Here is a 57671-nt window from a genome sequence, read left to right as displayed (position 1 = left end):
TCTTGTTGGCTAATTTGTTATGTACCTCTTGTTTGTATTCTTTCAGAAATTCAGGCTCTTCTGTTAAGGTGCTTGCACTTTGTTTCATGGCAGATTCTTCTTTTTTCTTTAGATATTTCTTTAATGCTTTTTGGGTTTCTGCCTCATTGGCATTCTTTTTGATCTTTCCTTGTTTTTTCAAGGCTTTGATGAGACGGTCTTCATTCACGACACTTGCGTCAAATGGAATACCTGAATAATGACCGCCATCTGAGGATGTTGATTTCTCTGTGGTGTGGGCAGATAGAGGGGTGCTGAAAGCTGCCAATGTGCCTAAACTGAGGACAGCCGTTAGTGCAATGCTCGTCCATTTCCCTTTTTTCATATTAGTTCCTCCCTAATTTGGTAATAAATAATATCTCATTCTAGCATATTCCAATATACTTAAGTCGAAAAACATTTTATTTTCAGAAACTTTGTGGAAAATGCACAATACGGGAATGAAATGGGTGGAACAAGGTGTCGAAAATAAAAGAACCCTAGACGATAACCGCCTAGGGTGTTTGTTGTTTTACTATGAAAGCTGCTGGCCTTGAAATGCAACAACATCAAGTGGAGCGGCTAAGAATTCTTTTGCCTTCGCTACGAAAGCTTGGAAATGTGCACTTGCATTATGGCTCTGAACCGCAGCGTCATCTTTCCACACTTCTACCATTAAAAAGGTATTTTCCTTTTCTGTATCATTGAACAGCTTGTAGGATACATTGCCTTCTTCCGCTTGTGAAGCTTTCATTAATGCGTTGATTTCTTCTAGAAATACGTTTTCTTTTTCTGGATGAATGGTCATCCCTGCATGAATAATAATCATATGATCGTCTCCTTTTGAAAAGATATTATTTCCACTCTGTAATGCGTTCAATCGGTAAGCGGTAAGATGCATAACCTTCGTCAGCAGCTTTCCCAATTGATAACAGCATCACTGGTACATAACGTTCTTTATCCCAGCCAAATGTTTCAGCGATGACTTCTTTATCAAATCCGCCGATTGGATTTGTATCATAGCCGTGTGCACGTGCTGCAAGCATAAGCTGCATAGACACAATTCCACCGTCAATTAAGATTGTTTCGCGATTGACTTGCTCTGGAAGAACCTCAAAGTGTGCAGTTAGTGCAGCAATTTGTCTTTCTTTCACTTCTTGCGGCATGTAGCCATGCTCTACTGCTTTTGAATAAATTTCATCTAAGTATTCATTGCTTTTCATATCTGCAAATACTGCAATGACAGCTGCTGATGTTGACACTTGAGTTTGGTTGAATTTTGCAAGTGGTGCAAGCTTTTCTTTTCCTTCTGGGCTGTCAATGACCATAAAGCGCCAAGGCTGTGCATTCACTGATGATGGTGCCGTTGTTGCTTCTTCTAAAATCTCTGCCATTTCTTCTTTGCTGATTTTCACAGCTGGGTCATAGTTACGAATGGAGCGGCGCCCTTTCATAATTTCCATAAAATCGTTTGTTTTTAATGTTGCAGCCATGTTGAAACACTCCTTTAGGTTGTTTGAATCTTTTCGATGTTTTGTTGTATTCGCATGAGCACATCAGTGAGAAGCTTTCGTTCTTCGTCACTTACGTTTTCAAGCATTTCTGAGATAAATCGTTCTTTTTCTTTTTTAGAAGCTTCGATTCTCGTTCTGCCTTCTTCTGTCAGACGAACAAGTGTGACTCGATTATCTTCTGGCTTTCTTCTGCGCGTAACCATTCCTTTTGTTTCTAACTGTTTTAAGTGACGCGTCACAGCCGCACTGTCAATATTCACTTTTTTCTGCAAATCTGACTGGCTGATTTCGTCGGCTTGGAATAACAGTGATAGCAACTCTAGTCTTGATTGGCTGATGCCCGTGCATGCTTCGAACTTCACACCCATCATACGGTTCACGCACTGCAAACGGTATAATACCTCTGCTTTTTCAGAGCAAAATGCAGTCAATGCCATCCCCTCTTTTCTATTCAGATCAATTAGTTGATATATCAATCATTGACTCATCAACTAATATACACCCATTATTTGATGATTGCAAGTGGTTTGTTTCATAAAGTGAAATTTTTTATCTCAATAGAAAAAGAAATGAACAAAAAAAGGACAAAAGCGACGAAGCACTTTTGTCCTTTTTCCTTTATTCTGTGATCACAGTGTGAATGAGAGTTGGTGCATCAGCATGATCTGCGATGCGGATGTTGTTATAAATTTTTTCCATGACATTCGCAACATCTTCACGATTTGCATGAAGTGTCACGAGTGAATCTCCTTTTTCAACACGATCGCCGACTTTTTTGTTCAGCATGATACCGACAGATAGGTCGATCTCGTCCTCTTTTGTTGCACGTCCTGCTCCAAGAATCATCGCTGCAACACCGATTTCGTCTGCGACGATTTCAGCAACCACACCTGATTCCTTTGCAGGAACTTCGATTTGGTAAGGGGCTTGCGGCAGTTTTTCCGGCTGATCCACAATCGAGCCGTCTCCACCTTGATTTTCTAAGAATTCCTTGAATTTCTCAAGTGCTTTGCCGTTTTTCATGACTTCAATTAGCTTTTCTCTTGCTTCATCAAGTGTCTCTGCTTTTTTCGCAAGAACAACCATTTGACTTCCTAATGTGAGCACAAGCTCGTTTAAGTCTTCAGGACCTTCGCCTCGGAGTGTATCAATCGCTTCTTTCACTTCAAGGGAATTTCCAATCGCTAATCCTAGCGGCTGAGACATATCAGAGATGACAGCCATCGTTTGTCTGCCTACGTTGTTTCCGATGCGAACCATTGCTTTTGCAAGTTTCTCAGAGTCTTCAGGGGTTTTCATGAAAGCACCTGCGCCTGTTTTCACATCTAGTACGATTGCATCTGCACCAGCAGCAATCTTCTTACTCATAATAGAGCTTGCAATGAGCGGGATCGAGTTAACGGTACCTGTCACATCACGAAGGGCATAAAGCTTTTTATCCGCTGGTGTCAGGTTGCCTGATTGCCCAATGACCGCTACTTTATGACGGTTCACGAGCTCGATGAATTCGTCTTTTGTAATTTCTACGTGGAAGCCTTTTACCGCTTCAAGCTTGTCCACTGTACCGCCTGTATGTCCAAGGCCGCGGCCAGACATTTTCGCAACAGGTACATCAAGTGCAGCCACAAGAGGAGCGAGTACAAGCGTTGTTGTATCACCTACACCGCCTGTTGAGTGCTTGTCTACTTTAATGCCCTCAATGGCAGACAGGTCAATCGTGTCTCCTGAGTTCGCCATAGCGAGCGTTAAGTCTGCACGTTCTTGATCCGTCATATCTTGGAAGAAAATTGCCATAGCCAAGGCACTTGCTTGGTAGTCAGGAATTGTTCCGTCCGTATATTCTTTGACAAAGAAAGAAATTTCCTCTGAAGATAATTCTTTTCCGTCACGTTTTTTCGCAATGATATCTACCATTCTCATTGTTTTCACCATTCCTTTTTTTAAATTAGTAAATCAAACCGACAACGCCTGCTGTTAAGAAGCTGACAAGTGTTGCACCGAATAACAGCTTTAATCCAAAGCGTGCGACAACGTTCCCTTGTTTTTCGTTTAAGCCTTTGACTGCTCCAGCAATGATACCGATAGATGAGAAGTTCGCAAATGACACAAGGAATACAGAAATGATTGCTTCTGTACGAGCTGTGAAATGCAAGCCATCTCCAGTTAGAGCCAGCATCGCCACAAATTCGTTGGATACCATTTTCGTTGCCATAATACTTCCTGCCTGTACCGCCTCACTCCAAGGAACACCGACAAGGAAAGCAAATGGGGCAAAGACATATCCAAGTACATCTTGGAAGGAAACACCGATGACAGCTGTAAAGATTCCATTAATCATCGCAATTAATGCAACGAATCCAATCAACATCGCAGCGACAACAATCGCTACTTTGAAACCATCCATAATATATTCGCCAAGCATTTCAAAGAAGGATTGCTTTTCTTCTTCAACGACTTCGAGCATGTCTTCGTCCTTAGCCACTTCATATGGATTGATAATAGACGCGATAATAAATCCACCAAATAGGTTCAGCACAAGTGCTGTGACCACGTACTCTGGTTTAATCATTTGCATGTACGCACCGACAATAGACATCGATACTGTCGACATCGCAGATGCACATAATGTATAAAGACGCTGCTGAGGTAACAATCCAAGCTGCTTTTTAATAGAAATAAACACTTCTGATTGTCCTAAAATCGCAGACGCTACTGCGTTGTAAGATTCTAGTTTCCCCATACCGTTTACTTTGCTAAGCAAATAACCGATTCCGCGTACGATAAGCGGAAGGATACGCCAATGCTGCAAGATACCGATCAATGCCGAAATAAAGACGATCGGCAGTAAGACGTTGATGAAGAAAGTTGACGCATTATCATTCATTAACCCGCCAAATACGAAGTTGATTCCTTCACCGGCATAGCCTAGAAGCATTTGGAATCCTTTTGCAAAGCCTCCGACTAGGAAGTTCCCAACACCTGTATTGAGCAGAATATAACCTAAAATAAATTGCAGTACAATCATGACAATTACTGGACGGAATTTTACTCGTTTTTTCCCGTTACTAGCCAGCCATGCAATGGCGAGAATCACCAGCAAACCGATGATACCAATCACGTATTTCATGTTTTTCCTCCTCGAATGAATTCGTTTACATTAATGCGCTTGTATGGAACAAACCATATTTCGCAAACAAAGAGCGGAAGAAATTCCCAGAAGTGAGATCCTTCCGCTTATGACTTTTTCATCATTTATGAGTCACGAATGTTATCCTACCATAGGATCGTATGAATTAATAGTCTTTCGAAGGAGCTGATTGGTCCCCTTTGATAATAGAAACGCCTGCACTCGCACCAATGCGGGTAGCGCCTGCAGCTGTCATCGCTTCAACGTCCTCTTTTGTTCTCACGCCGCCTGATGCTTTCACACCAATGTCAGGTCCAACTGTTTTACGCATTAATGCGATATCCTCAGCTGTTGCACCGCCTGTACTAAATCCAGTCGATGTTTTCACAAAATCAGCGCCAGCTTTTACTGAAAGCTCACAAGCTTTGACTTTTTCTTCATCTGTTAATAAACAAGTTTCAATGATGACTTTCACTAAGGCTTTGCCTTTTGCTGCGTCTACAACTGCACGAATATCTTGTTCAACTGCATCATATTCGCCGTCTTTCAATGCCGCGATATTGATGACCATGTCCACTTCAGTTGCACCGTTTTCAATTGCATCATTTGTTTCGAATGCTTTCACTGCTGTTGTGTTTGCACCTAACGGGAAACCGATGACTGTACATACATCAACGCCTGTTCCTGCTAGTTCCTTCGCTGCAAGAGATACCCAAGTTGGATTCACACAAACGGATGCAAATTGATGAGTTTTTGCTTCTTCAAGTAACTGCATAATGGCAGCTCTAGATGTATCTGGTTTTAGTGCTGTATGATCAATGAGCTTTGCTATCGTCATGCTTACACTTCCTTTTAATTATGATACTTTCATCATATATGACCGATGAACATTTGTAAACATAGTTATGAAATTTTGTTCATCTATTTTGTGACATTTAAAAGAGCCTTTGCTGTATGCTGATCAATAATCAATACGTTCGCATATTTTCCTCTTAGTGCCCCGTGGATAGAAGCAACCTTGCGATGTCCGCCAGCCACAAGAATGGAGCGTTCTTTTGTCCTTAAATCATCAAGCTCCACACCAATAGTGCGGTTGTTAATCGCTTCACTGCAAATGCGCCCTTCCTGATCATAAAAGCGCGAACAGATGTCTCCGACGCTGGATGCTTTGAGCAGCGCTTTTTCTTCTTCACGGAAATAACCAAGTCTAAACAAAAGTGCTTCATCTCTTACCGTTCCAACAGTAAACACAGCAATATTCGCCTGTTTCCCCATTTCAATGATGCGCTGAATATGTCTGTCCTGCTCAACCATCTCCTTGACGGCAGCACTATCAAATACAACAGGAAGCGGTAAATAGCGCGGTGCTGTTTGAAAGGCCTCAGCAAACAGCTGGATGGTTTCCGCAGAATATGTATTCACATGGGAGTGGCTGATCCCACCCTTCAGCTGGACAACCTCCACACCTTTGACCTGTTTAGGTTGCATCTTTTGGGCAATTTGATACATGGTGGTTCCCCAGCTCACACCAACGATATCACCGTCTTTCACTGTGTCTTGCAAGTACTCGGCACCAAATTGGCTCAAGTATTCGGTAATCGTTGGATAATCATCTTTGGGCGAAAACACCACATGAGCTTCGAGCAGGTCATATTTTTCCTTGAGCAATGAAGATAGCTCATTTAAGTCTTCAAATGGGTCCATTACCGTTATCTGGACGTACCCCTTCTCCTTCGCATATTGAAGCAGCCGAGACACAGTTGGTCTCGACAGGTCGAGTTGTTTGGCAATTTCCTGCTGGCTGTAATCCGATAAATAATAAAGCCTTGCCGCTTCAATACTCAGTTGTTGTTTCTCCCGATCCATTCGTACGCCTCCTTTTTTCTTCTATCATAACAAAATGTTCATCTTATCATGCACAAATGTTCATTTGAAGAAAATCGTATAGGCGGCTTGGAAGGTTTCATTCTTCTCTAAAGTTTGAATACCGAACTTTTCCTTGTACTGCCCATTCGCCCCTTCAACATCGGCAATACCGTACCAAGGCTCAATACATACAAATGGAGCCATTGTGCCTTTTTCTTTATTATAAGGTGACCAAATACCAACAAACGGAAAACCAGTGAGATCAACCTCAACCCCGTGACCTGCCTGAGAAATCAATGACACTCGATTGATATGGCTATAGATCATCGCATCATGCTGAAAAAGCTCTGGTCGAAGCTGAATCGGTTCAAGTTGAATGCCTTTTTCTTTCTCCCTGACAAGTGAATTTTTTAGTTCATATTGGACAGGAAGATACTCAGTGGAAGGGGTCAATGTCAGGTAGTAATCTGCTGTGCGCTCACCTTCAACAAGCGGGACATGAAATGCGGGGTGCCCTCCAATGGAGAAATACATCGTGTCATCTCCGTCATGATCAATTTCCCAGGAAATCGTCAGACCATTTTCCGACAGCTCGTATCGAATACGGGCTGTAAATTCATAAGGATACTGCTCGATGTGGCGGCCTTTTGATTCATATTGAAAGGTCACCGTATGTTTCGTTTCTTCATATAAATCAAAATCAACATCCCGCAAGAATCCATGCTGCGCAAGCTCATAGGTTTGATCACCTATCTTGTATTGGTCATTCTTTAATCGTCCGACAATTGGAAATAAGACTGGCGACACCCTGCCCCAATAAGCAGGATCGCCAGACCACATATAGTGACGTCCACTTTCCTTGTGAAGCACCTCTCTGACCTCAGCACCTCTCTCATTGACCTGAATCAATAACTGATCATTTTCAATCGTTCTCATTCCACACATCCCCTTTCCTTCTTCTTTTATTATGACAGGGATTTTGGTTTTGAGTATAAAAATAAGGCAGCCTTCCAGGCCATCAATTCTTTCTTTATATAAAAATTTTAAAAAAAGACAGAAATTCGCCAACAAAATGTGATGCTGATCCGTCTAATCTTATATAAAATAAAAGAATCGTTGTTCTTTTGGAATGACAACAAAAAAGAAGCGTTTTGACATAAATGGGGGATTCATTTTCATGAACAGCAAGGAAAATCGTTTACGTTATATATTAGGATTAGATGGGCTGAGGGCTGTTGCTGTATTGGCAGTCATTGCTTATCACTTACATATCGGACCTGCAAGCGGCGGGTTTCTTGGCGTTGATTTGTTTTTTGTGATTTCTGGATACTTGATTACGACGATCTTGTTACATAAGCAGGATCTGGGCTATCAAGAGCTTTTACCATTTTGGATGGGCCGGATCAGAAGGCTTCTTCCAGCTGCTTACGTGATGATTTTTTTAACCGTCAGCTGGTGTGCGATTGCGGGTTCGAATGCACTATTGTCCATTCGTGGCGATGCCTTATCGTCCTTTTTTTATGTCAGTAACTGGTGGTACATCTTCCATCAGCTGTCTTATTTTGATAGCTTCAACGCTGTATCTCCACTGAAAAATTTGTGGTCTTTGGCGATAGAAGAGCAATTTTATATCATTTGGCCGATTCTATTGATTGCAGGGCTAAAATGGGTGAAAAATAGATCCCATCTGCCAATGATCACCTTTGGCCTTGCACTTGTCTCCGCCTTATGGATGGCGATTCTTTATTCACCAGATACGGATCCAAGCAGAGTTTATTACGGAACAGATACTCGTGCATTTGCGCTCCTGATTGGGTGCAGCCTGGCATTTGTATGGCCCATGCAAAGACTGTCCAGCAAAAAGTTACTTCCTGTTGGCAGACGTATTTTACATATCGCTGGTTTTGGTTCGTTTGCGGTTTTTCTTTTGTGTGTTTATGCAGTGGACGAATTTGGCGGCTTTCTCTATCAAGGAGGCATGCTTTTATTCTGTCTAAATGCAGCGATTTTAATTGCGTGCATCTGCCACCCTGCAAGTCTTTTAGGGAAATGGCTCTCCTATCAGCCGCTCGTCTGGCTCGGAAAGCGTTCTTATGGTATTTACCTGTGGCATTATCCCATCATCGTGCTGACTACCCCTGTCATTGAAATTGGACAGCCTTCTATGGGGCGTGTCGCATTGCAGCTCATGGCCATTTTACTCATTGCAGAGGCCTCTTACCGCTTCATCGAACAGCCGATTCGCCGGCTTGGCTTCAGACAATATTTTGCCTCTTGGTCTATTTGGAAAAAGGGATTCAAACAATGGTCTACGTCTCATAAAGTGTTCCTTGGAATCGCAGCAGCTCTTTTGATCTTATTTACCATTGGCATGTCCAGTTCGTCCCATACGTCCCCACATGCCAAGGAAGTGACACAAATTAAGACGGCACCGAAAAAAGCAGGAGACTCTGCGGAACCAAAAGCTAAGAAAAAGAAAGAAAAACACGAGAAGAAAGCAGCAGATCAGAAACAGTTTCACCAAATTCTTGCTATTGGTGATTCCGTCATGCTGGACATTGCGCCGAATCTTGAAAAAGCATATGCACAAATCACCATCGATGCAAAGGTTGGCAGACAAATGAACGAAGCCGTCAGCATCGCTCCTCAATATGCTTCATTTAATCAATCTGATGCCGCTGTTATTATTGAGCTTGGCACGAATGGCTATTTTACTGAGGGCACATTGACAGCATTCATTCAACAATTTTCAAAGGCGCACATTTTCCTTGTGAACACGAGAGTCCCAAGGTCTTGGGAAAATGATGTGAATGCAGTCATTCAGCGAGTGGCCGATCAACATTCCAATGTGACCCTTGTCGATTGGCATTCAGCCGCCACCGGACAGCCATCTTATTTTCAGCCTGATGGTGTTCACCTTTCAACAAAAGGCTCTGACACATTGACACAGCTCATTACAGCGAGCATCAAGAAAAAAGGAGATGTGTCATCTTCATCATAAAAAGACTAGCATCCTGCTAGTCTTCTTTTATTCCGTCAAAAGGCTGGCTCTAACCGCTAACACCCGCTTTTCCTTCGTTGTTTGATCCACCAAAGCAAAATCACCGTTCTCATACGCTAGAGAAAATACTTCTTCGATATGAAAAACACCTGTCTGAAACCGCCTGCTCAATAAATGCAATGCCGCAGCAGAGGCGACTTGAGCTGTTGCTTGAGACTCATCGCGTCCTTTTATTCCAAGCGCTGCTTGATGAATCTTGTTCCCGTCCATTCCTGTAGCCTCCACTTTCACTGCATATTGATCTGTTCCCATTTGAGCAGATTGAATCATGGAAATGGCTCGTTTCTTGATTTTCGGCACAGTGAGAAGGGACGTCATTCCGAGACTCCTTGTGAAGGCAAATGCACGCGTCGCCGCGCGGGAATCAAAACAAAGCCTTGTCGTCACAGAAGGCACGCGGAGCGTCGAAGGCAATGTCTGCTGATCAGAGAAGGGGAACTGATAGGCATGCCGCTTTCCAAGACTTCCACCAAAGTCTATCCGTTTACCTCCAGTAAAGCTTTTGACTCTTTTACGCTGATGATGCTTAGTAAGCACATAGTCAGTATGGACATGATCAAGCGTCCATTCAATAGCGGCTTTTCCATGCTGATCACCCAACCCAAGCATAATCCCTATATCTATTTGATTCACTGATGAGAGCATAGATGCTGCTTTCGCTGCCAATAAATTCGTAAGGCCAGGCGCAAGCCCGACACTGAGCAAAGCCGTTGCACCGATGTGCCGCTGATCCAGCTTTGCCACCTGCTCCATGTACGCCCCTTTCGCGGAGATATCAATATAATCAATGCCTGACCGCAGAACTGCTTCAGCAAATGACGGATCTTCTTGATCAAGACACATGATCACCAGCTTTGTTTTATCCATCCAGTCCGAATATAGCGGCTCACTGACATCTAGTTGATAAGGACGAACTTTCCCTTTTGACTGGCGTGAAAATTTCTCTGCCTTCTCATAGCTTCTGCCTGCCGCAACAATTTGTCCCGGATACACTTCACTTAACTGCAGACATATTTGCTGTCCAACATGTCCATAGCCGCCAATCACCATCACCTGTGATCTCATTTCTCATCCGCCTCTCTACGACCTCGCTTGCAAACAAGCCCTTTGATCATTCCTGCCTGAAAATAAGGTCTGATGTCTTCAAATCCCGCTTTGATTAAATGCTCTCTTATCTCTTCCTCAGGAACAGGGTGTGTCGCGTGTCCCAGCCTGTTTTTAAAGGATGTAAACACTTCTTTTTCTAGACCCTGCCGCTGCATGAAAAGAGAAAGCATGTAAAGCTCCTGTTGAAATGTATGGGACTTCATCTCTCCCTGTATAAATGCCAACACAAGCGGTGCATCTGGTTGAAGCCTGCGGGCAATCTCCTCTAAAAAGGGCTGGCGCTTTTCTATAAAATGAATCACAAGCAAACTCATCGCTGCATTGTAAACAGGTTCAGCAGAAACCTTATCTAATACGGTCTCATGCCATGTAACACGCGCCTCCATCTGAAGCTGTCCAACTCGCTGTTTCGCCATATCCAGCATAGAAGGTGACGGATCGATTCCTGTGATAAGCCAGTCTTCTTTTCTTTGAAGCATGTTGATGATCTCTTCGCCCCCGCCCGCTCCAACAGTCAAAATGCGAGAAGCCGCTCCCTTTACTTCAGTTTCTAATACGTCTATTGTCAACTCATGCAATAGCTGATAGCCGGGTACTTTATGAGCAATCGTGGCTGCGTATGATTCAGCTACGGGATCGTGCCAATGCTGGTTTCCTTTCATGTCCTTCTCCTCCAGTTCCTTTCCGCTTTACATCGTTTCCTGTACACTAACGGTATGACATCTTTATTGTAAAAAGAGACATCAAAAAACACGATCCCTAAAAGTGGGGATTTTTGAGGAGGAGATCATGTGACCAATCCAGCCACTCATTTTCAGCAGCTGAGACAACACATTCGGGACGAGCTTGCTGCCGTCCTTGATTTTGATGCCGCCTGTATCACGACCATTGATCCAGCCACTCTCCTCTCGACAGGTTCCTTCACAGATGAACCGATTGAAGAAATTCATGATCAGCTGTTTCAAAATGAGTTCTTAAAAAAGGACGTGCATCAACATGAGTCTCTAGCCAAAGGCCCTATTCATGCTGCGAGCTTAGTCCAAAGCGGGGAATATCTCAACAGTGATCGCTACAGAGACATTTTGTTGCCTAAAGGATGGTCTGATGAATTGCGGGCAGCCCTTGTGATTCAAGGAGAATGCTGGGGTATTGCCAGCCTATATCGTCTAAAGGACAAGGAACCTTTTCAAGAACAAGATATCCGAGCGGTCTTCGAACAAACGCCCAGACTCGCAGCCAAGCTAAGAGATGAACTTTTCAAGAAAAGAGATACTGAAGAGGATGACGCAGCGGAGCAGCAAGGTTTCCTCATTCTCTCACACGATTACAATCTTCTTTATGGAAATGAGACAGGGCTTCATTGGCTTCATACATTTCAAGCCTTTGAACAAATCCATGACAAGGCGACCATGCCGCGCCCGTTCAGAGCATTAGGGGCTAAACTTTTATACGGAGGTATCGACCAAACAGCGGCAAGCATGACGAGAATGCCTACGGGGCTGTTTCTCTCTCTTCAAGCATTTCGATTAGCGCAGGCAGCCGGGCAGGAAGAGGCTGTCATGATTCACATCAAGAGAGCCCAAACAAATGATATTCTTCCTTATGCGGCAAAAACGTACCGGCTGACAGAAAGAGAGATGAACGTCCTCGACTGCTTATTAAAGGGACAGTCTACAAAGGAAATCGCCAGTACTTTATTTATTTCAACCCATACCGTCCATGATCATGTGAAGGCGATGTTGCAAAAGACAAATTTGAGCAGCAGACGGATGCTTGTTTACTTTTTCTCTCACATATAAAAAAGCGGCTACCTCACTGGTAGACCGCTTTTTTGTTTATTTTCCTAAAACTAACTCATGCAGGACATGTGCTACTCCGGCTTCATTATTGGATTTTGTCACAACATCCGCTACTGCTTTGACATCATCAATGGCATTTCCCATGGCAACGCCGCAGCCCGCAAATTCCAGCATCGATACGTCGTTCCCATTGTCACCAATGGCCATGACCTCTTCACGAGCAATTCCCAGCTCTTTCGCTAGAAGCTTCACGGCGTTTCCTTTGCTGACTTCAGGATGCAGTATTTCAAGGAAGAAATCTGTGCTTTTCACCATCATGTACTTGTCTTTTACTTCAGATGGAATGGCTTGTATCGTCTTTTCCAACCGTTCTGGCTGATCAATATACATCATCTTCGGAAGTCTCATTGAAGGATCTGCCTCTTCAACAGGTAAATATTTAAGCGGCAGCTTTGTTAAATAAGATTCAAGTACTGTGTATTCACTAATATCACGATTCGGTGTGTACAAATGAGCGGAATCGAAATAATGCATCGGTGTATCGAGCTCACGGCTCAGCTCATATAAAGAAGTCAAATCATCATAGGATAATGTCAGTTCTGACACCACTTCATTTGTATGGCTGTTTTGGACAAGCGCCCCATTGTAGGCAATCACATAGTCTCCTTCTTGATTGAGCTGAAGATCATCTAGATAGCGATTCACTCCACCAATAGGTCGTCCTGTACATAATACAATCTTAACTCCCTCTGCCTTCGCCTGTTGAATGGCCTCAAACACCTCAGCTGTCACCATATGTTGATCATTTAATAACGTACCATCCATATCAATTGCAACTAATTTATACATTCACTGGTCCCCTTTTCTCAGCAAAAAACGTGCTGTCACTATTTTGAGCCATCATCTATATGATGACAGGCTATATCATTACTATTTACCTATTTTAGCCTATCGTTTTTTCATCACGCTGTCTACTTGTTCTCACCTGTAACAAAATTGTCATCTGCCTACTCTATTATATCGTATTCTATTCATCCTGCTTTAAACAGAGTTTGTGCCCTTTTCCAATGGGAAAATGAAAACAAATGTTCACGACTGAACATTTTGAAACTAGCAAATCTAATTGTATGATGGATAGCAAAGAAAGGAGGTGCAGGGAATGATTACGTTTACTAGAGGTAAATTGTCAAAACTGTCTGGTGTGCATATTGAAACCATTCGTTTTTACGAAAATGAGGGTGTGCTCCCCGAACCAAAGAGAGCACATAACGGCTATCGTTTATATGATAAAAAATATGTACTCATGCTTTCCTTTATCACAGAAGCAAGAAAGCTAGATTTCTCACTCAAAGAAATTCGCGAAATTATCAAATCACTATTTGAAAAACAATCAAAAACAGAAGCTGAACAGCTGCTCGAACAAAAAGTTGAGGATATTCAACACTCCATTCAAGAGTTAAAAAAGAGGAAGGCTGCCATTCAATTGTTAACAAAACAAACATTAGCGGACATCAGCTAATTGTAAGGGCTGCCAAAAATGTGCCGGTGTTTGCCACTGGCACCCCTCTCCGCCCAGGCCTCAAGTGCACGTGTAATTCAAACATCAGTTATACTAGAGACAGCTTTACTTGATATCAAACGAGTGGAAGGGGTTTTGAGTAGAATGAACATTGCAACCATTGGAACAGGTGTGATTGTGGAAAGCTTCTTGCAAGCGATTGAACAGCTTGAAGGCGCTTCTTGTCATGCCGTCTATTCAAGAAAGGAAGCAACGGCAAAGAAGCTCGCAGACCAATTTGGTGTGAAAACAACTTATACGGACTTAACGGCTATGCTAGAAGATCCGAACATTGAAGCCGTTTATATTGCATCACCGAATCGTTTACATAGCGAGCATGCCGCAGCTGCATTGGAACACGGAAAACATGTGATTTGCGAAAAGCCTTTCACCTCTAATGTCAAAGAGCTGGAAGCCTTAATCGCACTCGCAAAGGAAAAGCAGCTTCTCTTATTTGAAGCCATTACGACCGTTCATATGCCAAACTATCATTTGATTAAAAAGCACCTTCATCAATTAGGTAAAATCAAACTGGTTCAATGCAACTATAGTCAATATTCAAGCAAATATAATCAGCTGCTAGCCGGCGAAACGCCAAATGTCTTTAACCCTGAATTCTCCGGAGGAGCGTTGATGGATATTAATATCTATAATGTCCATTTCATCATGAACCTCTTCGGATCACCAGAACAGGTCCGCTACCAGGCAAACCGTCACCCAAATGGCATCGATACATCTGGTGTTTTGACTTTCACCTACAATGATTTCATTGCGACAAGTGTCGGCAGTAAGGATACAAGCAGCATGAATTTTGCATTGATTCAAGGAGAAAAAGGCTTCATTCATGTGAAAAATGGGGCGAATGGCTGCGAGGAAGTGTTACTTCATGTGAATGATCAGGTGACCTCACTCAATGCACAAACAAATTCAAACCGCCTGTTTTATGAAACAGAAGCTTTTCAGCACATCATTGAAACAAAAAATTATGAACAGTGCTATGCATGGCTTGATGAAAGTCTCTCTGTAATGAAAGTCCTTGAAGCTGCAAGAAAAGATGCAGGCATTGTTTTCCCAGCAGATCAATTTTAATGAAAAAACCGCCGTCTATGAGAGGGCGGTTTTTGGTGATTAAATACTCTTTGAATAGGCCACAAGGCGCTGAGACATGTGGTTCACTTCATCGACTGAAGCATTTACTTGCTCTGTTAAAGCAGCCTGTGTTTGTGTAAGAGCTGTCATGTTCGAGATATTTTCAAGAATTTCATCAATTTGTGTTTTCATTTCTGTTAAACTAGATTCGATATTCTCCGTTGCATTGGCACTATGAAGCGCCAGCTTACGCACTTCATCTGCAACGACTGAGAATCCTCTTCCTTGCTCACCAGCTCTCGCTGCCTCGATCGCAGCATTTAAACCAAGCAGGTTCGTTTGGTTCGCTACTTCTTTGATCAAGTCAGAAATATTTTTCGTCTCATCTGCACTATTTTTTGCTAGATTGGCAGCAGATGTTGACTGCTCTTGTGCGACAGCAAGCTCTTGCGCTTGGTTTGTCACAGAGCTGATGCCTGATACCATCTCGCTGATCGAACTTGAAAGCTGTTCTACTTGTGAAGCCATTTCATTCGCTGTTTTCTCTTTGTTTTTCTCTAACGTGATGTCACGAATGGTTCCAGCCACACGAAGAGGAACACCTTTTTCATCACGAATGGTTTCACCACCTGCATGATACCAGCGATACTCGCCATTTTTGCTCTGCAATCTGTAATCAATGTCAAATGGTGTGCGTCCAGAGTGATCATTTAAATGATCTGCAAAAGCTTGGAGAGCCTTTTCTTGATCCTCAGGATGCAGGCGATCGCTCCAGCTGCTTAACACGTTCGGGAAATCCTTTTCATCCGTAAAACCAAGCGTTTTTCTGAACTGCGGGGACCACCAGAACTCGTTATTCGGATTGACTGGATCGCCGGCCTCTACGACCATGTCCCAAGGAGCTTCCACAAGCGCACGGTTGATCAAGTCATATCTCGTCACGAATGCTTGCAGCTCTTCTTCTTTCAATTTCTGATCATGAATATCAAAAAGAGCTCCCGCTACACGAAGAGGGACACCATTTCGATCACGAATGGTCGTGCCAGTTGCTTTGAACCAGCGATAATCTCCGTTTTTCAACTTCAAGCGATATTCGATATCATATGGTGTACGTCCCGAATGATCCAATAAATGCGAAGAGAATGCATTTAAGGTATATTCTTGTTCATCCGGATGGATTCGAGATGCCCAGCTGTCTAAAACATTTGGAAAATCGTGCTCATTTTGAAAGCCGATCATTTTGCGGAAATCCTCCGTCCATGTGAACTCATTTTTTGGATTGACCGGATCTCCAGCGACAACGATCATATCCCATAAACCAACTTGAATGGCTTTTGTCACTAAATTCATCCGCATTTGAATATCTTCATTTACTTCCTGCATCTTTTGCAAAGCTTCATTTATTTGGGCTACTGCTTCAATCGTTTGACTTGAAGAGAATGCAGCAGTATCTATTCTTGCTGAAAGGTCTCCCTTCTCAATTCGTTCTACTAATTGACTGCTTTCATTTAAAAGGGTTCCCGACGATGAATCATTCGCTTTTCTCATAAACATCTTTCATAACTCCTTTCACTTCTTCATACATTTTTGAAATATTTTACAGTTATAAACAATTCTTTATTAGGACTTTAGTATTACAAAAGATATATCGACAAAAACTGAAAATTGTTTATGTCATAATTAAGGCAAATGTTCATTTTTTCACGAAGTTTCAGATTTTGGTGATGGATGATGGAAAGGATTTATGGAAAAAAACGGCTCATTTGAAAGAAACAACCGCCTTTTTTGTCTGAAAAATCTCTTTTTTTATATTGACACTGACGTCCCGAAAAAAGAAAATGGAACATAAGCATTTTTAAAAAAGGAGAACGTCATGAGCGCGAATCAGGAACAACAAGAATTAAAAAAGCTTTTATCACCGCGTCACATTCGCATGATTGCATTGGGCGGGGTCATTGGTACAGGAATTTTTAAAGGAAGTGCCGATACAATCGGTTTAGCAGGTCCAGGGGTCATCTTTTCCTATGTATTTGCCGGATTATTATTGCTCATCGTGATGGCAGCCTTAGCTGAAATGGCGATTGTCTATCCGGGAAATAACCTTCGCGACCTGATACAGATTGCGCTTGGTCAACGTTTTTCATTTGTCGTCGGCTGGGTTTACTGTTTCATGTGGCTCACTGTGTGTGTCATTGAGATTATCGCGGCAGGCAGTTTGCTTCAATACTGGATGCCGAACGTGCCGCTATGGTCACTATGTTTACTCTGCTCACTCTTAGTCATCGGAATTAACTTAAATAATGTAAAATACTTTGGTGAAATTGAGTTTTGGTTCGCTGGAATGAAGATTTTCGTTATTATTGTGTTTATTATTCTTGGTGCAGCCCTATTATTTGGGATCATTCCGAACGAACAAAGCACACCTGCACTCACCAACTATCAAAACTTCGTCCCGAACGGATGGGGTGCGATCTTTGCATCTTTATTAGTCGTTATCTTCTCTTACGGGGGCTCTGAATTGATCGGGCTGACCATTACAGAAACAAAGGATGCCGAGAAGGTCTTGCCTGGTGTTGTTAAAAGTATGATGTGGCGTATTATCTTATTTTACACTTTGCCGATTTTGATCATCTGCGGACTCATTCCTTGGAATCAAATTGATCCAAATAACAGCCCATTTGTTCAAGTCTTTTCAGCAGCCGGTATGCAAGGCGCCTCTCACTTCATTAATTTTGTATTAATTACAGCCGTTTTATCTGCGGCCAATTCTGGCATTTATGGAACGACGAGAATGATGCATTCTCTCTCTAAATCAGATGGCGGTCCGAAAAAGCTGGCACAGGTCAATAAAAGAGGCGTACCCATTTTGAGTTTATGGGTGACCGTTCTGTTTCTTCTAATCGGAACATTCTTTGCTTACTTATATCCAGAGCAAATTTTCAGCTATATGCTGGCTATTCCTGGTTTTGCTGTTTCACTCATTTGGATTAGCATTTGCATGGCACATCTGAAACTTCGCCCGAAATATCCACAGGAGCCGTATTTTAAGGTGTGGCTGTTTCCGTATTTGACTTTATTTGCAGGTCTTGTACTAAGTGTGAGTTTTGTGATGTTTCTATTCAGACCAGAAAACTTGCCTAGCTCGATTATCAGCATCGGTTTCTTAGTCGCAGCCATCATTGCTTCATTCTTAATGAAAAAGAAGGCTTAAACGCCAAAACCCGCCTAATGGCGGGTTTTTTTCATGAGCTGCTGGCTTCTGTTACTTCAAAATCAACCGACGCTTTTCGGATACCGTTGATGATAATCGATAAAGTATGGGTTCCCTCATAATGTTTTCTCGTCGTCATATTTTGAAAAGACTGTGACCTGACGAATTCTCTATGTAATGCTGAGCCTGTTTCAAACTCTGTAATTTTAAATACCTTCTGATTGCGGGTCCCCCGAGCTTTGACGTAGTCTATGGCATACTCTACACGCAGCTTTAGCGGCTTATCGGCCTGAAGTGTAAAATGAAAAGTCATTTTCTCACCGATCCGAATAGGGTCTTGTACTATCTTCAAATCCGTTACCTGAACGGATGGATCGTCTCCATAGCCAAACAAAGCCATGATATCTGGGTCTCCTTTTTTGAGTAAAGTACGGGATGCATGTTTGACAATCCAGTTCGTATGTTTGTTAGTTCCATACCAGTTTTGAACTGTCTGCTTCATCAGATCAGGCTGAATTGCTGAGATATCATTTAGATGGTTCGCCACACTTTTTTGCACATACCGCGCCGAGTCAGACTTCAAATTTTCCAAAATCAGCAGTGTGACCGAAGGATTTTTTTTAAGCGAAGGAACAGATAAGCCCCATGGCAGGCGCGGTCTGCAGCCTTCACTAGCAAGCCTCCGTATATGCTCATTTTGATCCTGAGACCATACGAGCATTTGCGCCAGCATTTTGTCTTGATCTTGAATCAGAAATGGCCGAACGGCAAATTCAGAAGTGGAAAAAGGCGTGAAGAATTCGAGCGCCTTGATCGAGAGATCCCAATGTGCAAGGCCATATGTCTCGACATAGTCTGGAAATACGAGCGCACTAAGCCCTGAAAAATGCGGGGCTGCCTGACGCAGTACCTCAATTGCCTGCTTATAATCCTCAGGCAGACAGGCATGCATCGATTCAGTGACTCTTCTCATCCGTCCTTTTAACTCAAGCTGCTGCCAATCCTCTTGAAGCACGAGCCGCTGGAATTGCTCAGCATCAAATCCAGTCGAAGCCTGTACAAGTTTCTCCGCTAATTCTTGAATAAATAATTCATGGTACACATGTTTTAATGGTTCGATCGTGTCCGCCTCCCACATCTCAATATCATTATTTTACCCCAATCTGAAGAAAGTGGTATCACAACAAGCAAAAACAGCCCAATTCCAAAGAACCAGGCTGTTGTTCGCTATATAAACATATTAATGATCATAATAAATGCAATAGCACTAACGGAAATGATCGTCTCCATAGCCGTCCATGTCAAAAACGTCTCTTTAATGGTCATACCAAAATACTCCTTGATCAGCCAAAAACCAGAGTCATTGACGTGAGATAAAATTAACGAACCCGCTCCTGTGGCTAACACAAGCAGCTCTCTGCTCACATCCGGCATAGTTGCAGCAATTGGGGCTACAATACCTGCTGCCGTCATCATAGAGACCGTCGCAGATCCTGTTGCTACACGAATCACCGCAGCAATTAGCCAGCTTAGCAAAATCGGTGAAATCGGCGAGTGTTGGGCTACATCTGCAATATAATCACCAACGCCCGAATCAATGAGCACATTATTGAAAGCCCCGCCTGCTCCAATGACAAGCAAAATGGAAGCGATTGGTCCTAAGCACTCGTTGCTAAATGAAAGCACTCGGTCACGGCTCATTCCTTGCATAAAGCCAAGACTGAAGAAAGAATACACCGTTGCAATCAGCAGTGCTGTAATTGGATCCCCGATGTACTTGAATACCTGGAACCACATATTGTCCTCTGGTAAGATAATGTCCGCCAATGTGGCAAGAAGCATCAGAATCACCGGCACCAATATGGTAATCATCGTATTCGCAAAGCCGGGGAGCCTTCGATCTTCATTTCGTTCAGTGAATTGCTTCCTCAGCATCTCCGGAACTGGTTTATGTATCCGTTTTCCAATCCACTTACCATACAGCGGTCCAGCAATAATCGCTGTCGGCAATCCGACAATTATAGAAAAGAAAATGGTTTTCCCCACGTTGGCATGATAGATGCCAACGGCTGCCATTGCCGCTGGATGAGGCGGCACTAGTCCATGCACGACAGACAAGCCAGCAATTAACGAGAGCCCAATTGTCACGAGCGAGATGCCTGTTTCAATGGCAATTGTAAAAAGTAAAGGAATGAGAAGAACGAAACCGACCTGGAAAAAGACAGGTATCCCCACGATAAAGGCAACAAACATCATTGCCCAATGCACATTTTTCGTCCCAAACCGGCCGATTAAAGTTTGAGCTATCCGCTCTGCTCCCCCTGATTCAGCCATCATTTTCCCAAGCATTGTACCAAGCGCTAGAACAATGGCCAGCAATGATAACGTATTGCCTAATCCCGTTTTAATCGATTGAATGATTTCCTGCAAATCCATTCCAGTAGCAAAGCCCACTAGCATAGAAGTAATAATTAAACTCACAAATGGATTCAGCTTAGCGATTGTAATGAGAATGAGTAAAAGGACAATCGCCGCAATCACGATGAATAAAAGCATGTTCTCCCACCTTTTCCCTGATGTTTAACGATTTTGTTTTAATTGCAGCGCACTAATGACATCAAATTCATCCTTCAGTTTATCGTAGAGACGCTCATATAAATAAAACAGCTCTATGTAAGTTTCATTGTTCTTCATATTAGGTTCATGACGGGCAGAGATTCGAATCCACTCTTGAACCTCTTCTATCTCTTCCATATGACCTAAACTATGAAGTGCGAGGACAGCCGCCCCAAGTGCTGACGCTTCATAACTTTCTGGAACAAGTACTTCTCTGCCCATCGTATCCGCTAAAATTTGCCGCCACAGCGGTGATCGTGCAAATCCGCCCGAAGCTCTGACATCCTTTGCAGAACCGGTTAAATCTCTTAAGGCAACACCGATCGAGAAAACACTCATAATGACGCCTTCTAACACAGCTCTAATAAAATGCTCCCGCTTATGCTGGAGACCGATCCCAAAGAAGGTGCCTCTCGCATTTGGATTCCAATAAGGTGCACGCTCACCCGATAAAAATGGCAGAAACAGCAGTCCCTCTGAGCCTGCTGGAATCTTTTCCGCAATATCCATCATTAAATCGTAAGGGTCCACACCAAGGCGCTTTGCTACCTCCACCTCTGAAGATCCAAATTCATCCTTCAGCCATCTCAGCATGATCCCGCCATTATTGGTCGGTCCTCCCACAACCCAATGTTTATCTGTCAGCGCATAGCAGAACGTTCTTGATTGCTCATCTGTGATTGGTTTGTCTACAACCGTACGGACCGCACCGCTTGTCCCAATCGTAACAGCCACCTCTCCTTTTCCAATCGCGCCAACACCTAAATTCGCTAGAACGCCATCATTCGCACCAATCACAAATGGTGTATCTTCTTTAATGCCCATGCGCAGTGCAATCTCAGGCTGAAGTCCTCTCAGCTGATACGTCGTTGGGACAAGTTCAGACAGTTGACTGGCTTCAATTCCAGCAATACGAAGCGCCTGTTCATCCCATTGAAGCGTTTCCAAATAGAACAGACCTGTTGCTGAAGCGATTGAATAATCGACGACATACTGACCGAAGAAATGATATAGAATATATTCTTTGATAGAAATAAATTTCGCTGCCTTCTTGAAGAGATCAGGTGCCATTTCCTTGATCCAACGTATTTTTGAAAGCGGTGACATTGGATGGATCGGTGTACCTGTCCTTTTATAAATGTGGAAGCCATCCATATCTGATAAGATTCGTTTCGCTTGTTCTGCACTTCTGTTATCTGCCCAAATGATACTGTTCGTTAACGCCTTGCCATCCTCATCCATCACAATTAAGGAATGCATCGCAGTACTAATCCCGATGCCGATGAGATTTGCTACATCAAATGCTGCTGTCGTCAATGCACCTCTTACACTCGCAATGACGGCTTCTAATATCTTTTCAGGGTCCTGCTCAACCCATGCTGGCTGGGGCTGAATGAGATCATAAGGTACTGAATGCTTCGTTATTACTTTCCCCTGTGGTCCAAACAGAACCGCCTTTGTACTTGTTGTTCCAATATCCAAACCAATTACCGCCTGGTTTCCCTTCATCTGTATCACGCCCAATCATTGATTTGAAATCAGATATGAAGTTTTTGATATACCTGTTAAATCCCATTATAAAAATAATTTTTTCGACATTCAACGACCGAAAAGAAAATTATTTTCATCCAAAAGCTCACAATCGTTACCATAGCAGCATTTTTCATCATCAGAAAAATTTATTTTTGGAATCATTACACCCTTTTTTGTGATATGGTTTCTCGCATTTGCTTTAAATTTGTTATTGTTTCCTGCTGCCTTAAGTGAGCAAGTGCAAAATATAGAACGTCAATGACAGTCAGCTGAGCAAGTCTTGCAGACATCGCTTCTGTTCGAAAAGCCGTTTCTTGCGTCGCTGTATACAACGTGACATCTGCAAGCTGACTCAATGGAGAGCGCTGATAGCTTGTAATGCCGATGGTTTTGGCTCCTTTTCCCTTTGCTGTTTTCATCGCATCGAGTAAATCTTTATTACGTCCAAAATGAGATATACCGATCACTGTACTGTGCTGGTCAAGGAGACCAGCAGACATCGCTTGAAAGTGAGAATCTGTGTGAACAATACAGTTGATACCTGTCCTCATAAATTTATGAAAAGCGTCTGTTGCAATGAGTCCAGACCCACCACTCCCATAAAACTCTAAGCGTTTCGCTTCATGTATGATTTGTATGGCCTTTTCTACATCCTCTGGATTCAACAATTGAAAGCTATCCTTTAAAGCGGATATATTCGCCTGAAAAACCTTTTGCATAAAAATCGCTGTATCATCATCAAGACTCATTTCTTCATCTACATAATTAGGCTTTGTTTGGTCTATTTCCTGGGCAATAGCAATCTTCAAATCTTGAAAGCCCTCAAATCCAAGCCTTTTACAAAGACGAAAAATCGTTGCCTCTGAGCTCGCTGTCTTTTTCGCAAGCTCGACAATAGACAAATGGATGATGTCGCGGGGCTCACTCGTAATATGTTCTGCAATTCCTTTCAGCTTTGGCGGCAATCCCCTGCTTGCTGCTCGTATTTTTTCAATACTACTTAAACTGACAGAAGCCAATTGACTTCACTCCTCCCTTATTTATGTGAGCGCATACATTTCCTTATGTTCCCATCTTATAAAAAAGAAGCCTGTTTGCACAGACTTCTCTTTTTATGAATTCATCGTTTTAATCAATAAATCAAAAAAGATTTACTCAAAATTTTATAATATACACTTTTAGCTCAACAATCTACCACATTATTTTCAACTTCATTTTCTATATTTCTTTCCAAAAATCTTAAGCATTTTACCCTTATTTCTTCTAAACTATCACTTAATTCATGTGGTATTAAACTTTCTACATCTTCAAGTTCTGTTCCCAAATGAAGTATATTTATCAGTTCTTCATTTATCCCTTTCTTTTTTAAAACATCGATTGTTCGTGGACTGAACATGAGCTTTTCCGCTTCTTCTATAGTGATTAAACCTTCTTTTAGCGATATGATTATACCAATGATATTTATAACAATAATCCTATCTAAATCTTCATGTGAAGAATATCTTAGTTCTATTTTATTCATAAATCATTTCACACTCCAACCTTTTTTAACTTTCACATCATACACCAAACCAGATTTACTTTGAAAATAATGTACAGAAACCTTTTTTCCGTCTTTATAGCCATCTTTATATACTTTTTTCCAAGTCCCTCCTTCAATCTGTTTTAACTCAGATAACAACTTCTTATTATTTACTGTAACTTTTTTAGTCCCATTTTGAACAGCTTTAAAACCAGCAGGATATTTAGGGGCATATTTTATTGATTTATACAAATGTTTACTTGCTTTCACCCCGTTTACAAAAATAGTCCGGATGACAAGACCCCATACAGCATCGGCTTCTTTATAACCAATTTGGACACTTTTGTCTCTTGAAGAAGCCTCTCGATTAATATTGAATGTTACAGACGGTGAAAATAACGATACAATTAAAGTAAAAATAATGAGAAAAGGAATACGTCTTTTCAATTTAAATTATCTCCTAATATTAACTATATAAAATACAATATAACATACTAGGAATATTATAACTATTTCATTCTGTAGAAAATTAAAATGAATCTTTATACTGTTTAAAAGATATCTCTATCTTTTAACATCTTATTTATTACAATATAAATTCCTAAAGTAATGAATAAAAAAGAATATACCCCTCGGAGATAAAAATTAAAGTTTAAGTCCACAAAATATTCACTAAAATCTAATCATCTAGCGCAAGGACAATATCATTTAACCTACCGAAATATTAAAAGGCCCTTTTCAACTCATTTTTTCATAAAATCGAATTGGTATGATTCTTCTGAATCTTTTCCCCTCTTCACTCGTATATACTAAAAGAGTGATTGATTTGAAAGGAGATCTGTTTGTGGGATATATTTTGTTATTTTCGGTTGTGATCGGTCTGATTTTGACCCTTTTGCTCACACCGCTCAGATTGTTCGTTAGAAAGAAAGGAACAGAACAGCAGGTTCCGCTTATGTGGATTGCAGGCCTTGCTTTGCTGTTCATGGTCGGTATTTTTGTTTTCTATTACATCTCCAATTTAGATCGCAACCCTTCATCCCTATGGTTGATTGGACTTGTTGTGACAGCAGCAGGTGCCTTTTTGTCAGTTGGATTGGAGCGTAAGATCAAAGGCGTGCTGTTTCTTATTCTATTACTGCTCGGTGTTTATATGGCGACAGCTTTTCTATTCAATGCGAATGAGAAATTTGATGTCTCTAAAATGGAACAAAAAGTGGAAATCAAAGCGTTTGATGAGACGGAAACACCTGCAAGTGTACCGCCTCAATTCGCTCGGAACAAAATGAAGAAATCGTTTGGACAGGTTCCGAACACAAGCTACTATGAGCTTGGCAGCCTGCAAATCCAGAAGGTCAACGGTGAGTATGTGTACATCGCCCCAGTGGAATTCTCGGACTTCTTTAAATGGATTCGTTCGGGCAGTACGCCGGGTTACTTTACACTAAGTGCGACCGACTCATCTGCTAATCCAAAGTTTGTAAAAACAGAGATGGTTTATACGCCTTCCTCTTATTTCAACAAAGAAATTGAGCGGCATATCCGGCTTCAGTACCCTGATTTGATTTTCTACGGCGACACCCAGCTGGAAATCAATGATGATGGTAAGCCTTATTACATTCGCACGTATGGCGATTTTATCTCTGCCCGAAACGGCTTTAAAGCTTCCGGCGTAGTCGTTGTTGATGCCAAAACAGGCGCAACGAAGAAATATGCTCTAGATCAAGTACCTGCTTTTATTGATGGTGCTGTTTCACCAGAATCGGTCAGTCTGCAAAACAGTTATTTCGGAAACTATATTCACGGGTTCTGGAACAGTATGTTTGGAAAATCAGATGTGAAGCTGCCTTCAGATGAAGGAACAGAAGCCAATGTAAGTCCAGTGTTTGATTCAAAAGGAGATATGTATTACTTCACAGATTTCACAAGTCCGAAAGAGGGCGTTGATTCGATGCTTGGGTATGCCCTGACAAATGCCCGGACAGGAAAAGCGACTTACTATACCGGTAATCTTGAAGAGTCCTACATGGATTCTCAAGGTGCTCTGCAAATTATTGAAAAACGATTCATCGAGAAGAAATGGAAAGGGCGCATGCCCATTCTCTATAATTTCTATGGAGAAGCCAGCTGGCTCACACCGGTTCTCGATTCAAATGGATTCCTGCAAAACTACTTTATCGTTTCTGCAGCCAATCCTGAAATCGCTGCGTACGCTTCAACACCAAACGAAGCATTGAGAGCCTATAAGACAGCTCTTCAAAAAGGCGGCGGCACCGTCAACAGTTCATCTAAGCAGGAAAAGAAAGAAGCTACAGGAAAAGTCAAACGAGTCTATAAAGAAAAGACCGGTGATTATACAACCGTCACCTTCCTGCTAGACGATGGGAAAAGCTACACCATGTCATCTGAAAAAGAACCTCTTGTCATTTATTTAAAAGAAGGCGATCAGGTCACCATGAAATACACAGATACAGGTGAAATCTTCCTTCCAGTTGATGAAATCAAAATCAAAGGATTATAAAAAAAGACGTTTCTCCTACTGAGGAGAAGCGTCTTTTCTCTCTTTCCTTAACAATTCAACGAGTAATTCTTTATTTTTATTTCCCCCTGTCATTGGTGACTCGACATAGGAGAATTTTCGTTTGAAATCCATTCCTCTCACAGAAATGACAGCCAATTCACCGCCAATGCTGCCTCGCTGGAGGACATATTTAGATAAAACGGAAAGCCCCATTCCGTGGATCACAGCTTCTTTAATCGCTTGATTGCTGCTAAATGTCACAAAGGTCCGTGCTTTCAGCCCATTTGATTTCAGGACGTGCTGTAAGTATTCTCCGGTACCTGATCCCTCTTCTCTTGTGATCCATGTTTCGTTTTGCAATTGATCAATCGTGACATCCTTTTTCTTAGCAAAGGGGTGATCTAATGGCGCCACGATATAGAGCTCGTCTTCTAGAAAAGTTTCGACAGTTAGTTCTTTGTCATTGGTCTGTCCTTCGATTAAACCGATGTCGACATGGAATAAGCGGACATGTCTGGCGATCGCCTCTGTGTTATCAATGACCACCTCAATATCAACATGCGGATAGAGCTGATGAAACTCTGCCAATATTTGCGGCAGCACGTACTCTCCAATGGTGAAACTCGCCCCGATTGTCAGCTTCCCTCTTGCCAGATGATGATGCTCATAAATATCCTGCTTCGCCTGTTCATATAAACGAATGATTTGTTTTGATCGATGGTACAGCATATCCCCAGTTGGTGTAACCGTTAATTGCTTTGGCGAACGATTCAGCAGAACGGTCTGGAATTCCTGCTCCAAGTTCTTAATATGAAGACTGACACTCGGCTGAGAAATCCGCAGCTTTTGGGCTGCTTTTGTAAAGTTTTTCTCTTCCACAACTGTCACAAATGTCTTCAGTGCATCGTAATACATCGGTCCCTCTCCTATCAGAAATCTTAATCCAAAACCTTTCATATATATATCTTACTAATTCCTTCCCAGTGCGTAAAGAAGCGCTTAACTGAAAACAATTTAATAAAAATATTTACTAATTTTTTTAAAGACTCTATACTAGGAGGAGATATTTTCTATAGGAGGTGCTGATTTGGCAGCTAAAATAAAGGACATTGCTGAAAAAGCTGGATTATCCATTGCGACTGTATCTCGCGTACTGAACCAAGATCCCAACCTATCTGTCACGGATCAAACACGCGAAAAAGTATACGCCGCCGCAGAAGCTTTGTCCTATCAAAAGAAAACATTCAAACATTCATTAAAAAAAATCGCCTTTCTCTATTGGATGACCGAAAAGGAAGAGCTTGAAGATATTTATTTTAAATCCATTCGACTGGGCATTGAGGAACTGACCAATACTCGGAGTTTAAATGTCACCGCTTACAATCCATCTGATGGGCTTCATTCCATTGATCCTTCTACAGAAGGGATCATCGCCATCGGCCGATTTAAAACGTCAGAGCTTGATCAATTATATGCAATCACCCAGCATATCGTTTTTATTGATACGTCACCGGATGAAGACCGTTTTGATTCTGTAAAACCAAATCTGAAACGAATTGTTGAAAAGATCATCGATTCTTTTATTGAAAAAAAACACACATCCATTGGATTCGTAGGCGGCACAGACCTTGACCTGAATACGAATGTGCATATTCCAGATATTCGCGAAACGACTTTCCGTGAATATATGATGGCTCACAATGTCCTTGATGAGCGATTGGTCTATGTCGGTCATCATTTCTCAGTAGATGAAGGGTATTCGCTGATGATGAAGGCGATTGATGAGCTTGGTGATGATCTGCCCACCGCTTTTTGTGTCGCTAGTGATCCTCTTGCCATCGGCTGCTTACAAGCATTAAACGAGCGCGGATTTTCTCTGCCGAACCGCGTGAGCGTCTTTAGTATCAACGATATTCATGTGTCTCAATATGTGTCACCACCGCTCACCACGTATCATATCCACACGTCTTTACTTTGTGAAACAGCTGTCGATTTACTGTTAGAAAGACTTGTGGACGGCAGAGCATTACCTAAAACTGTGCTGATTGCCTCAGAACCTGTCTTTCGGAAAAGTACGATATAAACAACTAGAAGCCTCGTCCAATGTGGAGGGCTTCTTTTCTCTCTATATGAGTAAAAAATTTTACTTAATAAATTTAATAAAATATGTTTACTTTTTTTACTTAAGTTGATATTCTCACATTAAGAAAGCGTTTTCTTATCATCTGTGAAAAAAGAACGAGAGGGGATTACCAATGAAAAAGGGAAAATGGGCGACATTATCAGCAGTCGTTGGTACTGCTGTGCTTCTGCTTTCAGCTTGCGGACCGGGAGATGACAATTCAAGCGGTACACATCCGGCATCTACAGGTACAAAGACCTTGCTAGTGTGGGAGGATGTCAAAAAGTCTGATGGGATTCAAGACGCTGTAAAAGAATTCGAAAAACAACATGATGTGAAAATCAAAGTGGTCGAAAAAGCTTATGCCGACCAAATTGAAGCTCTACGTCTAGATGGCGCAGCTGGGACAGGTCCAGACGTCATCACGATGCCTCACGATCAAATTGGATCAGCTGTCACTGAGGGGCTATTACAGGAAATCAAACCAGATCAAAAAGTGATTAACTCCTTCACAGACGAATCGATTCAATCACAAACGGTAGACGGCAAGCTGTATGGTCTTCCTAAATCCGTTGAAACGACGGTGCTTTTCTATAATAAAGACCTTGTCAAAAAGGCACCAACGACACTTGATGGCTGGTATGATCTATCGAAAAAGCTGACAAAAGACGGAAAGTACGGCTTTGTTGCGAAATGGGATGAAATTTACTATGCGCAAAGTGTTTTAGGCGGATCTGGGGGCTATATTTTCAAGCAGAAAAGCGATGGCTCTTATGATGTTAATGACATTGGTCTGAACAACGATGGCGCCATCCAAGGCGGAGAATACATTCAAAAATTCTTTAGCGAAGGACTTTTCCCGAAAGGCATCATTGGGGAACAAGGAATCAATGTCCTCAACTCCTTATTCACAGAGAAAAAAGCAGCAGCTGTCATTTCTGGTCCATGGTCATTTGGTCCATTTAAAAAGGCGGGTATTGACTATGGCGTGGCTGAACTGCCAACACTCCCTAACGGAAAACATATGAGCTCCTTCTTAGGTGTAAAGAGCTACAACGTCTCCTCTTATTCTAAAAATAAAGAACTTGCTGAGAAATTTGTTGAATTTATCACGAACGAAAAAAATGCGAAGAAACGCTTTGAATTGACAGAGGAAATTCCACCAGTGAAAAAACTGATGAAAGATCCAATCATTACGGAAAACGCTAATGCGGATGCTGTTTCAAAACAAACGAAATATGCCACGCTGACACCGAACAATCCTGAAATGGCAGAAGTGTGGAAGCCGATTGATAGTGCATTAGGTCTCATTGCAACTGGTCGTACAGATGTGAAAAAGGCATTTGATGATGCGGTCAATCAAATCGACTCTCAAATTAAAGCAAATCACTCCAAATAACCATCAAATGCGGGTAGTCTATCAAACTGCCCGTAGTTGATCTAATATCATATGAAGTAGGTGTTAGACGTGACGGGTAACCTTGAACTAGACCGCACACACACAGTGGAATCAAAGACACACCGGAGACGGGCGCTAATGTTCTCCTTTATACCCGGGATGGGGCAGATATACAACAAACAGTACGGCAAAGGGGCACTCTTTTTCCTGTTTGGCGTCTCTTTTTTGATTGTATTTTATGATTTATTCAATATTGGCTTTTGGGGTCTGTTCACACTTGGGACGATGCTGCCTCGTGACAACTCTGTTTTTCTTTTAGCCAAGGGGATTATTGCGCTGTTAACAGCTGGTTTTGGTATCGGCTTTTATGTACTCATGATGCGTGATGCTTTTATAAACGGAAAGAAACGTGATCAAGGGGTTCCGCTTCATTCCATCCGTGCTCAACATCATCAGCTCATCGATCAAGGCTTCCCTTACTTAATGAGCACTCCTGCTTTCTTTTTACTTCTATTTTCTGTTGTCTTTCCTATTATGTTCAGCTTTGCGCTTGCCTTTACGAACTATGATTTATACCACTCGCCTCCTGCCAATCTGATCGACTGGGTAGGAATCAAGAACTTTCAAAATATCTTTTCCATTGATATTTGGAGAGACACCTTCATTGATGTACTTGGCTGGACCGTCGTATGGACTTTGGCCGCGTCAACCCTTCAATGTGCCATCGGCATCTTTTTAGCGGTTCTGCTCAATCAGAAGGATTTAAAGGGAAAACGGTTTTTTAGAACCATTTTGATTCTTCCTTGGGCTGTTCCAGGCTTTGTGACCATTTTGGTGTTTGCTGGACTGTTCAATGATACCTTTGGTGCCATTAACAATACACTTTTTGCATCGATAGGGATTGATCCAAAACCATGGCTGACAGATCCATTTTGGAGCAAAATTGCCCTTATTGCGATGCAGACTTGGCTTGGATTTCCTTTTGTTTTCATTATGACAACAGGCGTTTTGCAGGCGATTCCCGAGGATTTATATGAGGCTGCGACCATCGATGGAGCCAATTTTTTTCAGAAATTCCGGTCCATCACGTTACCGCTTGTTCTCTATTCCATTGCACCCATCCTTATCACACAATATACGTTTAACTTTAACAACTTTAATATTATCTACTTATTTAATGGCGGGGGACCGCCTGTTGCGGGGTCAACCGCTGGAGGAACGGACATCTTGGTTTCTTGGATTTATAAACTTACGATGCAGTCCTCTCAATATGCACTCGCTGCGGCTGTCACGATTTTACTTTCAATCTTTGTCATCGCCATTGCACTCTGGCAGTTTAAGAGAACGAATTCATTCAAAGAGGAGGACATGATGTGATATGGGATCAAAACAAAACAAGCTCATTCGCCTGAGCATTACTTATTTTATCCTTTTCATTGCCTCCATTTGTATTCTATATCCACTGCTTTGGACAATCGGTGCTTCCTTTAATCCTGGAAACAGCCTCATGAGTACAAGTATGTTTCCGAAGAATCCAACGTTCAGCCACTTTACCGAGCTCTTTTTCGGTCAGGGAGCACTTTATGCAAAATGGTATTGGAATTCAATGAAGATCAGTATTGCGACTATGCTCTTAACGTTAATTCTTGTCAGTTTTACAGGCTATGCCTTTTCCAGATTCCGTTTCAAAGGACGGAAAAATGGGCTGATGCTCTTTTTGCTGTTGCAAATGATTCCGCAATTTTCAGCGCTGATTGCGATTTTTGTTTTGGCTCAAATGCTTGGACTGATTAACAGCCACCTTGCACTAATTTTGATTTATGCAGGCGGGCAAATTCCGATGAATACGTATTTAATGAAAGGCTATCTTGATGCGATTCCGAAGGATCTCGATGAATCAGCCAGAATGGACGGCGCAGGGCATTTCCGGATTTTCATCCAAATTATTATGCCGCTTGCTAAGCCGATTTTGGCGGTTGTTGCCATCAACTCTTTTACAGGACCACTGGGTGATTTCATCATCTCCAGTGTCATTGTCCGCTCACCCGAAATGTATACGCTCCCGATCGGTCTGTACAATCTTGTGTCAGACAAAATGGGGGCCAGCTACACGACCTTTGCAGCCGGGGCTTTACTCATTGCGATTCCAGTCGCTTTATTGTTTCTTGTTTTACAAAAACAATTTGTATCCGGCCTCACACAAGGCGGGACAAAAGGATAAGGGGAGATTTGATGAAAAAATGGATGCTCGTCACGGTTGTCGTTTTCTTTTTTATGGGGTTAGGTATTTTGCCTGAAGCAAAAGCCGATACGATTTTTGTTCAGCCGATCAATGGACTGCAGGGTGATTTCGTCAAAGGAGCCGATATCTCTATGCTTGCAGAAGTAGAGAGAAGCGGGGGCAGATACTTCGACCAGAACGAAAAACAGGTGGACCCGCTCAAGCTATTAAAGGAAAAAGGCGTCAACTATGTGCGCATTAGACTGTGGAACCATCCATACGACAACCAAGGCCGTGCCTATAACGGTGGGACAAATGATTTAAACACAGCCATCGCTCTATCGAAACGTGCAAAAGCACAAAATATGAAAGTGCTGCTTGATTTTCACTACAGTGATTTCTGGACTGATCCTGGTAAACAATTCAAACCGAAAGTGTGGGCATCTCTTTCACAAAGCGATTTAGAAAAAGCGGTCGGCACTTACACAGGGGATGTACTCAAAGCGATGAGAGCACAAAATGCCCTTCCGAACATGGTTCAGGTTGGGAATGAACTGAACTCAGGCATGCTGTGGCCAAATGGAAAGAGCTGGGGTGAAGGCGGCGGGGAATTTGATCGGCTCGCCGCTTTGCTAAAGGCTGGCACAAATGCTGTCCGCTCTGTCGATTCTAACATCAAAATCATGCTTCACCTTGCACACGGAGGGGACAATGGTGCGTCCCGCTGGTGGTTTGATGAAATCACAAAACGAGGCATCTCATTCGATACGATCGGTCTATCTTATTACCCGTATTGGGACGGTGGATTTAATGGTCTGACGTCTAATATGAATGATATTAGTGCCCGCTATCACAAAGACGTGATTGTTGTGGAAACCGCCTATGGGTTTACGACAGCAAATGGCGACAACCTAGAGAATTCATTTAATCAAGACTCTGTCAAAACAGCCGGCTACCCGGCTTCACCTCAAGGTCAGGCATCTTTTATACGAGATCTATCAGAGAAAATTTCACAAGTAAAAAACAATCGCGGAAAAGGGTTCTTTTATTGGGAGCCGCTTTGGATTCCAGCGAAAGGCGCTCCGTGGTCTAGTCAATACGGGCTGGCTTATATCCAAACAACCGGTACAGTCGGAAATGCTTGGGAAAATCAAGCGATGTTTGATTTCAACGGAAAAGCACTGCCTTCTCTTGATGTATTTAAACAAATGACACCGTAATTAAAAGGATAGGACGTGACAAAATGGGAAAGCGTTACCCACTCGTTCACCCAAATGTGAAAGGCTTTTTGCATGGTGGCGATTATAATCCAGATCAATGGCTCCATATGCCGGAGATCATTGACGAAGATTTTCGATTAATGAAGCTTGCACACTGTCAAACATTCTCCATCAACATTTTCGCATGGAGTAAGCTAGAGCCAAAAGAAGGGCAGTATGATTTTGCATGGCTGGATGACATCATGGACCGCTTGGCAGCTCAGGGGGCTCACGCCATTCTCGCAACGCCAAGCGGGGCAAGACCTGCTTGGCTGTCACAAGCATATCCAGAGGTATTGCGCGTCGAAGCGAACCGTCAGCGTAATTTACATGGACTGCGCCATAATCATTGCTTCACCTCACCGGTTTATCGAGAAAAAACGAATACACTCAACCGGCTGCTGGCTGAACGCTACAAGGATCATCCAGCACTGATTATGTGGCACATTTCGAATGAGTACGGCGGCGAATGTCATTGTGATCTTTGCCAGGAAGCATTTCGGGACTATTTGAAAGACAAATACAATCATGACCTTGAAGTTTTGAATCAAGCATGGTGGACGGGTTTTTGGAGCCACACGTATAGTGACTGGTCACAAATCGAATCACCTGCACCGCACGGGGAGCACATGATTCACGGGATGAACCTAGACTGGAAACGCTTTGTCACAGCGCAAACGATCAATTTTTATCAAAATGAAATTGAACCGCTGCGGGAATTGACGCCTCATATCCCAGTGACCACCAACTTTATGGGCGACTACCCGCATATGCGCCCATTCCTTGGGCTGGATTATCATCAATTTGCAAAAGAGGTCGACGTGATTTCATGGGATAGCTATCCAGCATGGCATAGCGGCAGGGAAACAACCTCCGAATTAGCGTCAAACGTCGCCTTCGTTCACGATTTATATCGTTCATTAAAGGACGGTCAGCCATTTCTCGTTATGGAGAGTACACCGAGCCTTGTGAACTGGCATGAAGTGAATAAGGTCAAACACAAAGGAATGGCACACCTTTCTGCCATACAGGCGATTGCCCACGGATCAGACTCCGTGCTTTACTTCCAGTGGCGCCAAGGCCGAGGTGCCTCCGAGAAATTCCATGGCGCCGTAGTCGATCATTCCGGACATGAACATACGCGCGTGTTTCAAGAAGTCGCTGATCTAGGGAAACAATTGGAGCAGCTGCAGCCCATTGCGGGCACGTCCGTACAACCAGAAGTCGCCATCATATACGATTGGGAAAACCACTGGGCCATTGATGATGCACAAGGCTTAAATAATACAAACAAACGCTATGTAGAGGCTTGTCAAACTCACTATCGAAGCTTTTGGAAAAAAGGCATCCCTGTTGACATTGTCGGCATGGAAAAGGATTTCTCATCCTATCGTGTGCTGGTTGCTCCAATGCTCTACATGATCAAACCAGGCGTCGCAGAAAAAATCGAAGCCTTTGTCAAAAAGGGCGGTATTTTTATCGCGACATATTGGAGCGGCATGGTCGACGAAAATGACCTATGTTTCCTCGGTGGTTTCCCCGGCCCTCTCCGTCATGTACTTGGCATATGGGCTGAGGAAATCAACACATTGATGCCAGATGAACATGTGTTAATAACCACAGGGAATGGACGCACCTACCATGTCGGGCAATATTGCGAATCCATTCATCCTGAAACGGCCTCTGTGTTAGGGCATTTTGAGAATGGCTGCTACGAAGGACAGCCAGCCCTTACTGTCCATCCTTTTGGAGATGGAAAAGCATACTATATGGCTTCCGAAAATGAGCAGATTTTTTATGATGAGTTCTACGAGGATCTCATCGCAGGAATGGGTATACAGCCCGTCCTATCATCTGTGATTCCAGAGGGAGTTAGTGTACAAAAACGAACAGATGGCACGCAAGACTATGTATTTATGATGAATTTTACAGAAGAGCAGCAGAACATATCACTAGATTCAGCGGAAAGCTATGAAAATATGCTGTCTGAAGAGCAGGTGCCAGACCAGCTTCAGCTTGACCCTTACGAGTACGTCATCTTGAAAAAATAATTTGAAAGAAGCGTTCATTCATTGGACGCTTCTTTTATTTTAACGATTCCAAATACCTATATAAATATATTTGCTTGTAGAAATGCCCTTGAATCGTTATATTTTATCTAAATTTTTTGACATGTTTGATACCGCGCCGTGAATGGATTCACCATCCTTTTTTACCATTGTATAGGTATGAAAGCGGTTGCCTAATACTCATATTTTTGATACCCTTTTTTTCAATGCAGATATGGGACTGCATTGTCATAAAAAGAGCAAGAAAATGTAAACGGTTTATTGTAGGGGGAGGGACTTATGTTAACGTTTGTTGGATTATTGATTATTTTAACGATTGTTGTATTGCTGATTTGGGGGAAAGCAAGTCCAATTGTTGCCATGGTCATGGTGCCTTTAATCGGGGCATTCATCGCAGGATTTGGAATCAATGACATTCAATCTTTCTTTGAAGAGGGGATTATCAAAGTACTGCCAGTGGCGACCATGTTCATCTTCGCCATTTTATTTTTTGGTATTTTACAAGATACAGGGTTCTTTGAACCTGTAATAAAAACACTGATTAAACTGACAAAGGGAAATGTTGTCACGGTTGCGATGGGAACAGCTCTAATAGGAGTCATCGCTCATTTAGACGGAGCAGGAGCGACTACATTTTTATTAACTGTACCTGCACTGCTTCCACTTTATAAAAAATTACATATGAGTCCGTACTTATTGCTGTTATTGATCGGGACAAGTGCCGGCTTAACGAATATGGTGCCGTGGGCTGGCCCCACAGGACGGGCAGCGAGTGTCCTTAATATGGACCCATCTGAACTTTGGGTGCCGCTCATTCCCATTCAGCTCATTGGGGTCGTTCTCGTATTAGGAATGGCATTTATTTTAGGAAAAAGAGAAGAAAAACGCATTCGGGTCAAAATCGCCGCAAATGAAATCGCTGCTGTTCAATTAGAAGGCGCAGATTGGGACCGGGCTATTCAATCCATTAGCGAGACAGGTGATGCCGCTTTAAAACGTTATCACTTGATTTGGGTGAATTTCATTCTGTTTGTAGCCGTTGTTGTCCTTCTTGTGCTCAACGTGATTCCGGCTAGTTATATGTTTATGATTGGTCTTTCTCTCGCACTATTAATTAACTATCCGAAAGTGGATGTACAAATGGAGAGAATCAAGGCGCATGCACCTAGTGCACTCATGATGGCTGCCGTTATTTTCTCCGCAGGTTCATTTTTAGGAATTCTCGAAGGAACGGGCATGCTAAAAGCTATTGCTGTGGACAGCATTCAGATTCTACCTGCTTTCCTGCTTCCATTTTTACATATCATTGTTGGGATGTTTGGGGTACCGCTGGATATGCTGACAAGCACAGACGCCTATTATTATGCTCTACTTCCAATTGTCGAATCGATTACATCTGAGGTTGGCGTGTCGGGCACTTCCGCTGCGTATGCCATGATGATTGGAAACATCATCGGAACCTTTGTCAGTCCACTCGCTCCAGCCGTTTGGCTTGCGATAGGTCTTGCGGGAGTCGATATGGGGAAACATATCCGCTACTCCTTCTTTTGGATGTGGGGATTCAGTATTATCCTTCTGTTCGTGGCGATGCTGATCGGTATCATTTAAAAAAGAAAGACATGCGTACAACGACGCATGTCTTTTTCTTTGTATTTATGAAGGATATTCACTCGTGTGAATGTCTGTTTTCGGCTTTCTAATAAGAGACATCAATCCAATGATAAACAATAGAACCATTGGAGCAAATGCAAGGCCGACTGTTCCAATCAAAAGAGTCACAGCAGACACCAAGAAAAGAATACCTGAAAGCACGGCACGGCGGTCTGTTTTCAAGAAAATCACACCGACAATCGATAGCACAGCCGCAATTGCGGAAACGACCATGAACTGAGTACCAAATGCATTAACCGAAGCCTGAAGCGTTTCAATCGGCAATGTTTCTCCTTCCTCTTGTAACACTTCATTGATTTGATCATAAAATGATGGACCTAAGGAGAGAATTAATGCTCCAAATCCAACACCAATGGCATTGAGGACAATACTAATAATCCCCATAATTTTTTCACCTTTCCGTCTAATCATGTGTAAACCTCCTAAAAAGTTAAATTAACTGCCTGTTTTCACTTCTCGCTTTTGGAAGACAATTAAGGCAATCGCCAAGAAAATAGCCCAATAGATGACTAGGACTGTTAATGAGAATCCTAGAGACATACCTTCGATAAGAGTAACCTCTTCCATAAAATATTGAGATGGATCATTTGCAAATAACAAATATTTTGCCCAATCAAAGAAGAGCATTAAAATACCTGTAATTGATCCACCCACAATATAAGCTAACACACTAATAGCGATGGAGATAGCTTCACTTCTAAATACTGTAGAAATGGCGAACGAAAGTGTTCCCAGTACGACAAACATTGCACAATGAGCAAGATAATAAAAGACCATATTTGCAAACTGCGAACGTTCAATCACTTCACCATTTTGATAGACCAAATTCACATAATCAGTGTTGAGGCCGAAGAAAATGGCACCCAATATAAATGACAAGATAAACAGTACCACAACAAGTAAAAGAGCATATAGCTGCACCGTAATATATTTAGATATTAGGATCTTTAGCCTTGATGGTGGGCGAATCAATAATAATTTAATTGTACCATGCTTGTATTCAGCCGAGACAATGGTGGAAGCAATAATGATCACAAACACACCTACAAGCTGAAGTAAATTGGCGTTTGTTTTCACATAATCCCATACACTGTCACTAAACTGATTAGCTGGCGGTAAGTTATGCTTGATTCGATAATCATTAATAGCGATCTCTTTTTCAAGGCTTCTTTTAAAGAAACCATTTTCTGTTTCTTTGAGTTCCTTCTTGTTCTCAGTATTCATCATTTCTAGTTGGTCTTTCCAAGCTCCGGATGATTGATCTTCGTCATTTGTTTTAAGTGCAAAGATCAGTGTAGCAATCATACCTAAAACAAGAAGTCCAACCATAATCCAAGTTCCAACACGATAACTGATCTTCATCCACTCGTTTTGAATGAGGCGAATCATACGTCTGCCTCCTTTTTACCTGTTAAGCTTAAGAACTTATCTTCTAAGGTTTGTTTTTCTATTTTGATTTCGTACAAATGAATGGACGCGTCACTCAAATGACGAATCAATTCCGGCATTTTCTCTTCTGGCAAGGAGAAGAATAAATACTGCTCCTCTTCTCTTACAGTCGTGCCTTCCTCAAATACACCAATGAGCTTCTGCGCTTCTTCCAGCTCACCGGATGCGACCTTCATTCGATAATTGACCAGTTCGTCTTGATTCGTCTCTGTACGCTGATCCTCAATCGCAATCAGCTTTCCTTTTTGGATAATCGCAAAACGATCACACATCAATTCCATTTCTGACATGAGGTGACTTGAAACAATAACAGCCAGCCCTTCTTCCTTTGCCAGCCTTCTCAAGTAATCTCGTATCATGCGAATTCCCTCTGGATCAAGTCCATTGGTCGGCTCATCTAATATCAGCAGTTTCGGTCTATGTATAAGAGCCTGCGCAATGCCTAAACGCTGCTTCATTCCTAATGAAAACGTACGGACACGCTTATGTTTCACGTGCTGTAAGCTGACCAGCTCTAGCAGCTCATCAATTCGCCCTTCATCCACTTTCCCATTCATTCTGGCAAAGTGAACAAGATTTTGTCTGGCTGTTAAGTGATTATACATTTCTGGGTTTTCAATAATGGCACCAACATCTTGGATGGCATGCTGATATGAGGATTGAATACTATGACCATTAATCAGAATGTCGCCAGATGTAATTGGAGAAAGACCGACCATCATGCGAATGGTTGTTGTTTTCCCTGCGCCGTTTGGTCCTAAGAAGCCAAAGACTTCGCCCGCTTGGACAGAAAAGCTCAAGTCTTGAACGATCTTTTTCCCGTGAATATGCCTAGATACATTATGCAGTTCTAAAACGTTCGTCACGTTACCTCTCCTTCTTTGTCTAAGTATCATCTATCATCTATTTCCTGATAAACACCATGATCCGTTAAAAATAGAAGAACACTTCCATATGGTACAGCAATGCCCAAAAGTTGTGAAGGGGATTAGGCAAAATTTAGCGAATCATCTGCCTTTTTTAAGGTAGGGTTAAGAAAACAGCAATTTTTTATGTGAAAAGAGGCTTGATTTTTTTAAAAAATGAACCTTTTTCAACAGGTATATATGTATGGAATTCTGTTTAAGATTATTCCTTTCACCTATAAATAAAGAAATAAAAAGAGGCCTCTTACTGACAGCCTCCTTTCGTTATTATACTTTTTTCACAAACTCTGATTTTAACTTCATTGCGCCAAAGCTAGGAATTTTACAATCAATGTTATGATCGCCTTCCACTAAACGAATGCCTTTGACCTTCGTCCCTATTTTTAAAACGGAAGAAGAACCTTTTACTTTTAAATCTTTAATGACAGAGACCGTGTCCCCGTCACTTAACAGATTTCCATTTGCATCTTTGACAACAAGCTGCTCCTCTGCCGCTTCTTCTTGTTCTAGCGACCATTCATGCGCACATTCAGGACAAACCAGCAGACTGCCATCCTCATAAGTATACGTTGAACTGCATGTAGGACAATTCGGTAGATTAGACATTTGTGTTTCCTCCAACTTTCTATTTTATTTCATACAATTTTACCACATTTCTATAGAAAGGATTGTGATAGAAAAGGAAACATTTTTCAACGTTTACTTATTTCTTCCAATTGATATAGCAGCCGCAATATTCCGAGCGGTTCTCTCTACATGAAGAGCCCCATCTCTCATCGCCTCAGAAAGAGAAGTTACACCTGGAACGATACTAAAAAGTGCATCAATTCCATGCTCATGTACAACTGCACTGTCTTTTGAGAGGGAGCCCGCAATACCAATCACAGGCAGGTTATACTGCTTTGCTGCTTTGGCTACACCAATTGGCGTTTTTCCATAAATGGTCTGCTGGTCAATCCGGCCTTCCCCAGTAATGACAAGGTCTGCCTCCTTGATGACATCATCAAAATGAACTGCCTTCAGCACAATATCAATTCCTCTTTGCAAATCGGCGTGTAAAAAGCCTAATAAACTCGCACCAAGTCCTCCTGCCGCTCCTGCCCCTGCTACACCTTCAAAAAATACATTGAACTGTTTTTCTGCTACTTGTGCAAAATGAGCTAAGTTTTTATCTAACACTTGAACCGTTTCTTTATCAGCACCCTTTTGAGGACCAAATACAGCAGATGCTCCTCTTTCACCCGTTAAAGGATTGTCCACATCACAAGCTGCCTCCAGCCGAACGGATTGCAGTCTTGGGTCAAGTCCAGATAGATCAATAGAAGCTAATTGATGAAGGGCTCCACCGCCTCGCGATAGCTCCTGTCCTGCATTATCAAGAAAAGCCGCACCTAATCCTTGCATCATCCCAACGCCGCCATCATTTGTTGCACTTCCGCCAAGCCCAATGATGACATGCTTCGCTCCTTGATCCAGTGCCGCAAGCATTAATTCCCCTGTTCCTCTCGATGTCGTGAATAAGGGATTGCGTTTTTCTTGCGGAACAAGGTGTAACCCAGAGGCTGCGGCCATCTCTATGACGGCAGTCTGACCGTCCCCTAACATGCCAAAAAAGGCATCAACAGGCTCCCCAAGCGGGCCTGTGACCACTTGATTGACAATGTGCCCGCCCGTCGCATCAACTAGCGATTGAACAGTTCCCTCTCCTCCATCTGCCATTGGAAGTTTGATATATTCAGCGTTTGGCAAAATCGCATGAAATCCTCGTTCAATGGCACATGCTGTCTCATATGCAGATAAACTTTCTTTAAATGAATCTGGTGCAATCACAATTTTCATCCTAAAGCCCCTCGTTTCCTATCAAATGTCATCAGCCAAACAACTGGAAAACGCCGAATATAATGGTCGATACGACGGTTAATGTCAAACCAATTAACGATTCAAATGGCATGAGTTTCAACCGCTCTTTGATGTTCATTTGAACACTTCCTGCTGTGGCATGGAAAAAGCTCCCGTGCGGCATATGATCTAGCACTGTTGCCCCAGCATGAATCATGGCTGCTCCTGAAAGAGCAGATACGCCAAGGCCAATTAATGTACCGCTAAATACGCCACTCGCTACCGCCGTTCCTGCTGTTGTCGAAGCGGTGGCGGCTGACATAAATATCCCTGAAGCTGGTGCAAGTAAATACGGAGGTAATCCCGATGCATCGAGTGCTTGAATAAACACATCTTTTAAGGAAGAATTCGATACAATTCCTGCTAGTGTGCCTGTCCCTAATAACATAATCGCTACACCCGACATTTTATGAAGCCCCGATATCGCATAATCATTGAGAAACTTCCCTTTTTTCATGAAAAGAGCGCCTACAATGCCTCCGATCGGTAAGGCGATCATTGGGTCTATATTGATTTGAAAAAGCGGTCTTAAAGCCAACAATAAAATGGTGACAAGCGGACCCGCAAGTGCTTGAAAAAAAGCTGGCACTTGAACTTTGCTTTGCGCAGTTTCCTCTTCAAGAACAGGTGTCCCTTTTTTTGCAAGCTTTTTGGCTAACACATATGTAACAGCCAATCCAAACACAGCCGGGATGACACCCGCAGCCATCATTGAAGTAAGCGGTACACCAAAAGCATCAGAAGCGGCAATGGCATTCGGATTCGGTGACATGATATTCCCTGCCTTCCCGCCTCCAATCATGGCAAGTAGAATCCCCGTTTTCGACAGCTTTGCCCGTTTGGCAATGGCAAGTGCAATGGGCGCTACCGTGATAACAGCTACATCTACAAAAACGCCCACTGTTGTTAAAATCATGGTTGCCAGTGCGAGTGCTAATAACGCCCTCGCCTCTCCAAGCTTTTTCACGATAGCCTCGGCGATAGTTAAAGCTGCACCCGACTCAATCAAAACGCCAGCTAGTACACCTGCCGCCATAATTCTGAGGACAGCCGGAATCATATCCTTAGCGCCTTCCATCATGACGTTGACGGTCTGAACAATATCTACACCGCCTGCCAAGCCGCCTATGAAGGCACCTGCCAGCATGCCATATGCAGGTGATACTTTTTTTAGAATAAGAACAATCGCTATCACAAGCGCCGTCACGGCTCCCAGTGTACTTACTGTCACATCTCCACTCATCCTCGATCTCCCCCAAAATGTCTTTCTCCAATTGTAAGCGTTTACTAGTGGGGATCGGGTTGTGAATCTAGATGAATTTTTTTAATTTATCCCTTCATTCCATTGTGCATATGCACAATCAAGATAGTTGACTCATCAACTGCGCCATATAAAGCTCCATCAACTGTTTCACATGACGGGGATTTTTTCCGGTCAATGCTTGAATTTTATCTAAACGATATCGCAAAGTATTCCGGTGAATAAATAAACGATCAACAATTCTTTGTAAATCTCCGCCCTCTTCAATGTAAATCCTTAATGTTTGGGCGAGCTCCGCTTCCTGTGTTAATGGATTGTAAAAGTCAGTCCATCTAATCTCCTCTTCAACAGCTCCTGCAGTGAGGAATAGCCTTTCCAACTGATAAGATTTAAAAAAATAAATACTCTCCTCGGAATCAAGAGTTTTCCCCAACCTCAAGGCATCTCTTGCGTGCTCAAAAGACAATGGCAGCCGGCTTATGTCGTCAGCGACAGTCCCTATCCCCACCAGCACCTGACCTCCTACTGCTTTTTCCATTGTTCTTTGCAGCTGCCCTGCCACATGCTTTAAACGATGATCAGGGATCGGCTGCCTTAAAAGAACCAATTCATGACGAAAGGTCATGCCAAGCAAATCATCCGCATTCTTATCGTATTGAATCGCATGCATCATTTTATGCACAGCGTCTTCCGAGGATGGAACTGGCTGAAAAACGATGACCATTCGGCGCTTATCTAAATCCATTCCCAGCCATGCAGCTCGGTTCTTTAGCTGATGATCACCAACGTCCGAATCAGAAATTAACTGATTGACAATTTCACTCTCTATTCTTTGCCGCCACTGAATTCGTTCAAGCAGAAAAGACTGCTCTAACACAAGCTCAGCTGCCATTTTCACCAGCTCGGCATGATGCCGAATGTCCTCTGGCTCACCAGTAATTCCAATCACACCAACTACTTGTTCACGAAAGCAAATAGGCAAATTGATTCCAGGTCTCACTCCTTCTAAGCGTAAGGACGCCTCATGGTCAATTTCCATACTGTTCCCGCTTGTCAGCACAAGTCGTGCACCATCATGTTTCTGACCAATCCTGTTTCGTTCACCAGAACCAATTATGACACCATCTGCATTCATCACATTAATGTTTTTATCTAAAATACGCATCGTACGTTCAACCATTTCTTGCGCCAATTCAGCAGTTAAAAATTGCATGAGGCATCTCTCCTGAGGCTGTTTTCATTCAATGTATCATAGTGTCATTGCACAATAAATGCAAAGTGTTCAAAAATGAGGCATTGACAAAGGGACATTGAAAAGTGTTTAATCAAATCAAAGGATCGACCGACAGTCTAGTCAAAAGAAAGGATGGCTTTATGAGAACCGTTAAACATCCTGAAGAACGTAAAAATGACATCTTAAACGCAGCCGAAGAGCTTTTTTCTACCAAAGGCTATCAGCAAACAACGATTATCGACATTCTGAAAGCTGTTGGCATTGCAAAAGGCACTTTTTATTATTACTTTTCATCCAAAGAAGAAGTGATGGATGCCATTATTGACAGGATCATCAAAGCAGATATCATCGTGGCAAAGCGTATTGCGGCTGAGCCAGACCTTCCAGTCGTCGACAAACTATTTCGTATCATCATGGCACAATCGCCTCAGCAAGGAAGCAATAAACAGGGGATGATTGAACAATTCCATCAGCCTTCTAATGCAGAGATGCACCAAAAAAGCTTAATCAAAGCGATTAAAGAACTATCACCCGTATTGGCAGACGTCATTCAGCAAGGGGTGGAAGAAGGAACATTCAAAACAAAGTTCCCGCAAGAAACGGTTGAATTCCTTCTTGCTTCTGCGCAGGTCATATTTGATGAGGGCCTTTTTCAATGGACAGCCGAAGAAAGTATACAGCGCGCTCTAGCTTTTATCGATATCCTCGAATCCTCATTACATGCAGAAAAGGGGAGCTTCTCCTTTCTTCTAAAGCGATTAACTGGAGAGCTGGATGAAAAGAATTAGTGATTGGTCACTTCAATACCAATCCTGCATACATTATAGACTGACGGTCGGTCTAAAAGGAGAGTGATACTCATGTCTTTGTTATCCAAAAGAGGTTCATCCCACTTTATGTACCTCGTTCTCGGACAAATTATTTCCGTTTTTGGTTCTTCCTTAATTCGGTTTGTTATATCTTTACACGTACTGGATATGACGCAGCGTGTTGACTTATATGCCTTACTATTCGCTTTATCCAATGTCCCACTCCTTCTTTCTCCCTTAGCAGGAGCAATCGCTGACCGGTTTAACAGAAGGAACTTGATGATTTTATTTGATGTTCTCACCGGCATCATGATTCTGGCTTTTTATTTTTGGTTATTCTCAGGAAATGATTCACTCTATATGATCGGAGCGGTCATGGTGCTTCTTGGTGTGATGAGTACGTTCTATGCTCCTGCTGTGATGTCCAGCATTCCACAGTTAGTAAAACAGGAACAATTAGAACAAGCAAACGGAATCGTCAATGGCGTGCAGGCACTTTCAGGTGTTCTCGCTCCTATTATCGGCGGGGTTCTGTACGGACTGATTGGAAGTCAATCCATCATAGGTGCCAGTGCTATCGTGTTTTTTCTATCAGCATGCATGCTTTTACGGTTAAACATATCCTTCTCACCTAGCCCGCTAACGGAAACTATGGGCAAAGTGCTCATAATAGATATGAAACAGGGATTTTCCTATATTGGCAGTCAGCCATTTTTAAAAAGAGCCATGCTGCTTGCTGCAATGTTAAATTTCATCCTCACGCCATTTTTTATCGTGGGTGGTCCAATCATTTTAAGGGTCACAATGAAAAGCAGTGACATCATGTATGGAATAGGCATGGGCTTGATTGAGTTCGCTGTGATCGCAGGGGCTCTGCTAGTTGGACTTGTAGCAAAGCATTGGCAGATACCTACTTTATATCGCTGGCTGATCGTCATCGCGATCATCTTGCTACCTGTCGCATTCTCAACATCCAACACAGCTCTTCAATTTGGCACTTATCCAGCTTATTTTCTCTTTCTAGCAGGATGTCTTCCAATTGCTATGCTGCTTACAATGATCTCAATCGTTGTAATTTCACATGTTCAAAAGAAAACGCCAAATAGTCAATTAGGAAAAGTGATGGCGAACCTGACAATGGTTTCTCAATGTGCTGCCCCGCTTGGTCAAATGATGTATGGATTCTTGTTCAATACGTTTTCAGCCAACATGTATGTGACGGTGCTAATAGTCAGCACTTTCATGTTTGCCCTTGCCTACTTAACAAAAAATATGCTTCAACATGAAGGAGAATCAGCCTCATGAGACTGACGTTTATAAAGAAAGACTTAACCCGCCACCGTCTCATTTCCATCGGTTTAACCATTTGTATTATGTTGACATCATTTCTCGCAACAAACGCCGCTCAAATGACAGTACAGCTGAATGGTTCCATTTCTAATCTGCTCCATTCAGCCAAGGCACCAGATTTTGTCCAAATGCATGACGGCAGCCTAAATGAAAAAGACATTGAAGCATTTTCAAACAAGCAGTCCATGGTAAAAGCACATCAAATCGTCCCAATGATTCCAATTGAACATGCAAACATCAAGTTCGGACATGAACCCGCCAAAGTAGGTGTGATGGATCATTTATTTGTGAAACAAAATCGTCATTTTGATTTTCTTTTAAATGAACAAAATGAAAAGCTCACTGTCAATAAAGGTGAAGTGGCTGTCCCTATCTATTTTCAACAAAAGTATCATCTCAAGATAGGAGAAACGTTACTGATTGGGAAAGGGTCTAATCAATTCTCTTTCCGCATCAAAGCGTTCTTGCGAGATGCACAAATGAACCCCAGTCTTGTTAGTTCGAAAAGATTCCTTCTTCATCACAAGGATTGGGACGCAATGAATCAAGTGTTTCATAAAAAGGAATATTTAATTGAATTTTTACTGCATGATGCCGCTCAGGCAGATGCCTTTCAAGCAATCTACCAGTCATCACAGCTTCCACAGCAAGGTCCAGCTGTCACATTACCTTTGCTCCGTATGCTGAATGCATTGACAGATGGACTGGTGATTGCCATTCTCCTGCTTGTTTGCATGCTACTTATCGGTATAGCCCTTCTCTCTCTCCATCTTGCTATGACAGCTTCTATAGAAGAGGACGAACGTGAAATTGGAATACTGAAGGTGCTTGGGATTCCTTTAACAAGAATCAAGCAATTATACGTTGGAAAGTATGCCGTGCTTGCTTGTGTAGGGTGTATAGCAGGATATGGGTTAACGCTTTTATTTGGTGATATGTTTACGGCCAATATTCAGCGATACATGGGGAATCAGCCTTCTTTTACTTCTTGGTTCATCCCGCTTTGTGTTTCTATAGTGATAGCAATGATCGTCATTTCTTGCAGCTATGCTGTCCTAAGAAAGTTTGGTCGAGTATCAGCCGCTCAAGCACTTCAAGGCGGCGCCATTTCAACGAATGATAAAAAACAAATACCCCTACATCTCAAGAAAAACAGGTTCATCCCGGTCAATATTTGGCTTGGTTTAAAAGATCTGTTATCACGAAAGAAGTTGTACACAACGATTACTTGTATTATCGCGCTTTGTACATTTTTGATGCTGCTGCCTATTCAGCTATGGCACACCTTACAATCGCCGGATTTCATCACATATCTTGGCTCTGGTCAAAGTGACCTTCGAATTGATATACGACAAGGAAATCATCTAGAGGAAAATACAAATGAAATAGAATCAATGATTCGTGAAGATCGGGATATTCATACATCAGCCATATATGAAACAACTTCTCTTCAGGCAAAATCAAAGGAGAATACATTAGAAACACTCTATTTAGAAACAGGTGATCTCTCAGCATTTCCTCTCACCTATTTACAAGGGCGACAGCCTTTAAAGAATAAAGAAATTGCCTTATCAGTACTAAGTTCAGATTCACTCCAGAAAAAGGTAGGAGAAAAAATCACTCTCGTAACAAACGGGCATGAAATTCAAAAAACAGTGACTGGCATTTATCAGGATGTCACCAACGGCGGCAAAACAGCCAAAGCAATATCACAGCCATTTTCCCAATCAGCCCTTTGGAAAACCATTCAAATCCAACTAAAACAAGGAGTAGAAATTGCGGAGAAAAAGACAGTATTTGAAAAAGGGATATCTCCTGCAAAAGTGACAGATATGAAAGAATACGTTCATCAAACAATCGGCAGCACAGCCTCTTTAGTAAAAATCGTTGCATTTTTGTCTACATTAGCTGCTTTTGGAACCGCCAGTTTGATGCTATTCATGTTTCTGCACATGTTAAAAACGAAAGATTCAAGTCGAAACCACATGTTAAGAATGATTGGATTTTCTAAAAAAGATGTAACAGCACAATATATCACAAGTTTTATCGTCGTTATCTCTTTGGGCGCCTTTATTGGTACGATCGCTGTCCATACGATTGGACCAGCTTTGATGAGTGTAGGTGGAGCCTCCCTAGGGGCATCAAGCCTGCAGTGGCTGGCACCACAATGGGTGTCAGTTGTGTACCCAATCACACTGTTGATTGTCAGCTTAGCTTTAACCGCTTCGTTATTGAAGACGTTTTTTACTAATCAAACTACACGTCATACACTTTCATAAGGAGATGTTTCACATGGAACACTTGATTGAAACAAAGCGATTGTCTTTGCAAATCGATTCTTTAAAAGGACAGAAACAAATCATTCTTAAAGATATCCATTTATCGATAAAGCCTGGGGAATTTGTGACCATTATGGGACCTTCCGGATGCGGGAAAACTTCCTTGCTTTATCAACTTAGCGGGATAGAAACAGCCTCAACAGGTGAGATCAAATATAAAGGCCGATTACTATCAGAAATGACAGACAAACAGTTAACTGCTCTGCGCTTAACAGATATGGGATTTGTCTTTCAACACAGCCACTTACTAAAAAATCTTAATCTATTTGACAACATCATTGCTGCAGCTTACTTAACAAAGAAAAAGCCAAGAAAAGAAGTGAATGAACGAGCTAGATATTTAATGGAAAAACTTGATATTGATCATTTAGCAGATCGATATTTGTCAGAAGTATCAGGAGGTCAGCTTCAAAGGGCCTCTATCTGTCGAGCGCTTATGAATGAACCAGACATTCTTTTCGCTGATGAACCAACAGGTGCTCTTAACTCTAATGCAACGAAGGAAGTGATGAATATATTTTCGAAAATCCATTCTGAAGGAGCAACACTACTGCTTGTCACACATGACCCAAAGGTTGCTCTTCGTTCTGAAAGAATCATGTTTATGAATGACGGAGAAATAACAGCCAGCTTACATTTAGGGAGATATGATGACTCAACTGCCGAGAATCGAGAATTTAGATTAAATCAATGGCTGCAAAATTTAGGTTTGTAATTGGAGTAAAAACAGGCAGAAAGCTGCCTGTTTTACTTTTTCTGGAACTCAAACGAATAATCCATCGAAAAACGATTTGTTTCTAATATGATTTTGCCGCCTACTTGTTGACAAGATTCTGTCAGTAACTCTATTTCTTTGCTATAAAAGTATCTCTTTGACATATACAGAGTCACTAAAACGAGTAACAGCGTCGTCATGATCACTGTGATTTGCCCGTTTAAGATTTGAAATCTTTTTTTCATATCAACGTCCTTTCTAATAGACTAGTGTTTGTGATTGGCATTTACTTTTGTCTGCTTCTATCAGTTTCTATTCCAAATTTGATCTAGCATCATCATAACTGATTTTCTTTAACAGATCGACCTTCCAACTTACCAATATATTACATAAAATCACTTTATTTGTAATATACCGGTGATATTTTCGAACATAATCATAAAACCCAATGTATATATCCCTTTTTTAGACGACTAAAAAAAGATTTTAATCATTTGTAAAAACATTCAATCACCATTACAATTTCGTACATCACATGACCTTAGGTCCTTTTTATTACCTCCTGGCAATCACCTCGCAGAAATGATTATATTCTTCCAAAAATTGTGATATCGTTTTTTAGTGAGACAGGTGAAAGGATCTTAAAGAGGTGAAATTTCATGGCTATCATTTCTGCTGAACAGGTGGGGAACCGTTTAAATGATTGGCGAATTGCGATTCGCAAGCATGATGTACACAGTGCTAACGCAATGTACACAGAATTAAAGCAATTACTTCAAGAAATGGAAGAGAATCAGGAGGTCTTGACTTATTATTCATTGCTAGAAGGCAAGTATAAACTCATGTTATATGAACGGAGAGGTAAAAAACTGAATGAACAGACAGAGCTAGATTGCCCCTCTAAAACAAACGATTTAATTGAATACTATTTTTACCTATACAAAGCCCTTTACGCTTCATATAACAGGGACTATGCATCAGCCATTGGACTGTTTAAAATTGCCGAGAAAAAACTGCAAAACATTCCGGATGAAATAGAAGTAGCAGAATTTCATACGAAAATCGCAAACTTATATATGCTACTTCGTCAAAGCCTAATTTCTCTTCACTATATTCAGAATGCTATAGATATTTTCAAAAGTCATGAAGGATATGAAAGAAGACTAGCGACAGCCTTTGTTATCGCCGCTGCTAATTATATGGACATTAACGACTTCATAAGAGCAGAAAACTACTACAAAAAAGCAATACACATAGCTGACAGTCTAAATGATCATTTTCTAACTTCACAGCTTTTTCATAATATCAGTATTCTGTATGCCGAAGCTGGAGAATCGAAAAAATGTATCGATGCCCTAGAAAAGGCTCTAAGTGGTGAAAACTACCTCTCATCGTGCTATTTCCATCACTCCATGTTTATGTTAGTCAAAGAGCTGCTCTCTATTGATGAAAGAACACAAGCTCTCTATTACTTCGAATTGGTCAACCAAAAACATGAATCAGAGAAATGCCCCATCTATACAGCAAAAATGAATTTGCTTTACCATCTATATTTTACTGAAGATATGGTTCAAAAAGCTCAAGCCTGTTTCGATGAAATCAGCATTCTAAAAGAATTAAAGGATGCTGAAGGTGCCTGTGAATTAAGTGCTCTAGCTGCAAAACACTTTGAGGATTTGGGTGACATTCATCAAGCCTATCTCTTTTTAAAGGAAGCCTATCACAGGAACCATCCTATACTTGACTGGAGGAATTCTAATGAAAAAAATGAGTTTATTGATCATCGCTTTAACCATCGTTGTTTTTGGACAAACAGCTTCTTTCAATTCGTTAAATGAGACGAATGCTGGTACAACAGAACGACCTATCGGAACTTAATATAAAAATTGGTCATAGCAAAGAACCACTTGCCTGATCATAAGGCAAGTGGTTCCACCATTATTTTAATTGCTGATAAGATATGAGGCGGTGTATATGTACCGCAAGATAAGTAAGCTCATCATTAGGAATGACGATACTATGCACCTGTTTAATATAATCTTTGATTTTAAAAGCAACATCCATCGCTTGAGGATACAAGTGTGCAATTTGTTCAAACAACTCATTTTCTTGATCTGAGAGTAATTTATTTGCATAAAATCTTTCTACAAAGAACTTCACATGTGTAATGAACCGACTGTAATGAATATTCTCTTGGTCCATTTTCATATTCAATGTATAGCGCACAAGATTGACAATACTCCCGATCATTTTGGCATATTTCATGCCATCTTTCGAATCAGATTCTTCACCTAATGCATTAATTAAGTGAAAGGCGATATTGGCGGCTTCTTCTTTTGGTAATTGTATGCCCAATGTATCATTTACTAACTCAAGTGCGTACTTCCCTACTTCAAATTCTTCAGTATAGTAATTTTTGATTTCCCAGTACACGCGATTCGTAATATTAATATTCTTTTTATGTCGTTCGACAGCAAAATTCAAATGATCCATTAAGGTAAAATAAACACCTGAATTTAGATTTGAATTTAACCGTTTTTCTGCATATTGGACGATGTGCTGAGTTAAATCGATAAACTCTTGAGGCATTGAATCTAACAGTTGAAGAAATTCTTTTGCTCTCAAGTTATCGACTGACATAAAGACTTGGTCCGCTTTTTTCTCTTCTATCATTTGACCCGGTTTCTGTCCATAGCCAATCCCTCGGCCAAACAAAACCATCTCCTGATGGTTCTGATTTTCAGCCAGGACCACACTCGAGTTTAAAACTTTTTTGATTTTAAACATCGTCATCACCTGTTTTCATGATTGTGGTGTTCAATCAAGCGATTCACCATTTGTCTCAATGACTTTTTGGTACCAATAAAATGAGTCTTTTCGAGATCGTTTTAAGGTTCCGTTGCCATCATCATCTTGATCTACGTGAATGAAGCCATAGCGTTTTGACATTTGTGATGTACCTGCACTAATAATATCAATTGAGCCCCAGCTCGTATATCCAAAGAGATCGACGCCTTCTTCAATCGCTTCTCTCATCTGACGGAAATGCTCTTTAAAATAGTTAATACGATAGTCGTCATGGATAGAGCCATCACTTTCAACTACATCCTTTGCACCCATTCCGTTCTCGACAATGATAAGAGGCTTTTGATAGCGATCATACAATTCGATTAAAGAAATTTTCAGACCAACCGGATCAATTTGCCAGCCCCAGTCAGTTGAAGGAAGATAAGGGTTTTTGACTCCACGAATCGTATTCCCTTCTGTCTGTTCTAATCCTTCTTGGGCTGATTCAGTTAAAGACATATAGTAGCTAAATGAGATAAAATCTACTGTGTTTTCTTTTAGAATGGTTAGATCATCTGCTTCCATATGAATTTGAATATTTTTTCTCTCAAGCATACGTGTAATCAGTGGCGGATATTCGCCAAACACCTGAACATCTGCATAGAAGTAGTTTTCTAAGTTTTGTTTCAAGGCTTGTTCCATATCATTCGGATGACATGTATGCGGATACGTTGTCAATTTTGTCAGCATACACCCAACCTGGCTGCCTGGGATAATACGATGGCAATCTGCTGTTACAAGAGCAGATGCGACAAATTGATGATGAAGCGCTTGATACACCGTCTCTTCTACTTTTCCTTCTGGGCAACGATCAGGAATAATTCCTGCAGTAATGAATGAGTGGCGGTGTATACTATCAATTTCATTAAAAGTGAGCCAATATTTCACATCATGTTGATAACGTTCGAAACAAACATTGGCGAACTTCACAAAGAGATCGACCACTTTTCTTTCAACCCAGCCGTTATATTTCACACTAAGGGCTAAAGGCATTTCATAATGAGAGAGTGTCACAATCGGTTCTATGTTGAGTTTTTTCATTTCGGCAAATACACGATCATAAAATTGCAGCCCTTTTTCATTCGGTTCAGCTTCTTCTCCAGTAGGGAAGATCCGGCTCCATGCAATAGAAATGCGAAGTGTTTTAAAGCCCATTTCAGCAAATAGAGCCAAATCCTCTTTATAGTGATGATAGAAATCAACACCTCTGCGTTTTGGGTACTTTTTATCGTCTGGATCCTTTATTGCACGATCTATATTTTCAGAAGTAACAGCAAGATGTCCTTCATAATCTTCTACACTTAAATTGGAACGATACATTGCAATATCTGCAACTGATGGTCCCTTTCCATCTATATTCCAGGCGCCTTCTGCCTGGTTGGCGGCAATGGCGCCGCCCCATAAAAATCCTTTTGGAAAACCTTTAATTGTTGTCATATGATTAGCCTCCTAATTGTGTGACAACCATCAATGTATCTTGACGATTGACCTCTTGTAATGGCCGTACCTTTATATCATATTGATCTGTATTTGTGATTACAGCAAGTGTAACTGGATCATATCCTGCTGCTATGATTTTTTCTACATCAAATTCAATCAGTAAATCTCCTGCTTGAACACGTTCTCCTGCCTGCACTTTTGGATGAAAATACTGTCCTTCCAGCTGAACGGTATCGATGCCAATGTGGAATAATACTTCAACCCCTTGGTCCGTTTTCATACCAAGTGCGTGATTTGTTTCGAACAGCAAGGTCACCTCGCCATCTACTGGTGCATAAAGCGCTCCTTTTGAAGGTACTATGGCAATTCCTTCACCCATGACCTTAGAAGAGAAAATATCATCTTTTACTTCAGATAGAGAGATCATTTGACCAATCACAGGGCTTTTGAATGTTTCACCTGCCCCAATTTGTTCAGCAAATGCAGCTTGATCATTTGTCTTTTCTTCTCCTGTTTTATCCTTACCTAATACAAAAGCAGCGATAAAGGCGACAATAAACGAAATGACTGCTCCAATGACAGCAAACATCAGATTTCGCGGGAGCTCATCTGAGATAAACATCGACATACTTGCTAATCCAGGGCCAACAAGTACAAAGGCTTGTATACCAACTAATCCAATGAAGATTCCGCCAACAAACGAACCAATCATGACACTTCCAAGGACCCGCTTATTTTGAAGTGTCACACCATACAAAGCAGGCTCTGTGATGCCAAAAAATGCTGAAATCCCTGCCGAAATAGCTGTTGATCTGAGTACCTTGTCTTTTGTGCGTAGTGCCACAGCGAAACACGCTCCACTTTCAGCAATATTATGCGCAAGTGATGCTGGTAAATAAAGTGCTTCTTTCCCAAGGGTTCCCATCGTTGTGACTGCATAAGGGACCATTGCTTTGTGCATACCTGATGCGACCATGAATGGGAGGACTGCTGCTAAAATTGCGACAGCTACCCAGCCTACTGTATTAAACATTGCAAGAATGATGGATGAAAAACCTTGTCCTGCTGTAAAACCAATCGGTCCTAATAGAAGTAACGTAACTGGTACAGTAATGACCAATGACATCATTGGGACAAAGAAAATCCGAATTGGTTTTGGTGAAAATCGTGTAAAGAATTTTTCCATTTGAGCGTAAAGCAATACAGAAAGGATTGCTGGGAACACTTGATACGCATAAGCTATATTTTTTACGTCGAATGTCATCAATTGCGCACCTTCAGTAAGCATAGCCGTCATGTTCGGAAGAAGGAGCGCACCGACTGCTGATAATGCGACCAGTGGGTTTACTTTTAGTTTATTGGCAGTCGTTACAGCGACTAGTAAAGGGAGGAAGTAAAGAGGTGCGTCCCCTACCATGTTCAATATTTGATAGGTTTGGCCCTTTGCATCCATCCAGCCTAATAAAGAGAAAAGGAGAAGAAATGATTTTAAAATCCCTCCGCCTGCGATAGCTGGAACAAGCGGCTGGAAGACACCTACAATGAAATCTAACAGAACTGTGCCTGCTTTTCTTTTTTCTTTTGGCTGATTGGAAGGCGCGTCTTTCCCTGATGAGCTGCTACCTATTAAACTTGTTAACTTTTGATACACTTCGATGACGTCATTCCCAATGACCACTTGGCATTGACCTGACATTCTGACAGCTATGACACCTGGCGTTTTTTCTAGAGCCGGTACATCTGCCTTCTTCTGATCAATCAGTGTGAAGCGAAGTCTTGTTGAACAGTGCTCAAGGTGCGCAATGTTTTCTTTGCCACCTACATGCTGTAAAACGTCTTTGGCAACCTGTGTGTAATCCATTTTTTCTCCCCCTTTTCTCATACATGAGACCTATATTTCGGCAATAAAAAAAGGACCTAAAACGACAAATTAAAGAAATTCATCGTTTTTAGATCCTGCCTGCATGACCAGTCACATGTCTAATTTATCAATATTGGATTTGATTTTAGTATATATTGAGTTAATGTAAGCGTCAACATATATTTTTGAATTTAAAAAATATTTTTTTACAAGTCTAATGTCATCAAAACGACCTCATTTTACTTTAGAGGAAATTTAAATCGAAAAAGTCAGATAGTCTCATGTCCTATCTGACTTAATTATTATCTTTATTTTTTCTTTGCTTTTTTCTTTGCGGCATTTTTAAATGCTTCTTCTTGCTTTTGATATTGTTTCTTATTCACAGCTTTCAGTTTCATTTTTTCATTCTTTTTCCAAATCGGTAACTCAATATAGGAAGCCTCTACATCAGATGACCCTATCATCTTAGACAAGCCACACTTTATTTTTGGTGTGGGATATACCCAAAAGTTTTTAAAACCTGTGGTTCCTACTGCTTGATATTTTTCTTTTTTCAATGGCTTACTTTTCTTCCCTGTGGCTTTGGAGATTGTAATAGCCCCTGAAAAATCCCCTTCAAAAACGGCTTCTTCGATATCAAGGAAAATTTGATATGAATTGTTTTTTGCTGTATACAGATAGCCGTAGGCTTTATTTAAATTATCTGTGTATTTCCCTATGATCTCATAGTAACGGTCTTCTGCTGTATCCACGTACTCATCATAGCGCTTATCTATGGCTTTTTTGTATTCTTTTAATTTCTTCTCATCAACAGCTTGATAGCGTTTACTTTTCTTTGCTCCTTGCTTTTTGACCATGAGATCTTTTCCAGAAAAATAGATGTCATATACGATTGTTTTCTTCTTTTGTTGGACTTTAAGTTTGTATCCTTTTTTGGTGGTTTTCCCCGTTAGCTTGTATTTTGTTTTCACCATAAAAGGTTCAATTGGATCAATCTTAACACCCTTACCGTTTAGGTAACCCGTGACCTTGCCTTTCTTTTCAGTCACCTTCAGCCAACTGACATTGTCCTTTGTTTTATAAGCATATGCATAAGATTGATTCAGTGATTCTTTTTTAGCAGATGCTTTGTTTCCTCCAAAACTTCCAACACCAATCAATAGTGCAACAATCATGAACAATATTCCTATGTTCCTCAACTTCATTTGTACACCCTCCATTCTTTTATGAATAGATGCGCAAGTACTTTACACATCAAGTATATATTACCATATTTATGATTTATCTCCTGTATTTCAAAAATATAAATCTATCAATTATTATTTTCTTGCTTTTTATTCATTTCAAATTTATTATATATCTAATTGATATATCTTTTAGATAGGTGTGCTGATATGAAAAAATACAATGATACGACGTATGCAATTTTAGGTATTTTAACGACAGATTGTAAGTCAGGGTACGAAGTGAAGCAATTAATTGATAAGAGCTTGCATCATTTTTGGAAAATTAGTTATGGACAAATTTATCCAGCTTTAAAGTTTATAGTCGAGGAAGGTCTTGCTGAGGTTTCACCCGCTTCTACGTCTGGTCGCTCAGACAAGCGGGAATATCATTTGACTGAAAAAGGGCTGAAGACGTTAAGGCAGTGGTTAGCGCAGCCGCTCGATCAGTTACCAACAGAACGAAATGAAGTGTTATTAAAGTTATTCTTCGGTCAATATCTTTCGTTTGAGAAAAAGCTGGTGCTTCTACAGGATTATGAAAGGCAGCTTCGTATCCGTTATAAGACCTATGTTTCGATTGAAGAAAACATTCAAGAGCTTTATCCAGATGAAGTGGATGCGAAGTATTGGCTGTTTACTTTAGATTACGGAAAAAGAGTGGCTCAAGCAGGAATTGATTGGTGCGTGGAAACATCCCATTTGATGAAAAAGGAAGGGTAAATGAATGAAAAAAGACATACGTGCTGGCAGGTTTACAACAGAAAATTCTGACTCGATTGTTGTGTTCATCATCGGCATGCGGATCAACAAACGCTGGGCGGTTCATCAATGGCTGCCTGTGTTCATGGCGATGCCTGGCATGATCAAAGAGCTGTATACCCATCAAGATGAGCTTGGTTTCCTCGGGACAGAGAATTACTTTGGCTTACGCACGACAGCGATGATCCAATATTGGAAATCAACAGATGACCTCCTTGCCTATGCGAAGATGGAAAAACATTTGGCGGCTTGGAAGAACTTCCATCAGAAGGC

52 protein-coding genes (2 of these 52 cut by a window edge) are annotated in these 57671 nt (G+C 41.6%); 20 read left to right on the top strand and 32 right to left on the bottom strand.

The genetic code is table 11. The features are described 5' to 3' along the window. The 9 genes from C6Y06_RS00810 to C6Y06_RS00770 form a co-directional block, all read right to left on the bottom strand. On the bottom strand, window positions 1-364 hold the beginning of the coding sequence (locus C6Y06_RS00810) for an immune inhibitor A domain-containing protein (RefSeq protein WP_034660496.1). 2018 nt of this gene lie to the left of the window's left edge; only the first 364 of its 2382 coding nucleotides appear in the window; it begins with the start codon at window positions 362-364; its stop codon lies off the left edge, out of view. Window positions 365-553: 189 nt separating this feature from the next. Continuing rightward, a complete protein-coding gene (locus tag C6Y06_RS00805) occupies window positions 554-847 on the bottom strand; it encodes a putative quinol monooxygenase (RefSeq protein WP_106036378.1) in 294 nt (97 codons plus the stop codon). A gap of 25 nt (window positions 848-872) precedes the next feature. Next, window positions 873-1511, bottom strand: coding sequence for a nitroreductase family protein (locus C6Y06_RS00800; protein WP_034660498.1), 639 nt, complete (start codon window positions 1509-1511; stop codon window positions 873-875). A gap of 14 nt (window positions 1512-1525) precedes the next feature. Then, entirely contained in the window at window positions 1526-1969 is a 444-nt protein-coding gene (locus C6Y06_RS00795) for a MarR family transcriptional regulator (RefSeq protein ID WP_106036377.1), read from the bottom strand. A 181-nt stretch (window positions 1970-2150) separates the two neighbouring features. Then, the gene (locus tag C6Y06_RS00790; RefSeq protein ID WP_106036376.1) at window positions 2151-3452 is read right to left on the bottom strand and encodes a pyrimidine-nucleoside phosphorylase; all 1302 of its coding nucleotides are present in this window, start codon (window positions 3450-3452) and stop codon (window positions 2151-2153) included. 25 nt (window positions 3453-3477) lie between these two features. Next, entirely contained in the window at window positions 3478-4659 is a 1182-nt protein-coding gene (locus tag C6Y06_RS00785; RefSeq protein WP_034660501.1) for a NupC/NupG family nucleoside CNT transporter, read from the bottom strand. A gap of 166 nt (window positions 4660-4825) precedes the next feature. Next, entirely contained in the window at window positions 4826-5497 is a 672-nt protein-coding gene (gene deoC / locus C6Y06_RS00780; protein ID WP_060597615.1) for a deoxyribose-phosphate aldolase, read from the bottom strand. Window positions 5498-5580: 83 nt separating this feature from the next. Beyond that, window positions 5581-6525, bottom strand: a complete 945-nt coding sequence (gene deoR, locus C6Y06_RS00775) for a DNA-binding transcriptional repressor DeoR (protein ID WP_034660503.1) — start codon at window positions 6523-6525, stop codon at window positions 5581-5583. Window positions 6526-6585: 60 nt separating this feature from the next. Continuing rightward, window positions 6586-7461, bottom strand: a complete 876-nt coding sequence (locus C6Y06_RS00770; protein WP_060597616.1) for an aldose 1-epimerase family protein — start codon at window positions 7459-7461, stop codon at window positions 6586-6588. A gap of 241 nt (window positions 7462-7702) precedes the next feature. Here C6Y06_RS00770 and C6Y06_RS00765 point away from each other — a divergent pair, with 241 nt between their 5' ends. After that, a complete protein-coding gene (locus C6Y06_RS00765; RefSeq protein ID WP_106036375.1) occupies window positions 7703-9526 on the top strand; it encodes an acyltransferase family protein in 1824 nt (607 codons plus the stop codon). A 27-nt stretch (window positions 9527-9553) separates the two neighbouring features. Here C6Y06_RS00765 and C6Y06_RS00760 read toward each other — a convergent pair whose 3' ends face one another. Together C6Y06_RS00760 and C6Y06_RS00755 are read right to left on the bottom strand one after the other, a co-directional pair. After that, window positions 9554-10651: a saccharopine dehydrogenase family protein gene (locus tag C6Y06_RS00760; RefSeq protein WP_106036374.1), complete on the bottom strand. Its 1098-nt coding sequence runs from the start codon at window positions 10649-10651 to the stop codon at window positions 9554-9556. Continuing rightward, a complete protein-coding gene (locus C6Y06_RS00755; protein ID WP_106036373.1) occupies window positions 10648-11355 on the bottom strand; it encodes a class I SAM-dependent methyltransferase in 708 nt (235 codons plus the stop codon). Before C6Y06_RS00755 ends, C6Y06_RS00760 begins: the two co-directional genes overlap by 4 nt. 129 nt (window positions 11356-11484) lie before the next feature. Here C6Y06_RS00755 and C6Y06_RS00750 point away from each other — a divergent pair, with 129 nt between their 5' ends. After that, complete coding sequence (locus C6Y06_RS00750) at window positions 11485-12492, top strand: helix-turn-helix transcriptional regulator (RefSeq protein WP_034660509.1); 1008 nt, start codon at window positions 11485-11487, stop codon at window positions 12490-12492. Between the two features lie 36 nt (window positions 12493-12528). Here C6Y06_RS00750 and yidA read toward each other — a convergent pair whose 3' ends face one another. Next, on the bottom strand, window positions 12529-13341 hold the full coding sequence (gene yidA / locus C6Y06_RS00745) for a sugar-phosphatase (RefSeq protein ID WP_034660510.1): 813 nt from the start codon (window positions 13339-13341) through the stop codon (window positions 12529-12531). A 310-nt stretch (window positions 13342-13651) separates the two neighbouring features. Here yidA and C6Y06_RS00740 point away from each other — a divergent pair, with 310 nt between their 5' ends. Together C6Y06_RS00740 and C6Y06_RS00735 are read left to right on the top strand one after the other, a co-directional pair. Further along, the gene (locus C6Y06_RS00740; protein WP_034660511.1) at window positions 13652-14011 is read left to right on the top strand and encodes a MerR family transcriptional regulator; all 360 of its coding nucleotides are present in this window, start codon (window positions 13652-13654) and stop codon (window positions 14009-14011) included. A 144-nt stretch (window positions 14012-14155) separates the two neighbouring features. After that, entirely contained in the window at window positions 14156-15139 is a 984-nt protein-coding gene (locus tag C6Y06_RS00735) for a Gfo/Idh/MocA family protein (RefSeq protein ID WP_095285598.1), read from the top strand. Between the two features lie 39 nt (window positions 15140-15178). Here the strand turns inward: C6Y06_RS00735 and C6Y06_RS00730 are convergent, their stop codons facing one another. Beyond that, window positions 15179-16693, bottom strand: a complete 1515-nt coding sequence (locus C6Y06_RS00730) for a methyl-accepting chemotaxis protein (protein WP_106036372.1) — start codon at window positions 16691-16693, stop codon at window positions 15179-15181. 319 nt (window positions 16694-17012) lie between these two features. Here C6Y06_RS00730 and C6Y06_RS00725 point away from each other — a divergent pair, with 319 nt between their 5' ends. Further along, window positions 17013-18350: an amino acid permease gene (locus C6Y06_RS00725; RefSeq protein ID WP_034660513.1), complete on the top strand. Its 1338-nt coding sequence runs from the start codon at window positions 17013-17015 to the stop codon at window positions 18348-18350. 31 nt (window positions 18351-18381) lie between these two features. Here C6Y06_RS00725 and C6Y06_RS00720 read toward each other — a convergent pair whose 3' ends face one another. From C6Y06_RS00720 to C6Y06_RS00695, 6 genes are all read right to left on the bottom strand, one after another. Continuing rightward, window positions 18382-19488: a DNA alkylation repair protein gene (locus C6Y06_RS00720; RefSeq protein ID WP_106036371.1), complete on the bottom strand. Its 1107-nt coding sequence runs from the start codon at window positions 19486-19488 to the stop codon at window positions 18382-18384. An 89-nt stretch (window positions 19489-19577) separates the two neighbouring features. Beyond that, window positions 19578-20906, bottom strand: a complete 1329-nt coding sequence (locus tag C6Y06_RS00715; RefSeq protein WP_106036370.1) for a GntP family permease — start codon at window positions 20904-20906, stop codon at window positions 19578-19580. Between the two features lie 24 nt (window positions 20907-20930). After that, the gene (gene gntK, locus C6Y06_RS00710; RefSeq protein WP_106036369.1) at window positions 20931-22475 is read right to left on the bottom strand and encodes a gluconokinase; all 1545 of its coding nucleotides are present in this window, start codon (window positions 22473-22475) and stop codon (window positions 20931-20933) included. Between the two features lie 185 nt (window positions 22476-22660). After that, window positions 22661-23518 carry a MurR/RpiR family transcriptional regulator gene (locus tag C6Y06_RS00705; protein WP_106036368.1) on the bottom strand — a complete coding sequence of 286 codons (858 nt, stop codon included), beginning with the start codon at window positions 23516-23518 and terminating at the stop codon, window positions 22661-22663. A gap of 164 nt (window positions 23519-23682) precedes the next feature. Further along, on the bottom strand, window positions 23683-24021 hold the full coding sequence (locus tag C6Y06_RS00700; RefSeq protein WP_045210169.1) for a DUF3969 family protein: 339 nt from the start codon (window positions 24019-24021) through the stop codon (window positions 23683-23685). Window positions 24022-24024: 3 nt separating this feature from the next. Beyond that, a complete protein-coding gene (locus C6Y06_RS00695) occupies window positions 24025-24468 on the bottom strand; it encodes a hypothetical protein (protein WP_024427564.1) in 444 nt (147 codons plus the stop codon). A 397-nt stretch (window positions 24469-24865) separates the two neighbouring features. On the opposite strand from C6Y06_RS00695, the gene C6Y06_RS00690 reads away from it, so the two are divergent. Continuing rightward, complete coding sequence (locus tag C6Y06_RS00690; RefSeq protein WP_106036367.1) at window positions 24866-26542, top strand: hypothetical protein; 1677 nt, start codon at window positions 24866-24868, stop codon at window positions 26540-26542. A gap of 15 nt (window positions 26543-26557) precedes the next feature. On the opposite strand, the gene C6Y06_RS00685 is transcribed toward C6Y06_RS00690, so the two are convergent. Then, on the bottom strand, window positions 26558-27457 hold the full coding sequence (locus C6Y06_RS00685) for a LysR family transcriptional regulator (RefSeq protein ID WP_034660520.1): 900 nt from the start codon (window positions 27455-27457) through the stop codon (window positions 26558-26560). Between the two features lie 172 nt (window positions 27458-27629). On the opposite strand from C6Y06_RS00685, the gene C6Y06_RS00680 reads away from it, so the two are divergent. From C6Y06_RS00680 to C6Y06_RS00650, 7 genes are all read left to right on the top strand, one after another. After that, entirely contained in the window at window positions 27630-28625 is a 996-nt protein-coding gene (locus tag C6Y06_RS00680) for a LacI family DNA-binding transcriptional regulator (protein WP_060597629.1), read from the top strand. Between the two features lie 172 nt (window positions 28626-28797). Then, a complete protein-coding gene (gene ganS, locus C6Y06_RS00675; RefSeq protein WP_106036366.1) occupies window positions 28798-30063 on the top strand; it encodes a galactooligosaccharide ABC transporter substrate-binding protein GanS in 1266 nt (421 codons plus the stop codon). A 138-nt stretch (window positions 30064-30201) separates the two neighbouring features. Beyond that, window positions 30202-31440, top strand: coding sequence for a carbohydrate ABC transporter permease (locus C6Y06_RS00670; protein WP_060597630.1), 1239 nt, complete (start codon window positions 30202-30204; stop codon window positions 31438-31440). Between the two features lies 1 nt (window position 31441). Further along, complete coding sequence (locus tag C6Y06_RS00665; protein ID WP_012011808.1) at window positions 31442-32284, top strand: sugar ABC transporter permease; 843 nt, start codon at window positions 31442-31444, stop codon at window positions 32282-32284. Between the two features lie 11 nt (window positions 32285-32295). Continuing rightward, entirely contained in the window at window positions 32296-33504 is a 1209-nt protein-coding gene (locus C6Y06_RS00660; protein WP_106036365.1) for a glycoside hydrolase family 53 protein, read from the top strand. A gap of 23 nt (window positions 33505-33527) precedes the next feature. Beyond that, a complete protein-coding gene (locus C6Y06_RS00655) occupies window positions 33528-35594 on the top strand; it encodes a beta-galactosidase (RefSeq protein WP_034660527.1) in 2067 nt (688 codons plus the stop codon). 297 nt (window positions 35595-35891) lie between these two features. Continuing rightward, window positions 35892-37220, top strand: a complete 1329-nt coding sequence (locus C6Y06_RS00650; protein ID WP_034660528.1) for a CitMHS family transporter — start codon at window positions 35892-35894, stop codon at window positions 37218-37220. Between the two features lie 45 nt (window positions 37221-37265). On the opposite strand, the gene C6Y06_RS00645 is transcribed toward C6Y06_RS00650, so the two are convergent. From C6Y06_RS00645 to C6Y06_RS00615, 7 genes are all read right to left on the bottom strand, one after another. Next, entirely contained in the window at window positions 37266-37694 is a 429-nt protein-coding gene (locus C6Y06_RS00645) for a DUF4064 domain-containing protein (RefSeq protein WP_034660529.1), read from the bottom strand. Between the two features lie 24 nt (window positions 37695-37718). Continuing rightward, window positions 37719-38672: an ABC transporter permease gene (locus C6Y06_RS00640; protein ID WP_034660531.1), complete on the bottom strand. Its 954-nt coding sequence runs from the start codon at window positions 38670-38672 to the stop codon at window positions 37719-37721. Beyond that, entirely contained in the window at window positions 38669-39598 is a 930-nt protein-coding gene (locus C6Y06_RS00635) for an ABC transporter ATP-binding protein (RefSeq protein WP_034660532.1), read from the bottom strand. Before C6Y06_RS00635 ends, C6Y06_RS00640 begins: the two co-directional genes overlap by 4 nt. Before the next feature lie 327 nt (window positions 39599-39925). Next, window positions 39926-40264: a zinc ribbon domain-containing protein YjdM gene (locus C6Y06_RS00630; RefSeq protein ID WP_034660533.1), complete on the bottom strand. Its 339-nt coding sequence runs from the start codon at window positions 40262-40264 to the stop codon at window positions 39926-39928. Between the two features lie 93 nt (window positions 40265-40357). Then, window positions 40358-41497 (bottom strand): glycerate kinase, encoded by a 1140-nt coding sequence (locus C6Y06_RS00625; RefSeq protein ID WP_106036364.1) that lies wholly within the window; start codon window positions 41495-41497, stop codon window positions 40358-40360. 31 nt (window positions 41498-41528) lie between these two features. Next, on the bottom strand, window positions 41529-42800 hold the full coding sequence (locus tag C6Y06_RS00620; protein WP_106036363.1) for a GntP family permease: 1272 nt from the start codon (window positions 42798-42800) through the stop codon (window positions 41529-41531). 118 nt (window positions 42801-42918) lie between these two features. Then, window positions 42919-44031, bottom strand: coding sequence for a CdaR family transcriptional regulator (locus tag C6Y06_RS00615; protein WP_106036362.1), 1113 nt, complete (start codon window positions 44029-44031; stop codon window positions 42919-42921). A gap of 161 nt (window positions 44032-44192) precedes the next feature. Between C6Y06_RS00615 and C6Y06_RS00610 the strand changes: the two genes are divergently transcribed. The 4 genes from C6Y06_RS00610 (at window position 44193) to C6Y06_RS00595 (ending at window position 49265) form a co-directional block, all read left to right on the top strand. Beyond that, window positions 44193-44840, top strand: a complete 648-nt coding sequence (locus C6Y06_RS00610) for a TetR/AcrR family transcriptional regulator (protein ID WP_066031508.1) — start codon at window positions 44193-44195, stop codon at window positions 44838-44840. Between the two features lie 72 nt (window positions 44841-44912). Next, window positions 44913-46166, top strand: coding sequence for an MFS transporter (locus tag C6Y06_RS00605; protein WP_106030709.1), 1254 nt, complete (start codon window positions 44913-44915; stop codon window positions 46164-46166). Then, entirely contained in the window at window positions 46163-48490 is a 2328-nt protein-coding gene (locus tag C6Y06_RS00600) for an ABC transporter permease (RefSeq protein WP_106036361.1), read from the top strand. Before C6Y06_RS00605 ends, C6Y06_RS00600 begins: the two co-directional genes overlap by 4 nt. Before the next feature lie 13 nt (window positions 48491-48503). Beyond that, complete coding sequence (locus tag C6Y06_RS00595; protein ID WP_060597643.1) at window positions 48504-49265, top strand: ABC transporter ATP-binding protein; 762 nt, start codon at window positions 48504-48506, stop codon at window positions 49263-49265. Between the two features lie 32 nt (window positions 49266-49297). Here the strand turns inward: C6Y06_RS00595 and C6Y06_RS00590 are convergent, their stop codons facing one another. After that, on the bottom strand, window positions 49298-49510 hold the full coding sequence (locus tag C6Y06_RS00590) for a hypothetical protein (protein ID WP_106036360.1): 213 nt from the start codon (window positions 49508-49510) through the stop codon (window positions 49298-49300). Window positions 49511-49924: 414 nt separating this feature from the next. Here C6Y06_RS00590 and C6Y06_RS00585 point away from each other — a divergent pair, with 414 nt between their 5' ends. After that, window positions 49925-51103: a response regulator aspartate phosphatase gene (locus tag C6Y06_RS00585; RefSeq protein WP_106036359.1), complete on the top strand. Its 1179-nt coding sequence runs from the start codon at window positions 49925-49927 to the stop codon at window positions 51101-51103. A 100-nt stretch (window positions 51104-51203) separates the two neighbouring features. Here the strand turns inward: C6Y06_RS00585 and C6Y06_RS00580 are convergent, their stop codons facing one another. From C6Y06_RS00580 to C6Y06_RS19935, 4 genes are all read right to left on the bottom strand, one after another. Continuing rightward, window positions 51204-52052, bottom strand: a complete 849-nt coding sequence (locus tag C6Y06_RS00580) for a PRD domain-containing protein (RefSeq protein WP_106036358.1) — start codon at window positions 52050-52052, stop codon at window positions 51204-51206. Between the two features lie 30 nt (window positions 52053-52082). Further along, window positions 52083-53549 (bottom strand): glycoside hydrolase family 1 protein, encoded by a 1467-nt coding sequence (locus tag C6Y06_RS00575; RefSeq protein WP_106036357.1) that lies wholly within the window; start codon window positions 53547-53549, stop codon window positions 52083-52085. A 4-nt stretch (window positions 53550-53553) separates the two neighbouring features. Then, window positions 53554-55413: a beta-glucoside-specific PTS transporter subunit IIABC gene (locus C6Y06_RS00570; protein WP_106036356.1), complete on the bottom strand. Its 1860-nt coding sequence runs from the start codon at window positions 55411-55413 to the stop codon at window positions 53554-53556. A gap of 308 nt (window positions 55414-55721) precedes the next feature. Beyond that, complete coding sequence (locus C6Y06_RS19935) at window positions 55722-56270, bottom strand: hypothetical protein (protein ID WP_142395340.1); 549 nt, start codon at window positions 56268-56270, stop codon at window positions 55722-55724. Window positions 56271-56807: 537 nt separating this feature from the next. Between C6Y06_RS19935 and C6Y06_RS00560 the strand changes: the two genes are divergently transcribed. After that, window positions 56808-57359 (top strand): PadR family transcriptional regulator, encoded by a 552-nt coding sequence (locus C6Y06_RS00560; RefSeq protein WP_106036355.1) that lies wholly within the window; start codon window positions 56808-56810, stop codon window positions 57357-57359. 4 nt (window positions 57360-57363) lie between these two features. Continuing rightward, window positions 57364-57671, top strand: the 5' portion of a protein-coding gene (locus tag C6Y06_RS00555; protein WP_095285585.1) for a DUF4188 domain-containing protein. Its footprint extends 175 nt past the window's final position; 308 of the gene's 483 nt are visible here — the first part of the coding sequence; it begins with the start codon at window positions 57364-57366; the stop codon falls past the right edge of the window.

This window comes from Bacillus sp. MZGC1, from assembly GCF_002998605.1.
Classification (GTDB): Bacteria; Bacillota; Bacilli; order Bacillales; family Bacillaceae; genus Bacillus.
This window is presented reverse-complemented; position numbering and strand designations above follow the sequence as displayed.

Coding starts and splice junctions, on each gene's coding strand:
- C6Y06_RS00805 (WP_106036378.1), bottom strand. CDS start 847: ATGATTATTATTCATGCAGGGATGACCATTCATCCAGAAAAAGAAAAC.
- C6Y06_RS00800 (WP_034660498.1), bottom strand. CDS start 1,511: ATGGCTGCAACATTAAAAACAAACGATTTTATGGAAATTATGAAAGGG.
- C6Y06_RS00795 (WP_106036377.1), bottom strand. CDS start 1,969: ATGGCATTGACTGCATTTTGCTCTGAAAAAGCAGAGGTATTATACCGT.
- C6Y06_RS00790 (WP_106036376.1), bottom strand. CDS start 3,452: ATGAGAATGGTAGATATCATTGCGAAAAAACGTGACGGAAAAGAATTA.
- C6Y06_RS00785 (WP_034660501.1), bottom strand. CDS start 4,659: ATGAAATACGTGATTGGTATCATCGGTTTGCTGGTGATTCTCGCCATT.
- deoC (WP_060597615.1), bottom strand. CDS start 5,497: ATGACGATAGCAAAGCTCATTGATCATACAGCACTAAAACCAGATACA.
- deoR (WP_034660503.1), bottom strand. CDS start 6,525: ATGGATCGGGAGAAACAACAACTGAGTATTGAAGCGGCAAGGCTTTAT.
- C6Y06_RS00770 (WP_060597616.1), bottom strand. CDS start 7,461: ATGAGAACGATTGAAAATGATCAGTTATTGATTCAGGTCAATGAGAGA.
- C6Y06_RS00765 (WP_106036375.1), top strand. CDS start 7,703: ATGAACAGCAAGGAAAATCGTTTACGTTATATATTAGGATTAGATGGG.
- C6Y06_RS00760 (WP_106036374.1), bottom strand. CDS start 10,651: ATGAGATCACAGGTGATGGTGATTGGCGGCTATGGACATGTTGGACAG.
- C6Y06_RS00755 (WP_106036373.1), bottom strand. CDS start 11,355: ATGAAAGGAAACCAGCATTGGCACGATCCCGTAGCTGAATCATACGCA.
- yidA (WP_034660510.1), bottom strand. CDS start 13,341: ATGTATAAATTAGTTGCAATTGATATGGATGGTACGTTATTAAATGAT.
- C6Y06_RS00740 (WP_034660511.1), top strand. CDS start 13,652: ATGATTACGTTTACTAGAGGTAAATTGTCAAAACTGTCTGGTGTGCAT.
- C6Y06_RS00735 (WP_095285598.1), top strand. CDS start 14,156: ATGAACATTGCAACCATTGGAACAGGTGTGATTGTGGAAAGCTTCTTG.
- C6Y06_RS00730 (WP_106036372.1), bottom strand. CDS start 16,693: ATGTTTATGAGAAAAGCGAATGATTCATCGTCGGGAACCCTTTTAAAT.
- C6Y06_RS00725 (WP_034660513.1), top strand. CDS start 17,013: ATGAGCGCGAATCAGGAACAACAAGAATTAAAAAAGCTTTTATCACCG.
- C6Y06_RS00720 (WP_106036371.1), bottom strand. CDS start 19,488: ATGTGGGAGGCGGACACGATCGAACCATTAAAACATGTGTACCATGAA.
- C6Y06_RS00715 (WP_106036370.1), bottom strand. CDS start 20,906: ATGCTTTTATTCATCGTGATTGCGGCGATTGTCCTTTTACTCATTCTC.
- gntK (WP_106036369.1), bottom strand. CDS start 22,475: ATGAAGGGAAACCAGGCGGTAATTGGTTTGGATATTGGAACAACAAGT.
- C6Y06_RS00700 (WP_045210169.1), bottom strand. CDS start 24,021: ATGAATAAAATAGAACTAAGATATTCTTCACATGAAGATTTAGATAGG.
- C6Y06_RS00685 (WP_034660520.1), bottom strand. CDS start 27,457: ATGTATTACGATGCACTGAAGACATTTGTGACAGTTGTGGAAGAGAAA.
- ganS (WP_106036366.1), top strand. CDS start 28,798: ATGAAAAAGGGAAAATGGGCGACATTATCAGCAGTCGTTGGTACTGCT.
- C6Y06_RS00670 (WP_060597630.1), top strand. CDS start 30,202: ATGTTCTCCTTTATACCCGGGATGGGGCAGATATACAACAAACAGTAC.
- C6Y06_RS00665 (WP_012011808.1), top strand. CDS start 31,442: ATGGGATCAAAACAAAACAAGCTCATTCGCCTGAGCATTACTTATTTT.
- C6Y06_RS00660 (WP_106036365.1), top strand. CDS start 32,296: ATGAAAAAATGGATGCTCGTCACGGTTGTCGTTTTCTTTTTTATGGGG.
- C6Y06_RS00655 (WP_034660527.1), top strand. CDS start 33,528: ATGGGAAAGCGTTACCCACTCGTTCACCCAAATGTGAAAGGCTTTTTG.
- C6Y06_RS00650 (WP_034660528.1), top strand. CDS start 35,892: ATGTTAACGTTTGTTGGATTATTGATTATTTTAACGATTGTTGTATTG.
- C6Y06_RS00645 (WP_034660529.1), bottom strand. CDS start 37,694: ATGATTAGACGGAAAGGTGAAAAAATTATGGGGATTATTAGTATTGTC.
- C6Y06_RS00640 (WP_034660531.1), bottom strand. CDS start 38,672: ATGATTCGCCTCATTCAAAACGAGTGGATGAAGATCAGTTATCGTGTT.
- C6Y06_RS00630 (WP_034660533.1), bottom strand. CDS start 40,264: ATGTCTAATCTACCGAATTGTCCTACATGCAGTTCAACGTATACTTAT.
- C6Y06_RS00625 (WP_106036364.1), bottom strand. CDS start 41,497: ATGAAAATTGTGATTGCACCAGATTCATTTAAAGAAAGTTTATCTGCA.
- C6Y06_RS00620 (WP_106036363.1), bottom strand. CDS start 42,800: ATGAGTGGAGATGTGACAGTAAGTACACTGGGAGCCGTGACGGCGCTT.
- C6Y06_RS00615 (WP_106036362.1), bottom strand. CDS start 44,031: ATGCAATTTTTAACTGCTGAATTGGCGCAAGAAATGGTTGAACGTACG.
- C6Y06_RS00610 (WP_066031508.1), top strand. CDS start 44,193: ATGAGAACCGTTAAACATCCTGAAGAACGTAAAAATGACATCTTAAAC.
- C6Y06_RS00605 (WP_106030709.1), top strand. CDS start 44,913: ATGTCTTTGTTATCCAAAAGAGGTTCATCCCACTTTATGTACCTCGTT.
- C6Y06_RS00600 (WP_106036361.1), top strand. CDS start 46,163: ATGAGACTGACGTTTATAAAGAAAGACTTAACCCGCCACCGTCTCATT.
- C6Y06_RS00595 (WP_060597643.1), top strand. CDS start 48,504: ATGGAACACTTGATTGAAACAAAGCGATTGTCTTTGCAAATCGATTCT.
- C6Y06_RS00590 (WP_106036360.1), bottom strand. CDS start 49,510: ATGAAAAAAAGATTTCAAATCTTAAACGGGCAAATCACAGTGATCATG.
- C6Y06_RS00585 (WP_106036359.1), top strand. CDS start 49,925: ATGGCTATCATTTCTGCTGAACAGGTGGGGAACCGTTTAAATGATTGG.
- C6Y06_RS00580 (WP_106036358.1), bottom strand. CDS start 52,052: ATGTTTAAAATCAAAAAAGTTTTAAACTCGAGTGTGGTCCTGGCTGAA.
- C6Y06_RS00575 (WP_106036357.1), bottom strand. CDS start 53,549: ATGACAACAATTAAAGGTTTTCCAAAAGGATTTTTATGGGGCGGCGCC.
- C6Y06_RS00570 (WP_106036356.1), bottom strand. CDS start 55,413: ATGGATTACACACAGGTTGCCAAAGACGTTTTACAGCATGTAGGTGGC.
- C6Y06_RS19935 (WP_142395340.1), bottom strand. CDS start 56,270: ATGGTCAAAAAGCAAGGAGCAAAGAAAAGTAAACGCTATCAAGCTGTT.
- C6Y06_RS00560 (WP_106036355.1), top strand. CDS start 56,808: ATGAAAAAATACAATGATACGACGTATGCAATTTTAGGTATTTTAACG.